52 protein-coding genes and 3 tRNA genes (2 of these 55 cut by a window edge) are annotated in these 57,671 nt (G+C 67.5%); 29 read left to right on the forward strand and 26 right to left on the reverse strand.

The window, feature by feature from the left end; all coding sequences use genetic code 11:
- Positions 1–122, reverse strand: the 5' portion of a protein-coding gene (locus NA3_RS07610; RefSeq protein ID WP_062962784.1) for a ribose-5-phosphate isomerase. It extends 349 nt beyond the left edge of the window; 122 of the gene's 471 nt are visible here — the first part of the coding sequence; the start codon lies at positions 120–122; its stop codon lies beyond the left edge, outside the window.
- A gap of 73 nt (positions 123–195) precedes the next feature.
- On the opposite strand from NA3_RS07610, the gene NA3_RS07615 reads away from it, so the two are divergent.
- Positions 196–1,305 (forward strand): M48 family metallopeptidase, encoded by a 1,110-nt coding sequence (locus tag NA3_RS07615; RefSeq protein ID WP_084491309.1) that lies wholly within the window; start codon positions 196–198, stop codon positions 1,303–1,305.
- 44 nt (positions 1,306–1,349) lie between these two features.
- Here the strand turns inward: NA3_RS07615 and NA3_RS07620 are convergent, their stop codons facing one another.
- Complete coding sequence (locus NA3_RS07620; protein ID WP_062962785.1) at positions 1,350–2,006, reverse strand: mycothiol-dependent nitroreductase Rv2466c family protein; 657 nt, start codon at positions 2,004–2,006, stop codon at positions 1,350–1,352.
- Positions 2,007–2,162: 156 nt separating this feature from the next.
- Here NA3_RS07620 and NA3_RS07625 point away from each other — a divergent pair, with 156 nt between their 5' ends.
- The 3 genes from NA3_RS07625 to NA3_RS07635 all read left to right on the forward strand — a co-directional run bounded on the left by NA3_RS07625 (position 2,163) and on the right by NA3_RS07635 (position 5,177).
- The gene (locus NA3_RS07625) at positions 2,163–3,383 is read left to right on the forward strand and encodes an NAD(P)/FAD-dependent oxidoreductase (RefSeq protein ID WP_062962786.1); all 1,221 of its coding nucleotides are present in this window, start codon (positions 2,163–2,165) and stop codon (positions 3,381–3,383) included.
- Positions 3,384–3,480: 97 nt separating this feature from the next.
- Positions 3,481–3,882 carry a YciI family protein gene (locus NA3_RS07630; RefSeq protein WP_174561055.1) on the forward strand — a complete coding sequence of 134 codons (402 nt, stop codon included), beginning with the start codon at positions 3,481–3,483 and terminating at the stop codon, positions 3,880–3,882.
- Between the two features lie 11 nt (positions 3,883–3,893).
- The gene (locus NA3_RS07635) at positions 3,894–5,177 is read left to right on the forward strand and encodes an RNA polymerase sigma factor (RefSeq protein WP_084491313.1); all 1,284 of its coding nucleotides are present in this window, start codon (positions 3,894–3,896) and stop codon (positions 5,175–5,177) included.
- A 6-nt stretch (positions 5,178–5,183) separates the two neighbouring features.
- Here NA3_RS07635 and NA3_RS07640 read toward each other — a convergent pair whose 3' ends face one another.
- A complete protein-coding gene (locus tag NA3_RS07640; protein WP_062962787.1) occupies positions 5,184–6,008 on the reverse strand; it encodes a phosphoribosylaminoimidazolesuccinocarboxamide synthase in 825 nt (274 codons plus the stop codon).
- 222 nt (positions 6,009–6,230) lie between these two features.
- On the opposite strand from NA3_RS07640, the gene pepN reads away from it, so the two are divergent.
- The 3 genes from pepN (at position 6,231) to NA3_RS07655 (ending at position 10,162) form a co-directional block, all read left to right on the forward strand.
- Positions 6,231–8,825, forward strand: coding sequence for an aminopeptidase N (gene pepN, locus NA3_RS07645; protein WP_062962788.1), 2,595 nt, complete (start codon positions 6,231–6,233; stop codon positions 8,823–8,825).
- 119 nt (positions 8,826–8,944) lie between these two features.
- Positions 8,945–9,562, forward strand: coding sequence for a ClpP family protease (locus NA3_RS07650; RefSeq protein WP_062962789.1), 618 nt, complete (start codon positions 8,945–8,947; stop codon positions 9,560–9,562).
- A gap of 9 nt (positions 9,563–9,571) precedes the next feature.
- A complete protein-coding gene (locus NA3_RS07655; RefSeq protein WP_062962790.1) occupies positions 9,572–10,162 on the forward strand; it encodes a ClpP family protease in 591 nt (196 codons plus the stop codon).
- A 79-nt stretch (positions 10,163–10,241) separates the two neighbouring features.
- Here the strand turns inward: NA3_RS07655 and NA3_RS07660 are convergent, their stop codons facing one another.
- The 5 genes from NA3_RS07660 to NA3_RS07680 all read right to left on the reverse strand — a co-directional run bounded on the left by NA3_RS07660 (position 10,242) and on the right by NA3_RS07680 (position 13,797).
- Entirely contained in the window at positions 10,242–10,733 is a 492-nt protein-coding gene (locus tag NA3_RS07660; RefSeq protein WP_084491315.1) for a helix-turn-helix domain-containing protein, read from the reverse strand.
- Between the two features lie 160 nt (positions 10,734–10,893).
- Positions 10,894–11,364, reverse strand: coding sequence for a DUF5130 family protein (locus NA3_RS07665; RefSeq protein ID WP_062962791.1), 471 nt, complete (start codon positions 11,362–11,364; stop codon positions 10,894–10,896).
- Positions 11,351–11,629: an aa3-type cytochrome oxidase subunit CtaJ gene (ctaJ, locus tag NA3_RS07670; RefSeq protein WP_030512693.1), complete on the reverse strand. Its 279-nt coding sequence runs from the start codon at positions 11,627–11,629 to the stop codon at positions 11,351–11,353. The genes NA3_RS07665 and ctaJ overlap by 14 nt, the downstream gene beginning before the upstream one ends.
- 51 nt (positions 11,630–11,680) lie before the next feature.
- The gene (locus tag NA3_RS07675; RefSeq protein WP_062962965.1) at positions 11,681–13,330 is read right to left on the reverse strand and encodes a glycoside hydrolase family 13 protein; all 1,650 of its coding nucleotides are present in this window, start codon (positions 13,328–13,330) and stop codon (positions 11,681–11,683) included.
- Between the two features lie 62 nt (positions 13,331–13,392).
- Positions 13,393–13,797, reverse strand: coding sequence for a globin (locus NA3_RS07680; protein WP_030512691.1), 405 nt, complete (start codon positions 13,795–13,797; stop codon positions 13,393–13,395).
- Between the two features lie 345 nt (positions 13,798–14,142).
- On the opposite strand from NA3_RS07680, the gene NA3_RS07685 reads away from it, so the two are divergent.
- Both NA3_RS07685 and NA3_RS07690 read left to right on the forward strand, forming a co-directional pair.
- A complete protein-coding gene (locus tag NA3_RS07685) occupies positions 14,143–14,862 on the forward strand; it encodes an HNH endonuclease (protein WP_227994965.1) in 720 nt (239 codons plus the stop codon).
- Between the two features lie 116 nt (positions 14,863–14,978).
- On the forward strand, positions 14,979–15,920 hold the full coding sequence (locus NA3_RS07690; protein ID WP_062962793.1) for an NAD-dependent epimerase/dehydratase family protein: 942 nt from the start codon (positions 14,979–14,981) through the stop codon (positions 15,918–15,920).
- Between the two features lie 16 nt (positions 15,921–15,936).
- Here NA3_RS07690 and NA3_RS07695 read toward each other — a convergent pair whose 3' ends face one another.
- From NA3_RS07695 to NA3_RS07725, 7 genes are all read right to left on the reverse strand, one after another.
- Positions 15,937–16,590, reverse strand: a complete 654-nt coding sequence (locus NA3_RS07695) for a DUF8185 domain-containing protein (protein WP_062962794.1) — start codon at positions 16,588–16,590, stop codon at positions 15,937–15,939.
- Between the two features lie 32 nt (positions 16,591–16,622).
- Entirely contained in the window at positions 16,623–17,045 is a 423-nt protein-coding gene (locus tag NA3_RS07700; RefSeq protein ID WP_439956171.1) for an acyl-CoA thioesterase, read from the reverse strand.
- A 196-nt stretch (positions 17,046–17,241) separates the two neighbouring features.
- The gene (locus NA3_RS07705; protein WP_062962795.1) at positions 17,242–22,143 is read right to left on the reverse strand and encodes an NAD-glutamate dehydrogenase; all 4,902 of its coding nucleotides are present in this window, start codon (positions 22,141–22,143) and stop codon (positions 17,242–17,244) included.
- 246 nt (positions 22,144–22,389) lie between these two features.
- Positions 22,390–24,066 (reverse strand): energy-dependent translational throttle protein EttA, encoded by a 1,677-nt coding sequence (ettA, locus tag NA3_RS07710; RefSeq protein ID WP_062962796.1) that lies wholly within the window; start codon positions 24,064–24,066, stop codon positions 22,390–22,392.
- Positions 24,067–24,141: 75 nt separating this feature from the next.
- The gene (locus tag NA3_RS07715; protein ID WP_084491317.1) at positions 24,142–24,651 is read right to left on the reverse strand and encodes a single-stranded DNA-binding protein; all 510 of its coding nucleotides are present in this window, start codon (positions 24,649–24,651) and stop codon (positions 24,142–24,144) included.
- Positions 24,652–24,813: 162 nt separating this feature from the next.
- A complete protein-coding gene (locus tag NA3_RS07720) occupies positions 24,814–25,764 on the reverse strand; it encodes a threonine/serine dehydratase (RefSeq protein WP_062962797.1) in 951 nt (316 codons plus the stop codon).
- A complete protein-coding gene (locus NA3_RS07725; RefSeq protein WP_062962798.1) occupies positions 25,761–27,797 on the reverse strand; it encodes a bifunctional copper resistance protein CopD/cytochrome c oxidase assembly protein in 2,037 nt (678 codons plus the stop codon). The genes NA3_RS07720 and NA3_RS07725 overlap by 4 nt, the downstream gene beginning before the upstream one ends.
- A gap of 181 nt (positions 27,798–27,978) precedes the next feature.
- Between NA3_RS07725 and NA3_RS07730 the strand changes: the two genes are divergently transcribed.
- Together NA3_RS07730 and NA3_RS07735 are read left to right on the forward strand one after the other, a co-directional pair.
- Positions 27,979–28,052: transfer RNA gene (locus tag NA3_RS07730), tRNA-Arg, on the forward strand.
- 316 nt (positions 28,053–28,368) lie between these two features.
- Positions 28,369–30,195 carry a glycoside hydrolase family 15 protein gene (locus tag NA3_RS07735; protein WP_062962799.1) on the forward strand — a complete coding sequence of 609 codons (1,827 nt, stop codon included), beginning with the start codon at positions 28,369–28,371 and terminating at the stop codon, positions 30,193–30,195.
- A 16-nt stretch (positions 30,196–30,211) separates the two neighbouring features.
- Here NA3_RS07735 and NA3_RS36710 read toward each other — a convergent pair whose 3' ends face one another.
- From NA3_RS36710 to NA3_RS07750, 3 genes are all read right to left on the reverse strand, one after another.
- A complete protein-coding gene (locus tag NA3_RS36710) occupies positions 30,212–30,433 on the reverse strand; it encodes a hypothetical protein (RefSeq protein WP_062962800.1) in 222 nt (73 codons plus the stop codon).
- Positions 30,434–30,753: 320 nt separating this feature from the next.
- Positions 30,754–31,173: a PPOX class F420-dependent oxidoreductase gene (locus NA3_RS07745; protein ID WP_062962801.1), complete on the reverse strand. Its 420-nt coding sequence runs from the start codon at positions 31,171–31,173 to the stop codon at positions 30,754–30,756.
- Between the two features lie 49 nt (positions 31,174–31,222).
- A complete protein-coding gene (locus tag NA3_RS07750; protein ID WP_062962802.1) occupies positions 31,223–31,783 on the reverse strand; it encodes a DUF2165 domain-containing protein in 561 nt (186 codons plus the stop codon).
- A 241-nt stretch (positions 31,784–32,024) separates the two neighbouring features.
- Here NA3_RS07750 and NA3_RS07755 point away from each other — a divergent pair, with 241 nt between their 5' ends.
- The 6 genes from NA3_RS07755 (at position 32,025) to NA3_RS07780 (ending at position 36,970) form a co-directional block, all read left to right on the forward strand.
- The gene (locus NA3_RS07755; protein ID WP_062962803.1) at positions 32,025–33,410 is read left to right on the forward strand and encodes a dihydrolipoyl dehydrogenase family protein; all 1,386 of its coding nucleotides are present in this window, start codon (positions 32,025–32,027) and stop codon (positions 33,408–33,410) included.
- Between the two features lie 57 nt (positions 33,411–33,467).
- A complete protein-coding gene (locus tag NA3_RS07760) occupies positions 33,468–33,809 on the forward strand; it encodes an MmcQ/YjbR family DNA-binding protein (protein ID WP_062962804.1) in 342 nt (113 codons plus the stop codon).
- Between the two features lie 37 nt (positions 33,810–33,846).
- Positions 33,847–34,290: a nuclear transport factor 2 family protein gene (locus NA3_RS07765; RefSeq protein ID WP_062962805.1), complete on the forward strand. Its 444-nt coding sequence runs from the start codon at positions 33,847–33,849 to the stop codon at positions 34,288–34,290.
- 111 nt (positions 34,291–34,401) lie between these two features.
- Positions 34,402–35,616: a DUF445 domain-containing protein gene (locus NA3_RS07770; RefSeq protein ID WP_063917335.1), complete on the forward strand. Its 1,215-nt coding sequence runs from the start codon at positions 34,402–34,404 to the stop codon at positions 35,614–35,616.
- Between the two features lie 90 nt (positions 35,617–35,706).
- Positions 35,707–35,782 (forward strand) — tRNA-Gly (locus NA3_RS07775).
- Between the two features lie 282 nt (positions 35,783–36,064).
- A complete protein-coding gene (locus tag NA3_RS07780; RefSeq protein ID WP_062962806.1) occupies positions 36,065–36,970 on the forward strand; it encodes an aromatic prenyltransferase in 906 nt (301 codons plus the stop codon).
- Between the two features lie 99 nt (positions 36,971–37,069).
- Here NA3_RS07780 and ectB read toward each other — a convergent pair whose 3' ends face one another.
- A complete protein-coding gene (gene ectB, locus NA3_RS07785) occupies positions 37,070–38,323 on the reverse strand; it encodes a diaminobutyrate--2-oxoglutarate transaminase (protein WP_062962807.1) in 1,254 nt (417 codons plus the stop codon).
- 266 nt (positions 38,324–38,589) lie between these two features.
- Between ectB and NA3_RS07790 the strand changes: the two genes are divergently transcribed.
- From NA3_RS07790 to NA3_RS07800, 3 genes are read left to right on the forward strand one after another with little or no spacing between them, the layout of a single operon-like run.
- Positions 38,590–39,396 carry an ABC transporter permease gene (locus NA3_RS07790; RefSeq protein WP_062962808.1) on the forward strand — a complete coding sequence of 269 codons (807 nt, stop codon included), beginning with the start codon at positions 38,590–38,592 and terminating at the stop codon, positions 39,394–39,396.
- A complete protein-coding gene (locus NA3_RS07795; protein WP_062962809.1) occupies positions 39,389–40,210 on the forward strand; it encodes an ABC transporter permease in 822 nt (273 codons plus the stop codon). Before NA3_RS07790 ends, NA3_RS07795 begins: the two co-directional genes overlap by 8 nt.
- The gene (locus tag NA3_RS07800; RefSeq protein ID WP_227994963.1) at positions 40,207–41,376 is read left to right on the forward strand and encodes an ABC transporter ATP-binding protein; all 1,170 of its coding nucleotides are present in this window, start codon (positions 40,207–40,209) and stop codon (positions 41,374–41,376) included. Before NA3_RS07795 ends, NA3_RS07800 begins: the two co-directional genes overlap by 4 nt.
- Before the next feature lie 160 nt (positions 41,377–41,536).
- Here NA3_RS07800 and NA3_RS07805 read toward each other — a convergent pair whose 3' ends face one another.
- The gene (locus NA3_RS07805) at positions 41,537–41,866 is read right to left on the reverse strand and encodes a hypothetical protein (protein ID WP_062962810.1); all 330 of its coding nucleotides are present in this window, start codon (positions 41,864–41,866) and stop codon (positions 41,537–41,539) included.
- Positions 41,867–42,225: 359 nt separating this feature from the next.
- On the opposite strand from NA3_RS07805, the gene NA3_RS07810 reads away from it, so the two are divergent.
- On the forward strand, positions 42,226–42,768 hold the full coding sequence (locus tag NA3_RS07810) for a DUF4254 domain-containing protein (RefSeq protein ID WP_062962811.1): 543 nt from the start codon (positions 42,226–42,228) through the stop codon (positions 42,766–42,768).
- Between the two features lie 6 nt (positions 42,769–42,774).
- On the opposite strand, the gene NA3_RS07815 is transcribed toward NA3_RS07810, so the two are convergent.
- Genes NA3_RS07815 through NA3_RS07825 form a run of 3 tightly spaced genes read right to left on the reverse strand, consistent with a single transcriptional unit; the run spans position 42,775 to position 45,392 of the window.
- Positions 42,775–43,095 (reverse strand): hypothetical protein, encoded by a 321-nt coding sequence (locus tag NA3_RS07815; protein ID WP_062962812.1) that lies wholly within the window; start codon positions 43,093–43,095, stop codon positions 42,775–42,777.
- Positions 43,096–44,250 (reverse strand): fatty acid desaturase family protein, encoded by a 1,155-nt coding sequence (locus NA3_RS07820; RefSeq protein WP_062962813.1) that lies wholly within the window; start codon positions 44,248–44,250, stop codon positions 43,096–43,098. It lies immediately after the preceding gene.
- Positions 44,251–44,282: 32 nt separating this feature from the next.
- Positions 44,283–45,392 (reverse strand): ferredoxin reductase, encoded by a 1,110-nt coding sequence (locus NA3_RS07825; RefSeq protein WP_062962814.1) that lies wholly within the window; start codon positions 45,390–45,392, stop codon positions 44,283–44,285.
- Between the two features lie 168 nt (positions 45,393–45,560).
- Here NA3_RS07825 and NA3_RS07830 point away from each other — a divergent pair, with 168 nt between their 5' ends.
- The 6 genes from NA3_RS07830 (at position 45,561) to lysA (ending at position 52,030) form a co-directional block, all read left to right on the forward strand.
- Positions 45,561–46,178 (forward strand): TetR family transcriptional regulator, encoded by a 618-nt coding sequence (locus tag NA3_RS07830; protein WP_063917365.1) that lies wholly within the window; start codon positions 45,561–45,563, stop codon positions 46,176–46,178.
- 298 nt (positions 46,179–46,476) lie between these two features.
- On the forward strand, positions 46,477–47,079 hold the full coding sequence (locus tag NA3_RS07835) for a PadR family transcriptional regulator (RefSeq protein WP_062962815.1): 603 nt from the start codon (positions 46,477–46,479) through the stop codon (positions 47,077–47,079).
- Between the two features lie 4 nt (positions 47,080–47,083).
- Positions 47,084–49,135 (forward strand): NADPH-dependent 2,4-dienoyl-CoA reductase, encoded by a 2,052-nt coding sequence (locus tag NA3_RS07840; protein ID WP_062962816.1) that lies wholly within the window; start codon positions 47,084–47,086, stop codon positions 49,133–49,135.
- A complete protein-coding gene (locus NA3_RS07845; RefSeq protein ID WP_062962817.1) occupies positions 49,135–49,737 on the forward strand; it encodes a VOC family protein in 603 nt (200 codons plus the stop codon). Before NA3_RS07840 ends, NA3_RS07845 begins: the two co-directional genes overlap by 1 nt.
- An 11-nt stretch (positions 49,738–49,748) precedes the next feature.
- A complete protein-coding gene (cmrA, locus tag NA3_RS07850) occupies positions 49,749–50,540 on the forward strand; it encodes a mycolate reductase (RefSeq protein WP_062962818.1) in 792 nt (263 codons plus the stop codon).
- Positions 50,541–50,686: 146 nt separating this feature from the next.
- Positions 50,687–52,030, forward strand: coding sequence for a diaminopimelate decarboxylase (gene lysA / locus NA3_RS07855; protein WP_062962819.1), 1,344 nt, complete (start codon positions 50,687–50,689; stop codon positions 52,028–52,030).
- A gap of 47 nt (positions 52,031–52,077) precedes the next feature.
- On the opposite strand, the gene NA3_RS07860 is transcribed toward lysA, so the two are convergent.
- Positions 52,078–53,790, reverse strand: coding sequence for a helicase HerA-like domain-containing protein (locus NA3_RS07860; RefSeq protein ID WP_084491321.1), 1,713 nt, complete (start codon positions 53,788–53,790; stop codon positions 52,078–52,080).
- A 169-nt stretch (positions 53,791–53,959) separates the two neighbouring features.
- Here NA3_RS07860 and orn point away from each other — a divergent pair, with 169 nt between their 5' ends.
- The gene (gene orn, locus NA3_RS07865; protein WP_062962821.1) at positions 53,960–54,598 is read left to right on the forward strand and encodes an oligoribonuclease; all 639 of its coding nucleotides are present in this window, start codon (positions 53,960–53,962) and stop codon (positions 54,596–54,598) included.
- A gap of 54 nt (positions 54,599–54,652) precedes the next feature.
- Positions 54,653–54,725, forward strand: a tRNA-His gene (locus tag NA3_RS07870).
- Positions 54,726–54,894: 169 nt separating this feature from the next.
- Here NA3_RS07870 and NA3_RS07875 read toward each other — a convergent pair.
- Positions 54,895–56,505, reverse strand: a complete 1,611-nt coding sequence (locus tag NA3_RS07875; protein WP_218021774.1) for an alpha/beta fold hydrolase — start codon at positions 56,503–56,505, stop codon at positions 54,895–54,897.
- A gap of 212 nt (positions 56,506–56,717) precedes the next feature.
- On the reverse strand, positions 56,718–57,671 hold the 3' portion of the coding sequence (locus NA3_RS07880) for a L,D-transpeptidase (RefSeq protein WP_062962822.1). Its footprint extends 258 nt past the window's final position; the window shows 954 of its 1,212 coding nt (coding positions 259–1,212); its start codon lies off the right edge, out of view; it ends in the stop codon at positions 56,718–56,720.

Genomic DNA, 57,671 nt, shown 5'->3' on the forward strand with positions numbered 1-57,671 from the left:
TCGACGGCGTCGTACTCGTGGGCTCCGCAGTCGACCACGTCGTGACCGGCCTGCGTCAGATGATCCTTCACTTGGTTCTTCAACTCGAAGCCGGCATGGTCGGCACCCAGGTATACGCGCATGGCTGAGATTCTGTCAGGTGGGTGGTTTCGCTCCACATGGGGTCGTTTCCCGATCCTCTATAGAGTTCAGCCCATGCAGTCCGAAGATCAGTGGGCCGATCAGACACCACAGCAAGGGCGCGGACCGGGGTGGAATCCGGTGACCGGTACGGCGGGGTGGGATCCTCGGCTGGGGCCGCCGGGATGGGGTCCGCAGCAACCGTTTACGCCGCCGCACGTCCCGCCGTACCAACCGACGCGCGGACTGTCCCCCTGGGGCATGCCGGCTCGGCACAGCTGGGAGATCCCCCTGCTGATCGTGGTGATCCTGGTCACCGTCACCGGATATCTGATCGCGCTGCTGTCCCTGCTCGTCGGCGCGGTGAACTATTACGTCCTGCTGGTGATCCTCGCGCCGCTGCTGCTGTGGTTCGGCCGCGGCACCAACTATTCGATGCAGCGGCTCAATGCCGTGAAGATGTCGCCCACCCAATTTCCGGAGGGATACCGGATGGTGGTCGAGGCCGCCGCGCGCTTCGGCATGGCGACCGTCCCCGATGCCTACGTGCTACTGGGCAACGGGCAGATCAACGCCTTCGCCTCGGGACACGGATTCCGCCGCTACGTGGTCGTTTACAGCGACCTGTTCGAGATCGGCGGTCAGGCCCGTGACCCCGACGCGCTGGCCTTCATCATCGGCCACGAGGTCGGCCACATCGCCGCCGGCCACGTGTCGTACTGGCGCCAGCTGGGCATGTTCCTCGTGCCGTTCCTGCCGATCATCGGCAACTCGCTGATTCGCGCGCAGGAGTACACCGCCGACAATCACGGCTTCTGCAACCGCCATATCGGCGCACCCGGCGCGATGAAAACCCTTGCGGGCGGCAAATATCTGAATTCGCTGGTCGATTTCGACGAGATGGCCGACCGCGCACCTCAGGACAAGGGCTTCTTCGTCTGGATGGTCAACGCCATGTCCTCGCATCCGGTGCTGACCTGGCGGATGTGGGCGCTGCGCGACCGCAGCCGGCACGGGCGGATGTTCCTGCGGCCGAGCGGTCCGCCGCCGCCGCGAATGACGGCGACGCCTCCGCAGTACCCGTCACCGGCGGCCCCGCCGCAGCCGGTGCCACCGGCCGGGCCACCCGTCCACACGGGCAGCTACCCCGGATACGGCGAGATTCCGGGGCTGCCGCCGCGGTAACCCCACGCCCGGCACGGGGCGCTTCGCCCCGTGCCGGCGATGCACTAGTCGAACTGCGGGTCCTCGGTGCGGGTCCGCTTGAGCTCGAAGAAGTGCGGGTAGGACGCCAGCGCGACCGCCCCGTCCCACACCTTCCCCGCCTCCTCGCCGCGCGGGATCCGCGACAGCACCGGGCCGAAGAAGGCGGTGTCGTTGATGTGGATGGTCGGCGTGCCGACGTCCGGCCCGACCTTGTCCATGCCGGCGTGGTGGCTCCTGCGCAGCGCCTCGTCGTAGTCGGTGCTGGTGGCGGCCTCGGCCAGTTCGGCCGGCAGCCCCACCTCGGCGAGAGCGTCGGCGACGACCGCGGCCAGGGTTTCGGCCTGGTTCTCGCGCTCGTACTCCTCCCGGCGATTGTGGATGCGCGTGCCCATCGCGGTGTACAGCGGCGAGAGCACCTTCTCCCCGTGCTGCTCGGCCGCGGCGATGGCCACCCGGACCGGGCCCCACGCCGATTTCATCATCTCGACGTAGCGCTCGGGGAGGTCCTCACGGCCCTCGTTGAGCACGGCCAGGCTCATCACGTGGAAGTGCGTGTCGATATCGCGGACCTTCTCGACCTCCAGAATCCAGCGCGAGGTGATCCAGCACCACGGGCACAGCGGATCGAACCAGAAATCGACGCGGTCCCTGGAACCGGCGGTGGTCGTCTGATCGCTCACATTTCGTCCCTTCGAAGAAGCAGTGGGGAGGCCGCACGCCACCCGCCCTCAGCATTGGTCAACGCCGCGAAGTTGGCGATATTTCCCGATCGCCGCGGGATCGCACAGTAGGGTCGGATGCGACCCTGGTTGCCCGCTGCCCGGAGGTTTTCCCCCATGCCCACAGATTCCAGGTTCGTCATCGTCGGTGGCGGTCTGGCCGCCGCGAAGCTGGCGGAGTCGTTGCGCGACAACGACTTCGACGGCAACATCACGTTGATCGGCGAGGAGGCGCAGCTACCCTACGAGCGGCCGCCGCTGTCGAAGGAACATCTGCTCGGCAAGAAGTCGCTCGCCGATTTCACGGTGCACACCGAGCAGTGGTATCGCGATCACGATGTCGAACTGCTGCTCGGCACCACCGTCACGGCCATCGACCGCTCGTCGAAAACCGTTGCGCTGCCGGACGGTTCGACCCGGCCCTACGACAAACTCGCCCTGGCGACCGGATCGCGCTCGCGCCGGTTGCCGATTCCCGGCGCCGACGCCGAAGGCGTGCACATGTTGCGCACGATCGGACAGTCCGATGCGCTGATCTCCCTGTTCGGCTCGGCGCGGCGGCTGGTCGTCATCGGCGCGGGCTGGATCGGCCTGGAGGTTACCGCGGCCGCGCGCACCGCCGGTCTCGACGTCACCGTCCTAGAGGTCGGCGCGGTCCCGTTGCAGGCCGCGCTCGGCGAGGAGATGGGCGCGGTCTTCGGTGAACTGCACCGCGCGCACGGCGTCGATCTGCGCTGTGGCGTGAAGGCCGCCGAAATCGTGACCGCCGACGGCAAGGCCACCGGAGTCCGGCTCGCCGACGACACGATCGTGGACGCCGACGCGGTGCTGATCGCGGTCGGCGCCCGGCCGAATGTCGAACTGGCCGCCGACGCCGGCCTCGCGGTCGAGGGCGGCGTGCTCGTGGACGAGAGCCTGGCCAGCAGCGATCCGGATATCGTCGCGGTGGGCGATATCGCCGACCAGCAGCATCCGGTCCTCGGGCAGCGGGTGCGGGTCGAACACTGGGCCACGGCGCTCAACCAACCGGCCGTCGCGGCGCTGACGATGCTCGACCGGCCCGCGACCTACGACCGGCTGCCCTACTTCTTCACCGACCAGTACGACCTCGGCATGGAGTACACCGGCTTCGTCGCACCGGGCGCGACCACGTCCGTGGTGGTGCGCGGCGACACCGGCAGCCGCGAATTCGTCGCGTTCTGGCTGGACCAGGGCAATCGCGTGCTGGCGGGAATGAACGTCAACGTCTGGGACGTCACCGATCGGATCAAGGAACTGATCCTCGGTGGCGAACCGGTGAATCCGGACGCGCTCGCCGATACGAGCACCGATTTGTGACCACAGTCACAGTAGAGGTAGGTCGAGGAGCCGCGGCCGGCTCCGACCCGATCGTGAGCGCGCCGCGGTGGCGCGCCGGCGAGCCGAGGAGATCACCGTGAAGTACATGCTGCTCAAGACCTACCGCCCCGCCGCGCACTGCGATACTCCGATCGGCGAATGGCCGCCGGAGGACATCGCGGCCCATATCGAATTCCAGCGGGCGCTGGGTGCGGCACTGCGGGAATCGGGTGAGCTGGTCGACGCACAGGGACTGGCGTTTCCGGATCAGGCGCGCATCGTCAGCGCCGACGGGCGGTCCGCGCCGGTCATCACCGACGGCCCGTTCCCGGAGACCAAGGAATTTCTGGCGGGCTACTGGATCGTCGATGTGGACAGCGCCGACCGGGCGCTGGAGATTGCAGCGCAGGCCTCGGCCGCACCGGGCCCGGGCGGTGCCCCGATCGGTGAGTACATCGAAGTGCGCGCGGTGATGGACGCTCCGGCGACCGACGCCTGATCCGCCGCGCCATGACCGGATCACAGTTACCGGCCGTCCCGGTCGGGCGGCCTTCGGAGCGCGACGAACGGCGCGACGACTCCGCACGGGAGGTCGCGCTGCTCCTGCGTGAGGTCGCGCCGCTCGTGCTGGGCGTTCTGGTGCGTCGCTACGGCGATTTCGACGCGGCCGAGGACGCGGTGCAGGAGGCGATGCTCGCAGCGGTCACCCAGTGGCCGGACAAGGGCTATCCGGACAATCCGCGGGCATGGCTGCTCCAGGTCGCGCAGCGGCGACTGATCGACTCGGTGCGTTCGGAGATCGCACGCCGCTCTCGCGAGACGACGGCGGCCCTGCAGGACGTGCCGCCTGCCGACACCGATTCGTCCGACGACACGGTGACGTTGTTGTTGCTGTGCTGCCACCCCGCGTTGTCTCCGGCCAGCGCGATCGCGGTGACGCTGCGCGCGGTGGGCGGCCTCACCACCGAGGAGATCGCCCGGGCCTTCCTGCTGCCGGAAACGACCATGGCGCAGCGCATTTCACGGGCGAAGAAACGGCTCGCCGCACTGCCACGCCCGTTCGCCGAGTCCACTGGGGCCCCGCACGATTGGGGTCCGCGGCTCGGGCCGGTCCTGCACGTGCTGTACGTGATGTTCACCGAGGGGCATACCGCGACCGGCGGCTCGCGGTTGTACCGCACCGATCTGGCGGCGGAGGCGATCCGGTTGACCCGCAAGGTCCACCGGCTGCTGCCGGAGGACCCGGAGGTCACGGCGCTGCTCGCGCTGATGCTGCTCACCGACGCGCGCCGCGCGGCACGCCTGGGCCCGAGCGGTGAGTTGATTCCGCTGGCCGAACAGGACCGCACCCGCTGGGATCGGGAACGCGCCCGGGAGGGAATGCGGCTGGCGACGGCGGCGGTCGAGACCGGGCTCGGCGGCCCCTACCGTGTCCAGGCCGCGATCGCCGCACTGCATGCCCGGGCGCCGAGCGTTGAAGAGACCGACTGGGAGCGAATCCTCCTGCTGTACAACGTCTTCGAGCGGCTGTCGGACAATCCGATGGTGAGCCTGAATCGCGCCGTGGCGGTGGCCATGGTGCACGGGCCCGACGCCGGGCTGGAGTCGGCCAACGCGCTGGCGGACCGCCTGCGCGGCAACCAGCGACTCGAGGCGGTGCGGGGACACCTGTACGAGATGGCGGGCAACCGCCCGGCGGCGATCGAGTCCTATACGGCAGCGGCTCACCTGACCACGAGTACGCCCGAGCGCGACTACCTCATGCTGCGCGCGGCGACGCTGCGCGCCTCGTAGCCGATCTCAGGACCAGGTGTTGCCGGTGATGCGCTGATAGGCGTCCATGTACTTCTCGCGGGTGACGGCCACGACCTCGGCGGGAATCTCCGGGCCGGGCGGCTCCTTGTCCCAGCCGGTGGAGGTCGCCCAATCGCGGACGAACTGCTTGTCGAACGAGCGCTGCGCCCGGCCGGGCTCCCATTCGTCGGCCGGCCAGAACCGCGACGAGTCCGAGGTCAGGACCTCGTCACCGAGGGTGAGAACATCACCGTCCCAGCCGAATTCGACCTTGGTGTCGGCGATGATCACCCCGCGCCCCGCGGCGTGCTCGGCGCCGCGGGTGTAGATCCGCAGGGTCAGGTCGCGCAGCTTCTCGGCGACCTCGCGACCCTCCTGATTCACCACATCGTCGAACGTGATCGGCTCGTCGTGTCCGGCGGACGCCTTGGTGGTCGGAGTGAAGATCGGCTCGGGAAGTTTGTCTCCCTCGCGCAGCCCGGCGGGCAGCGCCACCCCGGAGACCGCACCGGTGCGGCGGTACTCCTGCAGGCCGGAGCCGACCAGATAGCCGCGGGCGATGCACTCCACCTGGACCATCTTCAGCGGCCGCACGCGCACCGCGCGCCCGGCGAATTCGTCCGGCACGTCGGTGGTCGAGAGCACATGGTTGGGCACATCGGAGAAGTAGTCGAACCACCAGTTCGACAACTGGGTGAGCAACGCGCCCTTGTCCGGAATCGGCGTCGGCAGCACCACGTCGTAGACCGAGACCCGATCGGAGGCGACCAGAATCAGCGATTCCCCGTCCTCGTAGAGATCGCGCACCTTACCGGCGTGGATGTGCTTCACCGGCCCTCCTCGCTTCGCTGTCCGCCGCACACGAACGCCCAGCCTACCGAGCGCCGCGACGAGCCCCGACGCTCGGTGGCGTGGCGCGCGGCGTTTCCTCCTGCACGGGGTGCGGATGCACGGTCGGCCCAGCCCTACGGGCGCAGACGTGGCATTCTGGGCACCGTCAGCGACTGCATCCGCAGCGTGGTTCACACGACCGGTCCGAGCGAAGGAGTCTCCTTGTCTGCACCGAACCTCACCCGCGACCAAGCCATCGCGCGGGCCGCGACGATCAGTGTGGAGAACTATCGCGTCGAACTCGACCTCACCGGGCAGCCGACCGGTCCCGCGGCCACCGCCGGCGAGACGTTCTTCTCGCGCTCCACCGTCACGTTCACCGCCACCCCGGGCGCGCAGACCTTCATCGATATCGTCGCCGCCGGTGTTCGTTCGGCCGTTCTCAACGGCACCGAACTCGACATCTCCGGCTACGACGAGTCCGAGGGCCTCACCCTCACCGATCTGGCCGAGAACAACGTCCTGGTGGTCGAGGCCGACTGCGTGTACTCGCACACGGGTGAGGGGCTGCACCGCTTCGTCGACCCCACCGACGACAAGGTCTATCTGTACTCGCAGTTCGAAACCGCCGACGCCAAGCGGATGTTCGCCTGCTTCGACCAGCCCGACCTCAAGGCGACCTACGACATGACGGTCACCGCTCCCGCCGACTGGGAGGTGATCTCCAACGGCGCCGCGACCGCCACCCGCACCGTCGGCGAGGTGGTCGAGCACACCTTCGCCACCACGCCGCGGATGAGCACCTATCTGGTCGCGCTGATCGCCGGGCCGTACGCCAAGTGGATCGACGTGTACACCGACGATCAGTCCACGATCCCGCTCGGCATCTACTGCCGCGCCTCGCTCGCCGAATTCATGGACGCGGAAAGGCTTTTCACCGAAACCAAACAGGGCTTCGCGTTCTACCACCGCAATTTCGGTGTCCCCTACGTGTTCGGGAAATACGATCAGCTGTTCGTTCCCGAGTTCAACGCCGGCGCGATGGAGAACGCCGGCGCGGTGACCTTCCTCGAGGACTACGTCTTCCGGTCCAAGGTCACCCGGGCCTCCTACGAGCGTCGCGCCGAGACCGTGCTGCACGAGATGGCGCATATGTGGTTCGGCGATCTCGTCACCATGAAGTGGTGGGACGATCTGTGGCTGAACGAATCGTTCGCCACCTTCGCCTCGGTCCTGTGCCAGGCCGAGGCCACCGAATACACCGGCGCCTGGACGACTTTCGCCAATGTGGAGAAGTCGTGGGCGTACCGGCAGGATCAGCTGCCCTCCACTCATCCCATCGCCGCCGACATCCCGGATCTGGCGGCCGTGGAGGTCAACTTCGACGGCATCACCTACGCCAAGGGCGCCTCGGTGCTCAAGCAGCTGGTGGCCTACGTGGGGCTGGAGCCGTTCCTGGCCGGGCTGCGGGACTACTTCGCCGCGCACGCCTTCGGCAACGCCACCTTCGACGATCTGGTCGGTGCGCTCGAAAAGTCCTCCGGGCGTGACCTTTCCGACTGGGGCGCCCAGTGGCTCAAGACCACCGGCCTCAATACGCTGCGTCCCGACTTCGAGGTCGACGCCGACGGGAAGTTCACCCGATTCGCGGTCGTGCAGGGCGGCGCCGAACCCGGCGCCGGCGAGCATCGCGTCCATCGCCTGGCCATCGGCGTCTACGATGACCGCGACGGAAAACTGGTGCGCACCAAGCGGGTCGAACTCGATCTCGACGCCGCCGAGCGGACCGAGGTCGCCGAGCTGGTGGGCGTCGAGCGCGGCCGGCTGGTGCTGGTGAACGACGACGACCTGACCTACTGCTCGCTGCGGCTGGATCCGCAGTCGCTGGACACCGTGGTCGCCCGCATCGCCGATATCGCCGAATCCCTGCCTCGCACGCTGTGCTGGTCGGCGGCGTGGGAGATGACGCGGCAGGCGGAGATGCGAGCGCGGGATTTCGTGGCGCTGGTCCAGCGCGGGATCGGCGCCGAAACCGAAATCGGTGTGGTGCAACGACTTCTGATGCAGGCGCAGACCGCCTTGGCGAGCTACGCCGATCCCGAATGGGCCGATCAGACCGGATGGCCCGCCTTCGCCGACCGGCTCCTGGAACTGGCCCGCGCGGCCGAACCGGGTTCGGACCATCAGCTGGCCTTCGTCAACGCCCTCACCGCCGCGCGCCTGTCGCCGTGGCACAGCGAGGTGCTGGGCACGCTGCTGCTGGATTCCGATCCGGCCGCGGTCGAACTGCCCGGGCTCGCGGTGGACACCGATCTGCGCTGGCGGATCGTGCAGGCGCTGGCCGCCGCCGGACAGCTCGATGCCGAGAGCACCGACACCCCGGTCATCGACGCCGAGCTCGAGCGTGACCCCACCGCCGCCGGACGGCGCCAGGCGGCCGCGGCCGCCACCGCCCGGCCTCAGGCCGAGGTCAAGGAGAAGGCGTGGCGCACAGTAATGGACGACGACACCGTCCCGAACATCACCGCCCGCGCGATCGTCGGCGGCTTCGCGCCGATCGGACAGGGCGAGTTGCTCGCATCGTACGTGCAGCGCTACTTCGACGAGATCGCCTCGGTGTGGGAGCGCCGCTCCAGCGAGGTCGCGCAGACCGTCGTGGTCGGCCTCTACCCACACTGGGCCATCAGCGAGGAAGCCGTGGCCGTGGCCGACAAGTTCCTGGCCGATGAACACCCGCCGGCCCTGCGCCGCTTGGTGATCGAGGGTAAAGCGGGAATCGAACGCTCACTGCGCGCCCGCGCCGCCGACATCGCCTGAGCCGGGTCGGCCGTGGTGGCGCTAGTGGCCACCACGGCCCGCGCCCGCGCTGCTGTGGGCAGATCTGCTGACAGCAGCATGACGGGCTCGAGTCGTGTCCGCTGGGGCACGGTGGGCGTATGGCTCACGACGACAACAAGGTTCCGTTGTTCAGTTGGCGGTCCCGGGAGCAACTGCTCAGCCGCCGCATCCTCGTCCTCGACGGCGGGCTCGACGACGACAACGGCACCCTGCTCACGACCCAGTTGCTCACCCTCGCGGCCGAAGACCCCGACGCCGACATCTCACTGTGGATTCACTCCCCCGGCGGATCGGTGCCGTCGATGCTCGCGATTCGCGACGTGATGCGGCTGGTGCCGTGCCGGGTATCCACGCTGGCACTCGGATTGGCTTGCAGCGCAGGGCAATTCCTGCTCTCGGCCGGAACTCGTGGCCGGCGATACGCGCTGCCGCACGCCCGCATCCTCATGCATCAGGGGTCGGCGGGCATCGGCGGTAGCGCGGGCGAGGTCGAGGTACAGGCCGACGATCTGCGCCACACGGTGAACACCGTGCTCGGACTCATCGCCGAGGACACCGGGCAGCCGTTCGACCGCATCTACGAGGACTCACTGCACGACCGCTGGTTCACCGCGACCGAGGCACAGGAGTACGGCTTCATCGACCACATCGTCGACTCCTTCGACCAGGTCATCCCGCAACGCCAGCGCATCGGCATGTCGGCCGGAAAAGCATAGGGGCACATCGTGACCAGCTACACCATTCCCAATGTCATTGCGCAGCACCCTCGCGGCGAGCGGATCATGGACGTCTACTCGCACCTGCTCACCGAGCGGATCGTCTACCTCGGCACGCCGATCGATTCCGGGGTGGCGAATGCGCTGATCGCGCAGCTGCTGCATCTGGATGCCGAAAGCGCGGGCCACGAGATCAACCTCTACATCAACTGCGAGGGCGGCGATCTGTCGGCGATGCTGGCGATCTACGACACCATGCAGCACATATCGTCGCCGGTGGCGACCACCTGCGTCGGCCAGGCCATCGCGGTCGGCGCGGTGCTGCTGGCCGGCGGCGCGGCGGGCCGGCGGGCGATGCTGCCCCATGCGCGCGCCGTCCTGCATCAGCCGGCGACCCGCGGACAGGGCGCGATCCCCGATCTCATCATCCAGGCCGACGAACTCGTCCGGATGCGCGCCGAAATCGAGACCATCCTGTCCCGCCACACCGGTCAGGACGTCGCGACGCTACGCCACGACACCGATCGCGACCGGGTGTTCACCGCGCAGGCAGCGGTGGAATACGGATTGGCCGACACCATCCTCGGCACCCGGACCTGATCGGATCACGGTGAGCGCTCGCCGATCGCGACGAGCGCTCGCCCTGCGCGGCAGGTCCTCGCCCGTCGCGACGGGCACCTCAGGCGGCGCGGGCGAGCATGGTGCGGCCGGCCGGCGGACGGGCGGCCAGCGGCCGGACCGGTGCGAGGCGCGTGGCGCGCAGCAGGTCGGCGGCGATCTCGGCGGTCAGTTCGCCCAATGTGGTGCCGAGCGCGCCGGCCAGGGCGGCGATCATCTCGCTCGAAGGCTCTTTGCGTCCGCGTTCGATCTCGGACAGATACTGCGGTGAAATCCCGGCCCGGCCCGCTGTTTCGGTCAGCGTCTCGCCGTGGTCGCGGCGCAGTTCGCGCAGCCGTTCACCGAGCACCTCACGCCACAGCGGTTCCCGGGCGGCGGGCGATTCCCGAGGCCGGTCGGGGCGCGACGGCACCGAACGCAGCCCGTCTCGCGGCGGTCGAGGAGCGGATCCGGCCGGCGTCGCGGACTCTGCCGCGCTGTCCGCACCGGTCGAGGACACGGACTCGAGGTCACGTCCGCCGGGGATCGAATGCAATTGCGGATACTCGGCCATGTGGTGAGCCTACGGCCGCCGCTGGGCCGGACGAGCTCGCTTACGCTCACAGCGTATTTCGGGTCGTCCGCAGACAGCCGCACCCCTCCCCGGCTGTTCCGGGAAGGGGTGCGTGGCCCTGATGCGAACCGGCGCGAGCGTGCCGATCAGTGCGGACGAATCAGCTCGGGCGGCCGATCGCGGACGCCATCACGCGGACGGCGGAGACGAGACCGTCGATGAGCTGTCCCTGCCGCAGCGACGCGAGCGCCGCGGTGACGCCGAGCTGGCAGATCCGGTCGTTCACGCGGTCGGCGACATCGCGACCGGAACGAACCTCGACCGCCTTCTCGTTGGGCGAGACGGCGATGAGCACCGACCGTGCCGCCTCGGGGGTCGACGGGAACACCGCGTCGGCGCCGGCGGCGGCATCCGCGCCCAGATCGCCGATGTAGATGTTGAACCGGACCTTGGTGCTGCGGGTCGCCTCGGTGAGGGTGTTGTCCATCAGCAGCCGTTCACGGTCGTTGAACGGCGCTTCCTTGAACACGTCACCGGCTTCGTGCACGCCGGATACCCGGCCGCTGGGAGTGATGGCGTACCCGTGCGGCAGGGTGGACGGGTCCACCGCGGGCCAATTAGAAGTTGCCACTTGCCCGGCCTCCGATCAGATCTGCCCCGGTGGATTCGATGGCCGCATGATGCCCATGCGACGACTCGGCGACACCGTGACCGAACGCGGTCACCTCGTCGGTCGCGCTCCACAGCACCGGCTCCGCGGTCCACTTCTTCCCGAGGTCGTAGTGGACCGGCTTCTCGCCGGGCAGCGGTTTGCCGAGGAACGACAGTCCGGCGATCACCGCGTAGATCACCAGCGGGATGCCGAGAAAGATCAGCACTGTTTCGAGAATGCTCACAGATCAACGGTAGACGATCGTGGTTTGCCGGTCCGCGCCGAGCCGCCCGTGTCACACCAACCAGGCCGCCGACTCCGACGCGAGCAGGTCACCGTGCAGCGGCGCGCTCGCCAGCAACACCCTGCCCGCAGGCAGTGCGATCGGGTCCGCGGAGGCGTTGAGCACACAGATCAGCCCGCCGGGCCGGCGGAAGGCGAGACGGTCGTGCGGCCCGCCGAGCCAGTCGACGGTGTCGCCGTCGAATTCGTCCCGGGTACTGCGCAGTTCGAGGGCGGTCCGGTACAGCGACAGCGTCGAGCCGGGCGATCCGAGTTGCGCCGCCACGGTCCGATCGGCCCACTCCGCCGGAATGGGCAGCCAGGAGCCGGGCCCCTCGGTGAAGCCGAAGGGCGGCGTCGCCCCCTCCCACGGAATCGGCACCCGGCAACCGTCACGCCCGCGTTCGGTATGGCCGGAGCGTTCCCAGACCGGGTCCTGGAGCACGTCCTCGGGCAGGTCGTCGACATTCGGCAACCCCAATTCGGCGCCGTTGTAGACGAAGACCGCGCCCGGAAGGGCGAGTTCGACCATGATCATCGCCCGGGCGCGAGCGATGCCGGACGCGCCACCGCCGTAGCGGGTCACCTCCCGCTCGATGTCGTGATTGGACAGCGTCCAGGTCGGGACGGCGCCGACCCGCGCCACCGAGTCCAGCGAATTATCTACTGCCGCATGGATTTTCATCGCGTCGAACGGCGTCTCGGCGAGCCGGAAATTGAAGGCGAGGTGCAGTTCGTCCGGGCGCACGTACTCGCCGAAGCGCACGTTGTCCTCGACCCACACCTCGCCGATGGACACCGCGTCCGGGTACTCGTCGATCACCTTGCGCAGCCGGCGATGGATGTCGTGGACCCCCGGATTGTTGAAGCGCGGATCGCTGTCGTCGTGCACCAGCAGTTTCGCGTCGGCGTCCGGCGTACGGGTCGCCGACGGGTCGGCGGAGAGCCCGACCGCCGCCACCACGGCCGGATCCATATCGGGCAGTCCGGGTGGTTTGGCCATGCCGTGCGCCACATCGATGCGGAAGCCGTCGACGCCGCGCTCGAGCCAGAACCGCATGGTCTGCTCGAAGTCGGCGACGACCTCCGGATTGTCCCAGTTCAGATCCGGTTGTTCCGATGCGAACAGATGTAGATACCACTGCCCCGGCGTCCCGTCGGACTCGGTGACGCGCGTCCACGCCGGCCCGCCGAAGATACTCGGCCAGTTGTTGGGCGGTAGCGAACCACCGGGCCCGCGACCGTCGCGGAAGATGTAGCGGGCTCGCTCGGCGCTGCCGGGCGCGGCCGCCACCGCGGCGGCGAACCACGGGTGACGGTCGCTGGTGTGGTTGGGCACCAGATCCATCGTCACCCGGATACCGCGTTCGTGCGCCTCGGCGATCAGCTGGTCCATCGTCGCGAGGTCGCCGAACAGCGGGTCGATATCGCGGGGATCGCTCACGTCGTACCCGCCGTCGGCCATCGGCGACCGCATCACCGGACAGATCCACAACGCGTCGACGCCGAGTGATTCCAGGTAGCCGAGCCGGTCGCGGATGCCGGCGAGATCGCCGATCCCGTCGCCGGAGGAATCGGCGAACGAGCGCGGATAGATCTGGTAGAAAACCGCCGAACGCCACCACGGCGGCGGCGATTCCTCCGCGTGCCCGGCGGCCCCCACCGCGTCGAGCTCAGCCTGTCCCCCGGCCGATGACGCCGTCACAGTCGAATCCCCGGCTCGGCTCACATCGGGGAATTCATCAGCGAATTCGCGGCCATCTCCAGATAGTCGAGCAGCGCACGCCGGTGTTCGTCGTCGAGTACGTCCGGCTCGATTTCGGCAATCGCGATGTGCATGCAGCGCAACCAGGCGTCACGCTGCAGCGGTCCGATACTGAACGGCATATGCCGCATGCGCAGCCGCGGATGTCCACGTTCGTCGGAATAGGTGCGCGGACCGCCCCAGTACTGTTCGAGGAACATGCGCAACCGGCGCTCGGCGGGGCCGAGGTCCTGCTCCGGATACATCGGCCGCAGGATCTCGTCGGCGGCCACCTCCCGATAGAACGCCGCGACGATCCGCCGGAACGTTTCCGCCCCGCCGACCGCCTCGTAGAACGATGTCGCCGTCTGTTCGCCGGAAGTCATCGACCCTCTCGATCTGCTCGCCTGCCGCGTATCCGACAACCATTGTGCCCGCACCGCCCGCGCACGGCCCACCCACGCGGCAGCCGCCCGACTGTCATCGGCGGATCACACGGCGTTCAGACGACGGTCGCTCCGGGGACGGCAACACGGCAGATAATCGCCTCCGACACCGGTATCCGGGCACCGGATACCGAGCCACACCGCGTCGACCACCGGCGATCCGCGCACCCGGCCCGAATTTCGGCACCGAAATCACTGTGCACACGGGCACGTTCCGTGGTCAACTTGGTGACAGTGTCTGCCGATCAGCACACGAACCGACCTAGCAGAATTCGGGGTCCATCAATGAAGCAGCGGCACGGCGCCCGGTCACACGAGGCGAGAACGCACCGACAACTCCAGCCCGCCGATGTCCACAATCGTGGGTCGGGGGCTACTCCGCTGCATATCCTCTCCGCATATTCCTCTCCGGGACATCCGTCCTCGTCGCCGGGACGTTCGTCCCCGGGTGCGATCACGCACCGAAACACCGAATCCGCAGCTACCGCCTGGGTGAAGAACCGGGTACTGCTTCTGAATGCCACCTACGAGCCATTGACCGCACTGCCCGCCCGGCGGGCCATCGTGCTGCTGGTCTGCGACAAGGCCGATACCGTTCATCACAATCCCGAGGGCCCGGTCGTTCACTCCGCCGGCGCCTCGGTCGCGCTGCCGTCGGTGATCCGGTTGCGCAACTACGTGCGCGTGCCCTACCGCGCCCGGGTCCCGATGACCCGCGCGGCACTCATGCATCGGGATCGTTATCGCTGCGCCTACTGCGGCGGTAAGGCCGAAACCATAGACCATGTCATTCCACGCAGTCGTGGGGGCGCGCATTCCTGGGAGAACTGCGTGGCCTCCTGCGCTCCCTGCAATCACCGCAAGGCCGACAAACTCCTGAGCGAGCTGGGCTGGACGCTCATGCATCCCCTGGTCTCGCCGACCGGGCCGCATTGGCGGTTGCTGTCGACCACGTCGGATCTGGATCCGGTGTGGTTGCAGTACTTGGGCGAAGGCGCTGCCTGACCCTTTACAGCGCACCAATCACAATAGTGAGCGCTGCTCTTGAAATTTTCACGGACGTGGGGCAGACTCGTCCGCGAACACAAGAGCATCGCTCTCCGAAGTGATAGGAGCCCACCATGTCGGATCTGCATGTGGTGACCGGAGCCGGACCCGTCGGCACCACGATCGCCGAACAACTCGCCGCCACCGGGGTGACGGTCCGCATTCTGACCCGGTCGGGCAGCGGTCCGGACCATCCGCTCATCGAGCGGCGCGCGGTGGATGTCAACGATCGGCACCAGCTCGCCGCTGCGGTCGACGGTGCCGCTGCGGTCTACCACTGCATCCACGCGTCGCGCTACTCCGCACGGACCTGGCGGGCAGAGCTGCCCGGCGCCGAACAGACGATCCTGGACGTCGCCGGGCGCACGGGGGCGGTCGTGGTGTTTCCGGAGAGCCTGTACTCCTACGGCCCGGTCGACCGGCCGATGACCGAAGATATGCCGCGCACTGCCGATTTCGGCAAACCGGCGATCCGGGCGCAACTCCTGCGCGCCCGCGACGCATCGCCGACGCCGACGGTCAGTGTGGCCGCCTCCGATTTCATCGGACCGCATGTGCGCACCTCGCACGCCGGTGACCGCATGGTGCCGAATATCTTGGCGGGCAAGACCGTTCAGATCTTCGGCAAGGCCGATCTGCCGCATTCGTTCACCTATATGCCCGACCTCGCCGCCGCCATGATCCGGGCGGCCGCGGACAGCTCGCTGTGGAACACCGTCCTGCACGCGCCGACCGCCCCGGCCGTCACGATGCGCGAACTGGTCGCCGCGCTGGCCGAGGCCGCGCGGATGCCCATGCCGAAAGTCGTTGCGCTGCCCGGCTGGACGCTGCGCACGGCCGGTGTCGTGAGTTCGATGATGCGGGAGCTGGCAGAGATGAACTACCAGTTCGAACGACCCTTCCGGCTCGATTCCACCCACAGTGAGAGACTGCTCGGCCTGGCGCCGACACCCCTGCCGGAGGTCGCGGCCGGAACCGTCGCGTGGTGGAAAACCGCGGTGGTGGAAGGGAAGTGAACGATTCGTGCACCGGTCACCCGGCCAGCAGCGGCCCACTGCGACGACGAGCGACCGAGCCGTACCGGGCGTCCAGCCGCAGCCAGGTGCGGGTGGCGCGCACCCGCACGGTCTCGCTGGGCGCGATGCGCCGAGAGTCTGCCTCGCCCCCGGCATGCGGGATGAAATCCATTGCGGTGAGCGCGAAAACGACGCGCATCGGCACCTCGACCCGCTCGTCGCCGCCGGTGACGGTCAGTACCGTCTGCTCCAGCAGTGAGGCCGGCGGGCCGTGCCCGCCACTGTGTTCGGCGGCCACCTGCGCACCGCGTTCGGCGAGCTCGACCAGGCTCCGGGCCGGAACGTCATCGATATGGGCGAAGCCCGCAGCGGGCGGCAGAGCCGTGCGCCAGGCCGAATCCATCGAATATCCCACCTCGATACGCCCGTCGGCGCCGGGCCGCTCGAGTCCCGACAACGCGGCGTCGCCGGCGACGGTGACGTCCACGACATCGAGCTCACCGACCACCGTGCGCGCGGCCAGCACCTCGAATCCGGTGGCCGTCCACGCGGTGACGTAGCGGTCGCCGCGGCGATGCAAGCGAACGACGGCTGCCGGATCCAGCCGGATCGCGTGGGTGAGGAAGGTCGCGAGGTTCTCCCGCTCGGCGGGATCGGATATGCGCAGCATCGAAGCGATGTCGTCCGTAGGTGTCGTCGCCGCTATTCGGCCCGCCACAGGCTCAGATATTCGCGCTCCTCGTCGGTGAGCCGGCGCAGCCGCTGGGTGTCGATATCGAAGGCCGCGATCTGGGTGCTGGCGACCACGGCCGGCGGGGAATCCAGTGCCACGCCGTTCGCGCGGACCTCGTAGCCGATGGTGAAATCCACCGCACGCAGCTGTTCGATCCACATCGCCACATCCAGCGGCGTGTCCTCGTGCCGGAGCTGGCCGCGGTAGCGGACGTGCAGATCTGCCAGCACACAGCCGGTACGCAGCCCGGCGGTGGGCCGCTCCCCCTCGAACAGCCACGGAATCCGCGCCTCCTCGAGCAACGTCACCATGCGGGCATGGTTGATGTGCTGGAAGACGTCCATATCCGACCATCGGACATCGACCTTCGCGTGAAAACGTTTGGGCAGCACGAGGGTGCCTCCCGCTTTCGGGGTCCCGTTCACCGAGCCGGCACTGATCACGCTGTTCACCTCCGATCAGAATTCCGCCCGCGCGCATCGTGTGGCGGTGCCGGCGCGGGCGGACGAGCAAACCGAAGCGGCGTCTCGACTCCGGTGTCGGTCCGCTTCGGCTACCCAGTATGCAGGTTCTGGGCGCGACCGCCGATCAGCGAGGCACCTCCGACTGCGCCCCCACACCGCTGACCATGCTGCGGACCTGCCGTGCCGCGACCGAGAGGGTCGCCAGATCGTGTGCTCCGGAGGCGAACAGTTCCGACAGCGCCGCCCGCGCGCGGCCGAGCCGGGACTGGTTCTTCGACTCCCAGTACGCGATTTTCTCTTCCGCGGTCTCCTCCGGATCGCCGGCGGACAGCACGTCCAGGGTGAGTGACCGCAACGACCCGTACATATCGTCGCGCAGAGCGAGCCGGGCCAGCGCGTGCCAGCGATCGCCCCGCTCGAGGTGGCTCACGGCCTGCAGCAGCCAGTCGATCTTGAGATGCTCGTTGAGCGCGTAGTACAGAGCGCCGACCTCCTCGCCACTGCGGTCGGTGATGTCGGCGATATCGACGACATCGAGCAGCGGGAACAGGTTGAGCAGACCGAAGACCTCGGTGGCGAGGTCCTCCGGTACACCACGCGAGACGATCTCGGCCGACGCTTCGGTCAGCGTGTCGAGGTGGTGGCCGCGCAACCATCCCGGAACCTTCGGCGCGAGTTCGCGCACCGGACCGCTGTAGCGGTGGATTTCCGCACCGACCGCGACCGGCTGCGGTCGGTTGCTCAGCAGCCAGCGCGAGGCACGGTCCAGGGTCCGCTTGGTCTCCAGCTCCAATTCGTCCTTGACCGCTGTGGGCACGTCGGCGGCGCGAATGCGCTCCCACAGCGAATGCAGATCGAAGATCTGGCTGGTCGCCGCGAAGGCGCGCACCACATCGGTGGCGCTGGCGCCGATTTCCTCGTTGAGCCGGTGCGCGTAGGTGATACCGCCGAGATCGACCATCTCGTTCACCACCATCGTGGTGACGATCTCGCGCCGCAGCCGGTGACGTTTGATGGCACCGCCGAATCGCTGCCGCAGCGCCGCCGGGAAGTACTTCGGCAGCCGGGCGGCGAAGTACGCGCTGTCGGGCAGATCGCTGTCGAGCAGATCGGCCTTGAGCGACAACTTCACATGTGCCAGGAGATTCGCCAGTTCCGGCGAGGTGAGACCGGTCCCCGCCTCGGCACGGCGAGCGAGTTCCTTCGTAGCGGGCAGCGCCTCCAGTTCCCGGTCCAGACCTCGCCGCTGTTCCAGGTCCTCGATCACCCGCATGTGCACGTTGAGCATGCGCGGCGCCTCGGTGCGTGACATCCCCATCAGGAAGTTCTGGGAGACGTTGTCCCGCAACACCATCTCCGAGACGTCATCGGTCATCGAGGCCAGCAGCGGGTTGCGATCGCCGACCGGCAGTTCGCCGGCGGAGACGACCCCGTCCAGCAGCACCTTGATATTGACCTCGTGGTCCGAGCAATCGACTCCGGCGGAATTGTCGAGGGCGTCGGTATTGCATTTCCCACCGAGTTTGCAGAATTCGATGCGCCCCAAGGCGGTGACACCGAGGTTGCCGCCCTCCCCGATCACGCGCACGCGCAAATCGCTCGCATTCACACGCACCGTGTCGTTGGACTTGTCGCCGACATCGCCGTTCGATTCCGTACTGGCCTTGATGTAGGTCCCGATTCCGCCGTTCCACAGCAATTGCACCGGCGCGAGCAGAATGGCCCGGATCATCTCCGGTGGGGACAGGGATACGACCTCCTCGTCGAGACCGAGGGCGCGCCGGATCTGCGGGCTCACCGGCACGGCCTTCACGGTGCGATCCCAGACGCCGCCGCCCTCGCTGATCAGCGAGGTGTCGTAATCCGCCCACGACGACCGCGCCAACCCGAACAACCGCTTCCGCTCCACGAACGACGACCCCGCCACCGGATCCGGATCGATGAAAATATGCCGATGATCGAACGCCGCCACCAACCGAATATGCTCCGACAACAACATCCCGTTACCGAACACATCACCCGACATATCACCGACACCCACCACCGTGAACTCCTCACGCTGGGTATCGACATTCATCTCCGCGAAATGCCGCTTGACACTCTCCCACGCACCCTTCGCCGTAATCCCCATCGCCTTGTGGTCATACCCCGCCGAACCACCCGACGCGAACGCATCACCCAACCAGAAACCATATTTCTTCGCGACATCGTTCGCGATATCGGAGAACGTGGCCGTCCCCTTGTCGGCTGCCACCACCAGATAGGTGTCATCACCGTCGCGGCGCACCACCCGCGCCGGCGGGATCACCTCACCGCTGGCGTGATCGACATTGTCGGTCACATCCAGCAGGCCGCTGATGAAGGTGCGATAGCACTCCACTCCTTCGCCATGCAGGGCCTGGCGGTCGGTCGCCGGATCGCCACTGGGCGCCGGCGGGCGCTTCACCACGAATCCGCCCTTGGCGCCGACCGGCACGATCACCGCGTTCTTCACCGCCTGCGCCTTCACCAGACCCAGAATCTCGGTCCGGAAATCCTCCAGGCGATCCGACCACCGCAGACCGCCCCGGGCCACCGGGCCGAAGCGCAGATGGACGCCCTCGACCCGCGGCGAGTAGACGAAGATCTCGAACTGCGGCCGCGGTCGCGGGAGTTCCGAAATCGCATGCGGCTCAACCTTCATCGACAGGTATTCCCGCGGCAGTCCGTCGGCGTCGACGACGTAGTAGTTGGTGCGCAGCGTGGCGGTGACGACACCGAGGATGGCGCGCAGAATGCGGTCGGCATCCAGGCTCACGACCTCGTTGATCCGTTCCCGCACCGCCGCACGCAGCTCGTCCGCGCGTTCCGCGGAGGCCGAGTCGGGATCGAACATGGCCTCGAACAGTCCGACGAACAGTCGCGCGATATCCGGCGAGGCGAGCAGAACGCGAGCGATATTGGCCTGACTGTACGGAAAATCCGCCTGCTGCAAGTACTTCGAATAGGCGCGCAGAATCGACACCGACCGCCACGGCAGGCCGGCCCGCAACACCAGCTCGTTGAGCGGATCGCTTTCCGCCCGGCCGTGCCAGAGGGCGTCGAACGCCTCGGTGAAGCGCTCGCGTAAGCCGCGTTCTTGCGCGTGGAGGACATCGAGCCGGTCGGCGGTTTCCACCAGTTCGGCATCCATGTTGCGATCCAACGACATTCGCAGCAGGTCGGGTCGCGCCTGCAGGCCGAAGTCGTAGATCCAGGCCATCCGGCCGTCACCGAATTCGACCTCGTAGGGCCGTTCGTCGACCACCTCGACACCCAGGCTCTGCAGCAGCGGCAGCACCTGGCTCAGCGAAATACCGCGGCCGACATACAGGGTGAATCGCCAGGACCCGGGCGCGGCGTCCGGCCTGCGATACAGATGCTGATCGATGGTCTCGCCGGCCAGGCGCTCCAGCCGCACGATGTCGGCCAGCGCCCGGGAGGGCTCGAAATCTTCCTTGTACCCATCGGGGAGGGCGGCCGCATAGCGTTGCACGACAGCGGGATCCAGCACAGTGGACCGGGCCACCTCGTCGCGCAGGTGGTCGTCCCAGGTGCGACTGGCCTCCGCGAGCAGATTCTGAATCCGCACCCGGTTGGCCTCGGAGGTATCCACCCGAGTGCCGGGTTCGGGCAGATGCACGGTGAAATACACACTGGCGAGCTCGTTTTCGGATACTCGCGCCGAATAGTCGATCGACTCACCGCCCAACTCGCGAACCAGGATGTCCTGGATCTCGAGGCGAACCCGGGTGGTGTAGCGGTCGCGCGGCAGGTACACCATGGCGGCCACGAAACGACCGTAGGAATCCTGGCGGAGGAACAGCCGCACCTGCCGACGAATGCCCACGCTGAGTACGGCGCTGGCGGTCCGCCGCATCGTGTCGATATCCGAGGAGAACAGTTCGGTGCGTGGGAACGACTGGATCACCTCGAGCATCGCCTGGCCCGAGAAGGATTCCAGATCGAATCCGCTCTGTTCGATCACGGTGCGCACCCGGCGCGCGATCACCGGAATATCGAGCACGTTCTCATGCAGGGCGGCGACGGTGAACACACCGATGAACAGATGTTCGCCGACGACCGTGCCCGAGGCGTCCGCCTCCGCGACGCCGACGAAATACGGATAGACCGAGCGGTGCACGGTCGCCGGCACGAGCCCCTGGGTGAGCATCAGCAGCGGGCGCCTGCCGCCGTTGGCCGGAACCTGGAAATCGGTCCCGACATTGGGTCGCAGCACACCGAGGCAACTGTCCGGCACCACAACGGATTTCGTCTCCCCTCCGGCCGTGGGGCGACGCTGGAAGCGGGCGTAGCCGAGGAGGGTGAAATGCCCGTCGGCCAGCCACTCCAGCAGATGCGCGCAGTCCACCAGGTCGGTGACCGGATAGGGCGAGGACCCCGCGTCCGCCGTCCGGATCAGCTCGCGGGCGAGGCGATCCTGCACCGCCCGCATCGCCTCGGTATCGCCGATGACCTGGCGCACGTCCTCGAGCACATCGGGCACCTCGGCCTCGATGCGCTCGAGGACGTCCCGGCTCGTGGACGGATGCAGCTGCACGTGAATCCAGGATTCCCGCAAGCCGGTCACACCGTTGCCGTCGACCTCGTGCGGTGCCGCGGAATGCAGCCGCCCCTCGTCGTCGCGCGTCACCTCGAAGATCGGATGGATCACTTCGCTGACGGTGACCCCGATCCGGGTCAGGGCGGAAGCCACCGATTCGACGAGCAGACGCATATCGTCGGTGACCAGTTGCACGGCCGCGCCGATGCCGCTGCCGTCGTCGGGGTGGTACACCCGCACTCGCGCCGTGCCCGATGGACGTTGCAGGCCCAGTTCGAGATGCCTTCGGAAGACCAGCGCCGAACTTCCGGTGATCGCACAGTCCACATCGCCGGCATCCACGTGACGGAAGTACGCCGACTCGAGCGTTGCGAGTTCCCCCCGCAGCGGCTCCGGCAGACTCTCCGCCCACGCGTTACTGGACAATTCGGACGAGACCGTCATTTTTTCGCCCACTCCCTCGGATTAGGTTCCGCAACAAAGTGACGCCGGGGTCGAGAGTAGCTGGGCAGCCGAGGCGCCGGGGTGGATTCCTTCTAAACCCTCGGCAACGCTCAGCTACCTCGAACGGGCCGGTTGGTACGCCCGTGTTCGCAGCCTACGCCGAGCCCCGGGTAGGCCGCGATGACGTTGCGCCCCTGTACGTTTGGCGCACGTCCGGGTGGTCGGCCGACTGCGCGAACCGGAAGATCAGTCGCGAGTCAGCTTACGGTGAGTAACGCGATGCGGACGGGCCGCCTCCGGGCCCAGGCGCTCGACCTTGTTGGCCTCGTAGGCCTCGAAGTTGCCCTCGAACCAGAACCACTTGGCCGGATTCGAGTCGTCGCCTTCCCACGCCAGGATGTGGGTACAGGTGCGGTCGAGGAACCACCGGTCGTGGGAGATGACCACGGCGCAGCCGGGGAAGTTCTCCAGCGCGTTCTCCAACGAGCCGAGAGTCTCCACATCGAGGTCGTTGGTGGGCTCGTCGAGCAGGATCAGGTTGCCGCCCTGCTTGAGGGTCAGTGCCAGGTTCAGGCGGTTGCGCTCACCGCCGGACAGCACACCGGCCGGCTTCTGCTGATCCGGGCCCTTGAACCCGAAGGCGGAAACGTATGCGCGCGAAGGCATTTCCTGATTGCCGACCTCGATGTAGTCGAGCCCGTCGGAGACCACCTGCCACACCGTCTTCTTCGGGTCGATGCCAGCGCGGTTCTGGTCGACATAGCTCAGCTTCACCGTGTCGCCGACCTTGACCTCGCCGCTGTCGGGCTGCTCGAGTCCGACGATCGTCTTGAACAGCGTCGACTTACCGACACCGTTCGGGCCGATCACGCCGACGATGCCGTTGCGCGGCAAACTGAACGACAGATCCTTGATCAGCTGCCGGTCGCCGAAACCCTTGTCCAGGTGCTCGACCTCGACCACGACATTGCCCAGGCGCGGACCGTGCGGAATCTGGATCTCCTCGAAGTCCAGCTTGCGCATCTTCTCCGCTTCGGCGGCCATCTCCTCGTAGCGGCCGAGGCGGGCCTTGTTCTTGGCCTGGCGGGCCTTGGCGCCCGAACGCACCCAGGCCAGCTCCTCCTTGAGCCGCTTCTGCAGCTTCTGGTCCTTCTTGCCCTGAACCTCGAGGCGTTCGGCCTTCTTCTCCAGGTAGGTGGAGTAGTTGCCCTCGTAGGGGTAGGCCCGGCCGCGGTCGAGCTCGAGGATCCAGCCGGCGACGTTGTCCAGGAAGTACCGGTCGTGCGTGACGGCCAGGACCGCGCCCTGGTACTGGGCCAGATGCTGTTCGAGCCAGTTGACGCTCTCGGCATCGAGGTGGTTGGTGGGCTCGTCGAGCAGCAGCAGATCCGGCTTGCTCAGCAACAGTTTGCACAGCGCCACCCGGCGGCGCTCACCGCCGGAGAGGTTGCCGACGGGCTCGTCCGGCGGCGGGCAGCGCAGCGCGTCCATGGCCTGCTCGAGCTGGGAGTCGATATCCCACGCGTCGGCGTGGTCCAGGTCCTCCTGGAGCTTGCCCATCTCTTCCATGAGCTCGTCGGAGTAGTCGGTGGCCATGAGTTCGGCGATCTCGTTGAAGCGGTCCAGCTTCACCTTGATCTCGCCGAGGCCTTCCTCCACGTTGCCGCGGACGGTCTTCTCCTCGTTCAGCGGCGGCTCCTGCTGCAGGATGCCGACCGTCGCTCCGGGCGCCAGGAACGCGTCACCGTTGTTGGGCTGGTCCAGTCCGGCCATGATCTTCAGCACGCTCGATTTACCGGCGCCGTTCGGACCGACGACGCCGATTTTGGCGCCCGGAAGGAAGTTCAAGGTCACATCGTCGAGGACGACCTTGTCGCCATGCGCCTTGCGAACTTTCTTCATCTGGTAAATGAACTCAGCCATGTAGGAAAGCCTATCGGTGTCGGAACCAGTGGGTCGAAACGGAGGACCGCGCGAGCGGAGCAGAGGTAACCGTAGTCATCCGGCGTCGGCGGCCGCCGCGGAGACCGGCTCGACGGTAGTCGATGCCGCGCCCGTGGCGGGGCCGGACTCGCCCGGCGGCACCGGTGGCACCGCGTCGTCCCCTTCGGGGACAACGTGTAGGTCCGGCCCCGAGTTCCGCGCGCCGCCCCGCCGCATCACCGGAGCCGCACAGCGGCCCAGGTCGGGCCCCAGCGCGGCGGCGCGCATCTCGAGGTCGTGGCGCTGCACACCTTCCCTGGTCCGGTACTCGTTGGTGCGCAGCTGACCGTAGGCGATGATCGGATCGCCGCGACGGATGGATGCGTCGACCCCTTCCACCAGCCGGCGCCAGCACGTCACCGTCAGGAACAGGGTGCCGCTGTCCACCCAGCCGCCGGTGTCACGATCGAAGCGGCGGGCATTGCTGGCCATCCGGAAGCTGATCACCTGTTCCCCACCCGGCAGGCTCCGCCGTACCGGATGTGTGACGACGGTGCCGATGACAGCGGTATTCGCCTCGTACATGGTTGTCCCCCTTCGCGATTCGACTGTGCCCCCGTCCGCGGCGCCCTCGGCCGACGTGACCTGTTCAGCGTCGCCGATACCGCGTCACCCCACCAGCCCCGGATGCGAATATGTGGACAACTCGCGCGGGTGTGAACAGCCTCCGTTCCGGAGTTCGCGAGGCTAGAGGTTGCTCACGTCCGTATTGGCGCCGCACAGCACGATCACCGGCCGCTCGCCAGGTTCCGGGACATAGGCCCCACTCTGTACCGCGGCCAGCGCGACCGCGCCCGCCGGCTCCACGACCAGCCGGAATTCCCGCCACAGATATTCGCGTGCCATCGCGATCGCATCGTCGCCCACCAGGACCGAACCGACGCCGTAGCGAATCGCGGTATCGAGCGCGATATCACCGATCCTGGTGGCGCCCAGCGCATCCGACGCGATGCTGTCGACCGGCACATCGACCGGACGCCCCGCCGACAGCGCCGCGTACAGCGTCGGCGCGCCCTTGGGTTCGACGCCGATCACTCGTGAGCGCGGGCCGAGCGCGATCGCGATACCGGCCATCAAACCCCCGCCGCCGACGGCCATCAGCACCGGCGGCCGCCCGCGCACCTGGCGCTCGATCTCGAGTCCCACCACACCGGCCCCGGCGACCACCGCCGGCAGATCGTAGGCGTGCAGTTGCAGCGCGTTCCGCTCCGCGGTCACCGCGTCGGCGTGGCGTTTGCATTCGGCATAGGTGGTTCCGTGCCACAGCACTTCCGCGCCGTACCCCCACATCGCCGCGACCTTGGTGTGCGGTGCGGTTTCCGGGACGACGACGGTGCAGGGGCGCCCGCGCAGCGCACAGGCCAGCGCCGCGGCGATACCGGCATTGCCACCCGAGGCGATCACCACCGGCCGGCCGTCGTCGGCCGACTGCAGCAGCGCGTTCAGGCTGCCCCGCACTTTGAACGTGCCGCCGTACTGCAGATGTTCGAGCTTCAGAGTGACCTTGACCGGCCCCTCGGGACCGGCCACCTCGGTATGGAACACGGGCGTGACCCGCACGTCGTTACCCAACCGCTCGCGGGCGGCCCGGATATCGGCTCGGAACAGGCGCGGAACCCGCGCGGGCGCCTCGGTCACGGTTTCACCTCGCGGTCGCGTTTGGCCAGTTCGGCGAACATGGCGTTGTGCGCGGCAAGGGCGGCGTCGTGGTCGCGCTCGGCGGCCCGGTCGAAGCGCTTGGCCGTGCGGTTGTCGCTGCGCGACCACTGCACCAGCAGGGCCAGCATCACCAGGACCAGCGGAATCTCGCCGCTGGCCCAGGCCAGGCCGCCACCGGTGCGCTGATCGCCGAGCAGATCGGTATTCCAGCTCAGTCCGAGGCCGCGATAGAACCACTCACCCATCACCGTGGTCATGCTCATCAGGGCGACGCCGAAGAAGGCGTGGAACGGAAGCGATCCGAACACCATGCCGACCTTCGTGAGCGGCTGCACCTGGCGCGGTTTGGGGTCGATGCCGAGAACGACCCAGTAGAACAGGTAGCCCGACACCAGGAAGTGCAGATTCATCGCCAGGTGGGCACCGTGTTCGCCGACCACCGCATCGAAGATGCCGCCCAGATACAGCGCGTAGAAGCCGAGGATGAACAATGCCGCCGCGACAGCCGGCTGAGTCAGGAAGCGGGAGACCGGGTTGTGCACCGCGGCCAGCACCCATTCCCGCGGTCCGGGCGGTGCGTCGCGACCGGCGGCGGGCAGGGCGCGCAGGGCCAGCAGCACCGGGCCGCCCAGTGCGAACAGCACCGGCGCGAGCATCGACAGCAGCATGTGCTGCGCCATGTGCACGCTGAACATGGCCGGGGCGTAGCGGCCCACCCCGGAACTCGTCGCGATCAGCAGCACCGCACAGCCACACAGCCACGCCAGGGTGCGGCCGACCGGCCACGCGTCGCCGCGTGCGCGCAGCCGCCGCACACCCACCAGATACAGCACCGCCAGCACGATGGCGAGCGTGCCGAACATGATGTCGAAGCGCCAGTCGAACAGGATGCGGGCGACGGTCGGCGGCCCGGCGAGGTTGTATCCGAGTTCGACCTCCGCGGGCGAGGGCACCCGCTTCAGGTCCGGCGGCGGGGTGCGGCCCAGGCCGACGGCCAAGCCGATCGTGGCCGCGAAGATCAACACCTCGACTCCGGCATAACTGATCAGCGCCGAACGGTCGCGGGGATTGTCGGCCAGCGCCGGAAGGGCGCGGCGGCGCTGCAGGAATCCGGCGACACCGAGCAGGCAGAGTGCGACCGTCTTCGCGATCACCAGCCGGCCGTAGGTGGTGGTGAACAGTTCGTCCCACGGCACCCGCACCCAGGCATTGAGCACTCCCGAGACCGCGACGACCGCGAACGCACACGTCGCCACCAGGGAGAATCGACGTGCGGCGAGACCGCTGTACTTTCCGCCGCGCATGGCGTAGGCGAGAACCGCGAACAGGCCGCCGACCCACACGGCCATGCCGACCAGATGCAGGATCAGGCTGTTCGTCGCGACATCGTGGGCGCCACCCGACGACGAATGTCCGGTCAGCGCAACCGGAATCAGGCACAGCAGCGACCAGGCGAACAACACGGGCGTCCAGCCCCAGCGCAAGGCCAGCCGGCAGCCGATGGCGAGCAGAATCGCCATGATCGCGGTGGCGCGCCAGGATCCCGCGACGTCGACCTTGCCGATGGCATGCCAGATCTGATCGGGCCGCAATACCGAGCGCACGGGTTGGCCGGTGGTGTCCGACAGAGTCAACGGCACCAGCAGAGCCGAGGTCACCGCCCAGGCCAGCGCCGCGACACCTGCACGCCGGAGGGCTCGATAACCGCCGACATCCAGCAGGCCGTCGCGCTGCGGTGGGCACAGGAACGCCGCGAACAGCAGCGACCCGACCGCGATCGCCGCCGAGAAGTCGGCCACCGCCCGCATGGCGGGCAGGCCGTAGGTGGTCAGGGGACCGGGATCGGGAATGCCGAGCAGCGTCAGCGCCTGCGCCGCGGACAGACTCACCACGATGGGCGCGACCAGCGCGGTCAGACCTACCGCCACTACCGCCAGCACCGGGAACGCCGTCGCCTCCGGCCGCACGACCTGGGGGTCGGTTTCGACGGGCGAGTCCTGCGGTGACGACATACTATTCAGCGTAGTTGGCGGCCCACCTCACAGCCTTTCGGGCCCGAATCCACGCGCTCGCTGTGACGAGGGCGACAGTCGCACACGGCGTTGTCGATGACCAGCACCGATCTGGACGCTCGCTATAATCAACTCGCTGGACACGCTGCCCCAAACCGGGCATGGTGTTTGGTACTGCCATGCCTCCGTAGCTCAGTTGGATAGAGCAAGGGCCTTCTAATCCCTAGGTCGCAGGTTCGATTCCTGCCGGGGGCGCTTTGCCGGTCCGACCTGCGTACATTCCGGGTTGGGCTGTGGTTACCCACTCGCTCCAACGGCTAAACACACAGAAATTCCGCAGAAAATCGGGCGCAGGGCGGGCCTCGAACCGCATCGAGGAGCTCGCCCCCGATCCTGAGCCCCAGGCTGCCCGTGTACACCTTCGGCCCGGCTGGAAATTGCGTTAGCCAGCTGATTGATCATGCGATGTTTCTGTCAGATTTCGGCCGTTCAGTTCCGGTTTCCAGCCGGATGCCAGTTGATAGCCTTCCTCTTGTTGTCGCCGGGCGTTCCACTCGTGGAAGGGGATGGCGTGCACGATCCGGATCCACCGTTCCGGCCGATCCGCCGGAGCGACGGGTATCTCCCGCTGGAGGATTACGGTCTGATCGGAGACGGTACGACGGCCGCGCTGGTCGGGATGGACGGTTCGATCCCGTGGCTGTGCCTGCCGCGCTTCGACGCGCAACCGCTGTTCTGCGGGCTGCTCGACCATGCCCGCGGCGGCCACTTCACCGTCGCGCCGGCCGAACCGTTGGAAGGCCGTCAGCGCTATCAGCCGGACACCGGCGTGCTGGAGACCGAATTACGCAGCGCCACAGGCGTTCTGCGAGTGACCGATGCCATGGTGGTACGCCCCGGCTCGGATCTCGGGGACGACGCGCCCGCCGATCGCTCGGAACTCGTTCGCTCCGCGATCGTCGTCAGCGGCCACGTCCGGGTGACGGTGGAGATCGCTCCGCAGGGTGGTGCGCAGTTGCGGCCGGTGCTCTCCGGACTGGAGATCCGGGTCGCGTCGCAACCGAATCTGCGGCTGCATCTGCGCGCCGACCGACCGCTGGACGGCGTGCACACCACCATCGACCTGGTCCAGGGCGAGCGGCTGGAGCTCGTGCTGTCCTGGGGACGGTTCCACCGCCACCATCGCTTCGACGCCGCGGCGATGCTGCGCCACACCGCCGACGCGTGGCGATCGTGGATGCGGACGTGCACCTACGACGGTCCCGAGCAGGCACTCGTCCGGCGTTCCGCGATCACGCTCAAACTCTGCGATCACTGGGTGAGCGGATCCGTCGTCGCGGCACCCACCTCGTCGCTGCCGGCGCCCATCGGCGGCGTGCGCAACTGGGATTACCGCTACGTCTGGATCCGCGACGCGTCGTATGCCGTCTATGCCTTGCGCCGCATCGGTTTCCGCAACGAGGCCGACGCCTTCCTGGGCTGGGTGCTCGACGCGTTCGAGCGCAGTGGTGAGCCACGCATCATGTACGACATCGACGGCGATCCGGTTCCGGACGAGTTGGTGGACACCGGCCTGGAGGGGTATCGCGGAAGCGGTCCGGTGCGCTGGGGCAACGGCGCGACCGACCAGCGCCAGCACGACGTCTACGGCGAGATCCTCGACTGCGCCGATCAATGGCTGCGCACCGGCGGTGAGCTGCAGCCGGTGCTGTGGTCGAATCTGTCCGACCTGGCGGAGGCCGCGGGTCGATCGTGGCAGGAGCCGGATCAGGGCATCTGGGAAGTGCGCAGCGCGGGCCGGGTTTTCACCTACTCCGCGGCGCTGTGCCAGGTGGCACTGCACCGCGCCGCCTCGATCGGGGAGCGATTCGACCTGCCCGGTCCCGTCGCGATGTGGCGCAGCACCGCGAACGAGATCCGCGAGGCGATCCTGAAGAACTCGTGGGACGAGCGGGCCCGCACCCTCAGCGCCCATCTGGACGGCGGCGGCGAGTTGGATGCGAGCCTGCTGGCGCTGCCGCTGCGCCGCGTCGTCCCCGCCGATCATCCACGCATGACGGCGACGACCGCGGCGGTGGCCGATCGGCTGGGCGCCGGGGATGGCCTGCTGTATCGCTACCTGCACGACGAATCACCGGACGGCCTGCCCGGCAGCGAGGGCGCCTTCGTCCTGTGCAGTTTCTGGCTGGTCGACAACCTGACTGCCCAGGGACGACTCGAGGACGCCGAGCGGCTCTATTCCTCCCTGTGCGCCCGCGCGAGCACCGTGGGCCTGCTCGCCGAGCAGATCGACCCCTCGACCGGCACGTTCATGGGTAATTTCCCGCAGGCGTTCAGTCATATCGGCATCATCTCCAGCGGTGTGAAGCTCGCGCGAGCGAAGGCGGCTGCGACATGACAACCGTCGGCGCCGATCACAGCGGATGATCACCCGTGCCCGCGCACACGCCCAGCCGCATGGTCCCGCCCTGCGTCGTCGTCACCGGAGTGTCGGGAACCCGCAAAACCACGACGGCCCGATTGCTCGCCGCACGGCTCCGCGTCCCGTTCGCCGACGCGGACGACTTCCACTCGCCGGGCAATATCGCCGAGATGGCCGCCGGCGTCGCGCTGAGCGAACTGCTCAGTGAGCGCATCTCCCACCCTCGCCGACCAGGCCGTCGCCTTCCTGACCGGATGATCTCTCAACGACAGCGGCCCACCACATCCGTGATGTGGTGGGCCGGTTGTGTCGTGATGGATGGTCAGGCAGCGCTACCGCTGGCCCCCAGCGCAGCCAACATGTCCACGAGCACAGTCAGAAAGTCCATTCGGGTCTTACCTTTCGATTCAGCGGAGGGGGCCAGCATGCATGCCCAACGTTGCCGCGAGGTTATGCGCCGGTGAAGTCGAGTCGCCCCGAGGGAAATGCCAGATCCGGCCGGCGTGGTCTTCCCACGTCCAAGGAGCGCCGGCCTCAGGGCAACATGCCATAGGCGCGGATGGGACGCAGACGCGCGACCACCCGGCGGTCGGCGACCATCGCGCGGCGATAGTCCGCCCAGTCCGGATGCTCACCGCTGAGCGCCCGGTAGTAGGCGATCAGCTCCTCGACGGTGGCGTCGTCGGTCGCCGCGGCCACCGGGGTCAATTCGACGTCGGCCTCCAGGACGGCGTAGGCCCAGAAATCCTCCCGTGTGACGTGCAGGGCCGCCCACGGCTCCCGGCGCAGATTGGCGTACTTGGCCCGGTCCGCCGTGATGGAGATCCGGATGATGCCGTCGGGGGCGACCCAGTGCGTGACGTTCGACAGCTGTGGGCGGCCGTTGCGACGCACGGTGGTCAGGACGGACCGCGAGGTCGTGCGAGCGAAGTCGAGCCCGGTGTCGAGTTCCATACGGGCTGCAACCCGGGGTGAGCAGACACTGTTCCCGAACGGCCGCAACTCATTCCGACGGCGCGGTGGCCCGCGGCGCCGAGTCGGGCAGATGGACCAGCACCAGGCCGACGCCGGCGATCAGGAAGTTCTGCAACGCCGCCGACGATGCGTTGACCTCCTTGTTCGCCCACATCCGGAACCACTCCCCGCCGACGGTCAGGAACGCCCCCGCGAACAGCAGCACCGCCATCGTCCAGCCGATACTGGACAATGTCGCCGCGGTGCCGGCCCGCACCGGCACCCGGCGCGGCCGCCCGCTCAGCTCTCGCAGCCAGCACGCGGCGGCGACCAGCAGCACGAGCGCGATCGAGAATTCCCAGATCACCACGAGGATGTAGACGACGAGTGCGACGTCGCCGTTGGTGACAGCACGCCAGTCGGTGCCCGGATTGTGGATCGTGGCCCGCATCGACAGCACGGCGGCCACCCCTCGGCGATTGGTGACGGTATCGGTGCAATTGGTGATCGCCACGAACAGGTAGTAGAAGCCGGTGATCGTCGCCAGAACCGCCACCGCCGTCCGTCGGCTACCGAGCACGTCGAGAATTCCCGCACCGCCGATTCGCATGGTGCTTACCTAAACGGTTCGGTGAAACCGCGTCAACCGCAGCGACTTCCCACCAACGACCATGCGCGAAGGGACTTTTCGACGAAACGTGGAGACCCGCACGATCTCCTCCGACGCCACCCGCGGCAACGGAATCCCGCGATGGGTACTTGTCGATCCCCCACCGGCAGCGCACCAGCTGTCACCATGGTCTGCGGGACCCCGCCGTCCCCACCGAGCCGAATCAGAGGAGCGTGATCGCATGCCCGCCGAAACCCCGGCGACCGAATCCGTGGATGCCGTCGTCATCGGCATGGGGCCCGGTGGGGAGGCCGTCGCGACCGAATTGGCGCGCGCCGGACTCGCGGTCGTCGGCGTCGAAGGCCGGTTGCTGGGCGGCGAATGCCCTTATTACGCCTGCGTGCCGACCAAGATGATGGTGCGCGCCGCCGAGACCCTGGCCGAGGCGCGCCGGGTGAGCAAACTCGCGGGAAGTGCCCAGGTACATGGGGATTGGGCGCCGGTGGCGAAGCGGATCCGCGACGAGGCGACCGATAACTGGGACGACAAGGTGGCGGTCGAACGGTTCGAATCCGCCGGCGGCACCTTCGTACGGGGCTGGGGGCGCATCACCGCTCCGGGCCAGGTCCGCGTCGATACCGCCGACGGACCGCGCGACTTCCGCGCCCTGCGAGCGATCGTGCTCAATCCCGGCACCGTCCCGTCCGTGCCGCCGATCGAGGGTCTGGCCGACACCCCGTACTGGACCAATCGCGACGCGGTGACCACCACCGAGGCACCCGAATCGCTGATCGTCCTCGGCGGCGGACCGGTCGGCGCGGAATTCGCCCAGATCTTCTCCCGGTTCGGCTCCGAGGTGACGATGGTCGTGCGCAGCCGGCTGGTCCCGCGCGCCGAGCCCGAGGCCGCCGACTTGCTGGCGAAAATCTTTGCCGAAGAGGGTATTTCGGTCCGCACCGGCGTCGAGGCCACCCGCATCGACCACGACGGCAACTATTTCACCGTGCGGCTGAGCAACGGCGATCCGATCCGCGCCCAGCGCCTGCTGGTCGCCGCCGGCCGCCACACCGACCTGTCCGCATTGGGCGTCGGCGCGATCGGCCTGGACGAGCAGGCGCACGGCATCAGGGTCGACGACCGGCTGCGCGCGGCCGAGGGGGTCTGGGCGATCGGGGATGTCACCGGACACGGCGCCTTCACCCACATGTCCATGTACCAGGCGCGCATCGCCGCCGCGGATATCCTCGGCTCCCCTACCGAACCCGCGCAGTATCACGCGGTTCCCAATGTCACCTTCACCGAACCGGAGGTGGGTGCGGTCGGGATGACGGAGTCGCAGGCACGCGAGGCCGGACTGAGCGTCTGGACCGGACGAGCCGAGGTTCCGGATTCGACCCGAGGCTGGATTCACGGGCCCGGCAACGCCGGGTTCGTCAAGCTGGTCGCCGACGCCGATCGCGGCATTCTGGTCGGCGCCACCTCGGTCGGCCCGGTCGGCGGCGAGGTGCTCAGCGCCTTGGCCGTCGCGGTACACGCCCGGGTTCCGGTCACCACTCTGCGGGAGATGATCTACGCCTACCCCACGTTCCACCGCGCGATCGAGGCCGCCCTCGCCGATCTCGGCTAGTGGGCCCATCTCGCCGAACCGGCCGCGAGGGCGCGAATTCGGCCGCATAATCGGCCCATGGCCGATGCCGACGACGTCCGGCGGATTGCGCTGGGACTGCCCGAGTCCATCGAGGCGCCGCATTTCGACATGCCGTCGTTCCGGGTCCGCAAAGCGATCTTCGCGACGCTGCCCGACCCCGCGCACGCCCACGTGATGGCGAGTGAAGCCGATATCCGGGAGGCGGTCGCGGAATACCCGGACTGCTGCGCGGAGAAGTGGTGGGGCCGGCGGCTGTCGGCGGTCCGCGTCGAGCTCGGCGCCGCCGACACCGGCCTACTGAGCGAGTTGCTCACCGACGCCTGGCGACACAAGGCGCCGCGCACTCTCGTGCGCGCCTTCGACGCGGCTTCCGAATAGCCCGCATCGTCGCCGAGCCGCTACCACTGGAGGAAATATGCTGTCGCTGCAAGAGATTTCGGATCGGATCGAGATCGAGGATCTGATGGTCCGATACTCCCATGCCGTGGACACCCAGCAGTGGGATCTGCTCGACGACGTCTTCACCGCGGACGCGCACATCGACTACTCGGCCATGGGCGGCGCCAGCGGTGGACTGCCCGAGATCAAGAAGTTCCTCGCCACGGTGATGCCGAACTTCCCCGCCTTCCAGCATCTGATCAGCAACTCCTCGATCACCGTCGACGGCGACACCGCCACCGGCCGCACCATGTGCCACAACCCGATGCTCCTCGGCGGCGCGGAGGGTCAGCAGAACCTGATGCTGTGCGGCCTGTGGTACCTGGACACCTTCAGCCGCGTGGACGGCGCCTGGCGGATCGCGCGGCGGGTCGAGGAGAAGAGCTACATGTTCCTGGCCGCCACTCCCGGCTCCCAGTAAGCACATGTCTAGAACCTGTTACAGTTCGCGCGTGCGGCTCGACACTTCTCCATCGTTCCGGCGCTGTTCGCCGAAGCACCGCTGTGCACCGTTTTCCCGCCGGGCGGACGCGTGATCGCCGATTTCACCGAGCACTGGCTGCTCTACTGCTCGATTCCGGTGATCGCCGCGTTCATCGGCTGGACCACCAAACTCGTCGCCGTCGAAATGCTGTGCCGCCCGCTGGAATTCCGCGGCATCCCGCCCTGGCTCGGGTGGCAGGGCGTGATTCCGAAGGCAGCGCCGCGGATGGCGACGATCGCGGTGGACCTGATGTTCTCCCGGCTGATCGATCCGCAGGAGATCCTCGGTCGCATCGATGTCGCCGAGCTCACGACCACCCTGCGTGAACCGCTCGACGACGCCGTCGCACACACCGTCGACGAATTGATGATGCGCTACGAACCGCGGCTGTGGGTGACCATGCCGCAGTTCGCCCGCGAGGCGATGATCCGCCGCGTCCAGCGCGACGTCCCCGACCTCATCGACGAAATCGTCACCGACCTGCGGACCAACCTCGACCAGATCATGGATCTGCGGTCCATCGCCATCGACACCCTGGTCAACGACAAGGCACTGCTGGTGGAGATGGTGCGCCGGGTGGGCCATCACGAACTGCGCTTCATCGTGCGCTCCGGCCTGCTGTTCGGCACCCTGCTGGGCTTCGTGCAAATGATCACCTGGGCCTTCACCCACTCCTCGTGGCTGATGCCGCTGTTCGGCGGATTCACCGGCCTGGTCACCGACTGGCTGGCGCTGCAGATGATCTTCCGGCCGGTGCGGCCGTGGCGGATCTTCGGCCGTATCGGCTGGCAGGGCCTGTTCCACAAGCGCCGCGAACAGGTCTGCATCGACTACGGCGATCTGATCGCCACGGAAATCCTCACCCCGGCCAAGATGCTCGAGGCGGTCCTCAACGGGGAGCGCTCGGATCGGCTGGCATCGATTCTGGCGCGACGGATGGACGAATTCATCGATACGCAGTCCGCACCCGCGCGACCGCTGGTGATGCTGGTAGCCGGCGATTCCATCACCCGCGTCAAACGCGAGATCGTCCCCGAGATGCTGTCCTACATCCGCAGTGCCGCAGCCGGATTCGAGGATCACGCGATGCGCACGCTGGATCTGCGCAATCTGGTGATCGAGAAGACCCGCCAGCTCACCGACGACGAATACGAAGGGTTGCTGCGCCCGGCGTTCAAACAGGACGAGTGGAAACTGGTCGCCATCGGCGGTGTGCTCGGCTTCCTGGTGGGTGAATTGCAGGTGCACCTCCTGCTCAGCTGAGGTTGCGCGCTCGCAGCGCGCTGACCTGCGGATTCGCGGTTGCGCGCCGCAATCGGCTATTGTTTTTCTCGCACCGCCGCGAGGCGGGATGCGGATGTAGCGCAGTTGGTAGCGCATCACCTTGCCAAGGTGAGGGTCGCGGGTTCGAATCCCGTCATCCGCTCCACGACAGTACCGGACCGCCCCGAAAGTACCGGATCGATAGCACCGATCCTTCTTCGACCGAGCGCATCCGAGGTCCACTTCCCTTCCTCGCTCGGCACGGGCGATCGCGCTGTCCCGTCCGCAGGCTCCCAGCAGCGGGCAGTCGCCCGCGGCCCGTCGGCGCCGTCTCTTTCGTAAAATCCTGTGCGCGTTCCGCATTCGACTCCGCCGGGGCACGACTCTGCCCGGCCGTCGTCTCGTCGAGACCGCGATGTTGCTCGTAGCACCCGCTCAGGAAGGACGCATGTCCACCACTACCGAATCCGCGCTGGACGATCTGTATGTGGCCATCGAGAAGACCGCGCGGCTGGCGAACGTCGCCTGCGCTCCGGACGCGGTGTGGCCGGTGCTGACCGCCTACGGCACGATGCTCACGCACTCGGTGATCTCTTTCCGGGTGGTCACCCAAGCCGGTCGTTCGGGAGACCTCGACTATCGCTTCCTCACGCTGCCGAAAGACATCGACCCGTACGACATCGCGCGTTCGAACGGGCTGATTCCGGCGACCGAACATCCGATCGGGTCACTGCTGGACCAGGTCCGCGAGCACTTCCCCGTGGACAGCTACGGCATCGATGTCGGCGTCGCCGGCGGCTTCAAGAAGATCTGGCCGTTCTTTCCCGCGGACGGCGTGCAGAACGTGTCGGACCTCGCCGCCCTCCCCTCCGTGCCTGCCGCTCTCGCCGGCCACGCCGAAATGTTCGCCCGGCACGGCCTGGCGGACAAGGTCGGCCTGCTCGGTATCGACTACCACGACAAGACGATGAACCTGTACTTCCCCGGGCTTCCCGCCGATCACTTCGCGCCCGACGCCATCGCGTCGCTGCATCGGGATGCCGGATTTGCCGAACCCAGCGAGGATTTCCTCTCGCTCACCGCGAAGGCATTCGACATCTACGCCACGTTCGGCTGGGAATCGTCGCGGATCGAGCGCCTGTGCTTCCCGGTGATCACACCGGATCCGGCCGCCCTCCCCGTCCCGATCGACCCGCACTTCCTCGAACTCGCCGACACGGTCCCGTTCGCCACGTACGAGCGCCGATTCACCTACGCCGCCACCTCGTCGCCCGACGGCGAATCCTACAAGTTCAGCTGGTTCTATCAGTGGCAGCCCAGGATCCTGGACAAGATGAAGACGTCCGACTCGTAGCCGTTCTTCGGCTCGAATGTGCGGGACCGGGACCCGCAGCGGAACCCGGCCCCGCGGCCGGCCACCGGGTGTGGGTCGGCAGCCGACGGTCCTATCCCCCTAGGTGCGTCCGCCGCAGACGATATCGACAGCGCGCGTGAGGATGTCGAGTCCGTGATCCAACTCGAAATCCGTAATGGTCAGCGGTGGCAGGAGTTTCACGACCTCGTCGTTGGCGCCCGAGGTTTCCACGAGCAGGCCCTCCTCGAAGGCGACCCGGCTCACCTTGCCCGCCTCGGACGCGTCGTCGAAGACCAGGCCGTGCACCAAACCGCGTCCCCGCGTGGACAATCCGCCCACCGCATCCGCCACGCGCGCCAGCCCGGCACGCACCCGCTCGCCGCGGGCCAGCGTGGCGAGCTCGAGCCGGTCGTCGCGCCAGTACTCCTCCAGCGCCACCCGCGCGGTGACGAACGCGGGATTATTACCGCGGAAGGTGCCGTTGTGCTCACCCGGCGCCCACTGGTCCAGTTCGCGTTTCATCAGCACCAGCGCCATCGGCAGGCCGTAGCCGCCGATGGACTTCGAGAGCGTGACGATATCGGGGGTGATGCCCGCGGTCTCGAAGGAGAAGAACGGCCCGGTCCGTCCGCAGCCCATCTGCACGTCGTCGACGATCAGCAGAATTCCGCGCGCGGCGACCAGTTCCGCGAGCCGGCGCAACCATGCGGCGCCGGCGATGTTCACCCCACCCTCGCCCTGCACCGTCTCCACGATCACGGCCGCCGGTTTGTCCACCCCCGAGGACGTGTCGTCGAGCATCCGCTCGATCCACGCCAATTCGTCCACACCGCCCAGGTAGCCGTCGTAGGGCATCGGATGCACATGCGGCAGCGGCACACCCGCCCCCGCCCGCTTGGCGGCGTTGCCGGTGACGGCCAGCGCACCCAGCGTCATGCCGTGAAAGGCGTTGGTGAAGTTCACCACCGTGGCGCGCCCGGTGATCTTGCGGGCCAGCTTCAGTGCCGCCTCGACCGCGTTCGCCCCGGTCGGGCCGGGAAATTGAATCTTGTAGTCGAGTCCGCGCGGAACGAGGATCAGATCGCGCATCGCCTCGAGCAGGTCACGCTTGGCGACCGTCGACATGTCCAGGCCGTGGATGAGCCCGTCGCGAGACAGATAGTCCAGCAGGGCCGCCTTCAGAATCGGATTGTTGTGCCCGTAGTTGAGCGCGCCGGCTCCGGCGAAGAAGTCGAGGTATTCACGGCCCTGCTCGTCGCGCAGCCAGGCGCCGCGGGCGGTGTCGAAGACCGTCGGCCAGACCCGGCAGTATCCGCGCACATCCGATTCCAGCGTTTCGAAAACGGTGGTCATAGGTGGTCCTCAGGGGCGGGAGCCACCGCGGCGACCCCAGTGTGAAACATGACTGTTTCTAACACTGCGATGGAGGTCGCGGCAAGGTTTTACGCAAATCCATATCGACCCCGGCGTGCCGCGACGGGCGGGCGCGGCAACCGGCGAGCATCCGCGCGAGCCCGGCCGACGGGTGCGCCGACCATACCGACCGCCTGGACTCCCCCGCTCCGGTTCTCCGAAATTCGCTCGCCGACCGGGCGGCGACGTCGTATTCTGGACAACTTGTGCGCGCACTCTCGGGGGTTTATTCACGTCTGTTCGGAGCCGGCTTCCGGCGGCAATGGAACTACCGGTCGGCCGTCTTCGCGGGCTTGGCCGCCAATATCGTGTTCGGCCTGATCCGCGCCGCGGTGATGGTCGCGGCCGCACGCTCCACGCCGGGCTTCGGCGGCTACACCGGTGCGTCGATCGGCGCCTACGTGTGGCTGTCCCAGGGCATGCTGGGCGCCCTGCGCGTGATGGGACCGCCGCACGACATCGCCGAACGCGTTCGCACCGGCGATGTGGCGGTCGATCTGCAGCGCCCCATCGACATTCAATTCTTCTACCTGGCAACCGATCTCGGCGGCTCGGCGTGCACGCTGGCGCTGCGCGGGCTGCCTTCGGTCGCCACCGGTTTGATCACGGCACAGCTGGTGCTGCCCGGCACGGTCGCACCGTATCTGCTCGGCGCCGTCAGTGTCGTTGCGGCCGTGACACTTTCACTGCTGCTGTTGTTCTCGGTGAGCCTGCTGGGATTCTGGCTGATCGAGACGCGCGGAATCCGGATGCTCTACCAGATCCTGTCCACGTTCCTCGCCGGTCTCTACGTCCCCGTCCACCTGTTTCCGGCACCGCTGGCCGCCGCCGCGCGGCTGACCCCGTTTCCCTGGCTGCTGCAGGGCCCGGTCGATGTGATGTCCGGCCGCGCAACGGGTTCGGCGGCGTGGTCGGTGATCGGCATGCAGGTGCTGTGGATCGTGATCGCGATCGGCATCGGCCGGGCCCTGGTCGCCGCGGGCCGGCGCAAACTGGAGGTGCAGGGTGGCTGAGCTCGCACCCTACGGCAGCAGGCTCACACCCTATGTGGCCGTGCTGCGTTCGCGGATGCGCGCACAGCGCGCCTATCCGCTCTCCTTCGCCACCGACCTGTTCTCCTCCCTGCTGATCGGTCTGGTGGAATTCGCCGAGATGTGGTTGATCTACCACAACGTCACCGCCCTGGGCGGTCTGAATTCGACGCAGATGCTGCTGCTGTTCGGCCTGTCCAACCTGAGTTTCGCGCTGGCACAGATCGCCGTCGGCCACACCGACACCCTGGCGACCTACATTCGGCTGGGCACCCTCGACGCCTTCCATCTGCGCCCCCAGCCCCTGCTGCTCCAACTGATCACCAGCGATGTGTCACTGCGGCGTCTGTCGCGGGCCACCGTCGCGGCGGTGGTCCTGACCGTCGGCCTGATCGGTAACGATATCGATTGGAGCGCTGCGCATATCGTGCTCGCGGTGAGCAGTGCACTGAGCGGGATCGCCATCTTCGCCGGGCTGTTCGTCTGCGCCGCGGGCCTGCAATTCCACCTGGTGGACGGTTCGGAACTCACCAACAGCTTCACCTACGGCGGATCCTTCGCCGCCCAGCAACCCGGTTCGGTGTTCTCCGGACCGCTGCGCGCGCTGTTCGGATTCGCGATCCCGGTGTCGTTCGTCGCCTATCTGCCCACGATCGCCCTGCTCGGCCTGCCCGGCCCGCGGTGGCTGCCCGCCGAGCTGGCCTGGTTCGGACCGCTTGCGGCGCTGTGGGTTTGGATAATGGCCTCGACGCTGTGGCGCATCGGGGTGCGGCACTATCAGGGAGGGGGCGGATGAACACCGTCGACGTATCGGATCTGACCCGGCAATTCGTGCTCCGGCGCCGCTCGCGGGGCCGCCGCAGACGCGTACGCGAGGTGCTGACCGCGGTGGATTCGATGAGCTTTCGCATCGAATCCGGTTCGGCGGTCGGCTATATCGGCGCCAACGGAGCCGGCAAATCCACCACGATCAAGATGCTCACCGGCATCCTCGTGCCGACCTCGGGCACGGTGCGCACCTGCGGGCTGGATCCGGTGCGCCGGCGGCGCGAACTGGCCGGCCGGATCGGCGTGGTGTTCGGTCAGCGGTCACAGCTGTGGTGGGATCTGCCGCTGCGCGAATCGTTCACGATCCTTGCCGCGATCCATCGCCTGGAACCGGTCGCGGCGCGCCGCCGCACGGACGAACTCGTCGAACAGCTCGAGATGGCGCATACCCTCGACACCCCGGTCCGTCAGCTCTCCCTCGGCCAGCGCATGCGCGCCGAAATCGCCGCGGCGCTGCTGCATCGCCCGGAGCTGCTGATTCTCGACGAGCCGACCATCGGCCTCGATGTGCTGTCCAAACAGCGGCTGCGGGAGTTCCTGCGCCGGGAGCGGGCGGACAGCGGCACCACCCTGCTGCTGACCACCCACGATATGGGCGATATCGAACGCCTCTGTGAACGAGTGCTGGTGGTCGACCACGGCCGTCTCGCCTACGACGGCACGCTGCCGGGACTGGCGCGAACCGTCGGCGCGCGGCGGGTCCTGGTCGTCGATCTGGCCCGTCCCAGCGGCGATCTCACCGGCCTCGCGGGGGCGACACTGCTGGCGGCCGAGGCCGACGGCATGCGGCAGCGGCTGGCGTTCGATCCCGAAATCACCACCGCCGCCCAGCTTCTCGCCGCCATCTCGAACCGGGTCGAGGTGCGCGACCTGTCCATCGAGGAACCCGATATCGAGGATGTGGTGCGCCGCATCTACTCCGCCGGAGACGGCACTGCCCCGGCGCCGTCGGACGCCGGGGCAGTGGCCCGGGGCGCGACCCCCGGGGACGAGGCGGAATCAGCCGCCGAACGACCCGGTGAACAGGGTGTGCACAACGCCGCTGAGGGCGGCACTGCCGGTGTCGAGAAGGCCGTTCAGCGCGGCGCTACCGGTGTCGATGATGACCGGAATCATGCTTCTACCTCTCTCTAGGGGGCATAGGCCGTCGATCCCCGTGCCGGGCGATCGACCAGAACCCACCCTGCTGGCCGGAACTTAATCGCCGCTGGCCGATAGCTGAGAGAGATGTAAGAGCCACTGTGTGGAGTGTCTCCGTAACGAAAACGAGTGCGGTGCCGATGGGAAATCGACTCTAGCGCTTGTCGTCTGGGCGATTGCTGTCCGCCGAGTACAAGCTGACCTCACCGCCCTCGCCGAGAAACGCGTTGACCAGCATGATCCGCTCGGCCTGCATGGCGTCGGCGTCCGGTGCGGCGGTGGTGATCGAAATCTGCGGGATGGCAGCCCAATTCACGACATAGCGCTCCGGCGGACCCGCCGCGCCGGAGACGTGCGCCAAACGGAAGACCGAGACCGTGCGACGCTCCATCAGATCTCGCACCACCTCGGCGATCCGCTCGGGATCTTCCAGAGCGAACAGGAAGCCGAAGGTCAGCTCCGGCGAAGAGACATAGGCGGGCACAAATCTTCAGGCTAGCCACCCGTGACCGGTCGCGCAGGCGCCGCGCCGCCGATGGTGGATCTTCGCGATCATGTGATCCCCGCGTGATGCGTATAACGATTGTCCGGCACCTTGGGTGTTCGGCGCGTCAACCGTTGCATGCCAAGTCGGGACACGCTTTCCTGAATATGTCCCCGCATTCGGACACGTCTTTCGCATCGTCGCGGATATCCCGGTTCGTACCACCCGTGAGCAGTGCGACCGCACGGCCGGCGTCCGATTCCGCGGGACTACGCCGGAGCCGAGGGGAGCCCCTCCCCGAAAACCTCCTCGGCCCTGGCGTAACCAGATTCCGACCGCTGAGACGAGGGTGGGAGACGATGGCGACCGCATACGCCGGTGACAACGACGCGACCGGCGCACTTCCGTCGGTATCCGCACTGCTGCGCGCATTCCGGTCCACGACGCCACCGCCCGGCGACCATCCCGTACTCGAGGTGGCCCGGCAGCTGGTCCACTGCCACGAACTACGCCGGCACGCCTACCGGGAGGCGCAGGCGCCGAAGGCGTCGAGCGCGCGCGTGGCCGGCGCCAGCCGCCTGGTCGACCAGATCGACCGCGAACGCACCCGGCTGGTCGAATGCATCGATGTCTGGGTGGCCGACAACATCGCCCATCGTGAGGGCGCCTCGCTGCACACCGAAACCCTCGGTGCGGTCATCGACCGGATGGCCGGAAAATGGGTCGCCGCCCACCATGCGCTCGGACTGCCCGCCTCGAACTATCCGGCGGACGAGCTCCCCACCGCCACACCGGACGGCGAGGCACACCTGCACTGGGTGCGCCTCGCCGAACTGGCCGACGGCTACAAGGATCTGATCACCGATATCGCCGAACACCGGCGCCGGCTGCCGGTGTTCTGACTCCGCTCAGTGCTTCGGATCGACGATCTCCACATCGGCGTCGATGATGGGCTGGGCCGCATGCACATTCGCCGCCGGCTCGGGCTCGTCGAGCAACACATCCGGTTCGTCGCGACCGGCATTCACCCCGGCCGCCGCCTCCCGATCACGGTGCGCCGCGGCCGCGGCCTCCCGCATCTCGATGGCGTCGGTGATCCAGTCACCGATTTCGCGCGTCACTTCCGAGACGGTGCCGGTAATGATCGTTGCGATATTGCCGACGTGTCGTGCCCCGGAGGATGTCAGCTCCTGGATCAGATCCTTGTTGCTCTCGAATTTTCCGATCATCTACCCGCCCACCTCGCTCGGCTCGACCTGCCGCTCTCGCATCACGATAACACCAGGCTGCGAGCCTTTCCCGACGATGGCCGGGGGAAGGGCGAGCTTGCAGATCTTGAGCCAGACCGAGCCGACCTGTTTGCTGAGCCGGCCGGTGTTGTAGGGCAGGCCGTACTTCTCGCACAGGGCGCGCACCTCGGGTGCGATCTCCGGATAGCGGTTGGCCGGCAGATCCGGGAACAGGTGGTGTTCGATCTGATGGGACAGGTTGCCCGACAGGATGTGGAACAGTTTGCTGCCGGTGATGTTGGCCGAGCCGAGCATCTGCCGCACGTACCACTCGCCGCGCGTCTCGTTCTCGGTCTCCTCTTCGGTGAACGTCTGTACGCCCGACGGGAAGTGTCCGCAGAAGATGATCGAGTACGCCCACACGTTGCGCACCAGGTTGGCGGTCGCGTTGCCGGCCAGGGTGGAGACGAACAGCGGCCCGCTCAGCAACGGGAAGACGATGTAGTCCTTGAGCACCTGCCGGCCCGCCTTACGGATCTGCCCCTTGGCCAGGCGCTTGATATCCGCCCACTTCCGCTTGCCCTTGATGATGTTGTCGGCCTCGAGGTCGTGCAGCATCACGCCCCATTCGAACAACAGCATCAGCGCCAGCGCGTACACCGGGTTGCCCAGGTAGTACGGATTCCACTGCTGGCCCTCGTCGATGCGCAGCACGCCGTAACCGATGTCGCGGTCACGACCGTGGATGTTGGTGTAGGTGTGATGCATGTAGTTGTGCGAGTGCTTCCACTGATCGGCCGGGCAGACCGTATCCCACTCGAACACACGGGAATTCAGGCCGGGTTCGCGCATCCAGTCCCACTGGCCGTGCATGACGTTGTGGCCGATCTCCATGTTGTCCAGGATTTTGGACAGGCTCAGCGCCGCGACCCCGGCCAGCCAGAACGGCGGCAGGAAGCCCAGGTACATCAGGCCGCGTCCGGCGATCTCGAAACCGCGCTGCGCCTTGATGATCGAGTAGATGTATTCGCGGTCGCGCTCCCCCAGATCGGCGGTGATGCGGTCGCGCAGCGCGTCCAGTTCCCGGCCGATCTCGGCGACCTGTTCCGGCGACAGGACCAGCGGTCCGTTCTCGGTTTCGGTGAGTATGGTCATGGCTTTTCTCCCCTTTCGTATTTCGGTGCGGCTCAGATCTCGATGTCGACGTCGCCGACCGCGGCGCTGACGCACAGCTGGATCGGCTGGTCGGGATCGCTGTCCAGTTCGCCGCTGCGCAGATTGCGGGTACAGCCGGACCGCTTGACCGCCGTGCAGGAGAAGCAGATCCCCATCCGGCATCCGAACTCCGGCGTCAATCCCGCCGACTCGGCCTGTTCGAGCAGGCTCGTACCGGTGTTCTCCGACTGCTTGCCGCTCACCGAGAAGGTGGTGACGCCCTCGACGTCGGTGGTGTCGGCCGGTGCGGCGGTGAGGACGAATTCCTCGCTGTGCAGGCGGTCGTCGAGTCCCTCGGCCTGGTAGATGCGACGCACGGACTCCATCAGCGGCGGCGGGCCACAGACGTAGGTCTGCGCGGTCGCGAAGAACGGCGCGATGCGCGAAAGCTCGTCGTAGTCGAGGAACTTCGCGCCGGGCACGGTCGCGCAGCTCCACGGTGCGCCGTCCAGCCGCTCGGACCGGGCCAATTCCGGATAACCCAGCACGATGTCGACGTTGTCGTGGCGGCGGGCGATATCGACGAGCAGGTCCCGGTGCGGCACCTCCCGGGGTGAGCGGGCGTAGTGCAGGAACACCACGTCACCGCGATACCCCTCGGCCACCAGCGTGGACAGCATCGACAGCACCGGTGTGATACCGCTGCCACCGCTGATCAGCACCACCTTGTCCGGGCGCTGCTCCGGCAGCCGGAACACCCCGGACGCGGGTGCCAGGTCCACGACCATCCCACGCTTCGCGTGCCGGTGTAGATATTGCGACACCAGACCGTCCGGATGTGCCTTGACGGTCAGCGTGAGGGTGCGGCCCGGGCCGGCCTCGGCATCGATCGGCGAATAGCAGCGGGTGTGCTTCACTCCGTTGATCAGCACGCCGACCTGCACGAACTGACCGGCTTCGTGCCCGGCCCACTGCCTGGTCGGACGCAGTGTGAGGGTCACCGAGCCGGGCACCGACCGATCCACGCCGATGATCTCGGCCCGCATATCGCGCAGCGTCAGTGTCGGTCGCACCAACTCCAGATACCGGTCGAGCGGGTGCGGCGAGGTCAGTGTCTGGACCAGATCGAGCAGTCCCACCATGCGGTTCTCCCCAGCCTTCGTCTGTTGCTCATGCACACCGTTTCGGTGCACATCTGTACACTGAACTAGTGTGCCTGGCGGTACCGCAATAGTTCAACCTGCATCTGCTGTGACCGATGCAACATCTCCATGAATGGACGGATCGTGAACGGATGTATGCTCAGCGAGATGAGCGAGCAGGCCGAAACCCGAGTCGAGCGCAAGGAGCGCACGCGGCGAGCGCTGCTGGACGGCACGCTGACCCTGGCCGCCGAGCGCGGATTCGCGGCGCTGAGCCTGCGTGAGATCGCCCGCTCGGCCGGGATCGTGCCCACCGCCTTCTATCGCCACTTCGACTCCCTCGACGAATTGGGCACCGCCTTGGTCGACGAGGGAGTGCGCCAGTTGCGCCTGGCGCTGCGGCAATTGCGCCGCACCCCCGACGCACGCCTGGCCGAAACGGTGCGCTTCGTCTTCGCACAGATCGCGGGCCGCGAGGACCTCTACGGCTTCCTCATCCGCGAGCGCCACGGCGGCGCACCGGCGCTACGCACCGCGATAGCCACCGAAATGCAGTTGATCACCAGGGAATTGGTGGTCGACATATCGCGGATTCCGACACTGGACGCGTGGCCGACCGATGATCTGGAGCTGGCCGCCGACCTGATCGTCTCCACCGTCGCCGATCACATCGCCGACTTCGTCGCCGCCCCGTTGCGCGACCGCCCGCAACTCGTCGACCGCACCGTCGGCCAGGTGCGAATGATCGCCCTGGGCATGGCCGCCTGGAAACCGCACACCGTCTGATCAGTCCACGCTCGCCCTCCGCGGCGGCTGTTCGCCCTGCGCGGTGGAAGCCATCTGCGCCGTGGTGATCGCGGGGCCGGCACTTCTCGTCCGATGACACCGCTCGCGAGACAGAAGGACGCCCCGCGGGCCTCGCGGCCATGCGAGGCGCCCTTCCCGTATCCGAGATAGTGCAGAGCACCGCGGGTGATGATACAGAAAACGGCACGTCCTCACAGTGTTCTCGCAGTTCCGGCTCCCCCAGCCGGGAATATGCACCACGTTGCATAGTACAGCGGGTATCGGTTAACCTCACCGCATGGCCCTCGAACACGCACTGCTGGTATCGCTGAGCGAGCGAGCCGGTTCGGGGTACGAACTGGCGCGCCGATTCGACAAATCGATCGGATTCTTCTGGAGCGCAACGCATCAGCAGATCTACCGGGTACTCAAGCGCATGGAGGAACGCGGCTGGGTCACCGGCGAGGCGATCGCTCAGGACGGCCGCCCCGACAAGAAGGTCTACACCGTCAGCGATGCCGGACATGCCGAACTGGCGCGCTGGATTTCGGAGCCGACCGACGATATCGGTCCGCTGCGCAGCGAATTGGGCGTCAAGATCCGCGCCGCCGCACACGGCGATCCCGCCGCGCTGCGCGCCGAGGTCGAACGCCACCGCGATCACCACGCCCAGCGGCTGGAGCTGTACCGCCTCATCGAGAAGAAGGACTTTCCCGCCCCGGACCGGCTCACCGGCACCGCCCTCTACCAGTACTTGGTACTGCGGGGCGGCATCCGCGTCGAGGCCGGCTTCGTCGAATGGTGCGACGAGGTTCTGGCCGGTCTGCAGGGTGCGTTGCGATCGTCCTCGTCCGATCCGGAAGACCCAGCCCCGCAACCGGATTCCGTTTCCGAAAGGTGATCCCATGACCGCGAATTCCGATTCGCCGCATTCGTATCCGCACCTGTTCGAGCCGCTCGATCTGGGCCACACCACCCTGCGCAACCGGGTGGTCATGGGTTCGATGCACACCGGCCTGGAAGACCGCGCCTGGGATACCAACCGGCTGGCCGCCTATTTCGCCGAGCGCGCCCGCGGCGGCGTGGGCCTGATCATCACCGGCGGCTACGCCCCCAACCGCGAGGGCTGGCTGCTGCCGCTGGGCGCCAAACTCACCAAAAAGACCGAGGCCTACCGGCACCGCGCGATCACCCGGGCCGTGCACGCCGAGGGCGGCAAGATCGCCCTGCAGATTCTGCACGCCGGGCGCTATGCCTATGTGCCGTTCAGTGTTTCGGCCTCCTCGATCAAGGCGCCGATCAACCCCTTCCGCCCCCGCAAACTCTCCGACAAGGGTGTCGAGCGCACCATCGAGGACTACGTGCGGTGCGCGCGGCTGGCGAAGTTCGCCGGATACGACGGTGTCGAGATCATGGGTGGCGAGGGCTATCTGATCAACCAGTTCCTCGCACCGCGCACCAACAAACGCGCCGACCGCTGGGGCGGATCGGCGGAGAACCGGCGGCGCTTCCCGCTGGAGATCGTGCGCCGGATCCGGGCCGCGGTCGGCGCCGACTTCGTCATCATCTTCCGGCTGTCGATGGCCGAATTCGTCGAACACGGCCAGACCGAGACCGAAATCCTGGCGCTGGCAACCGAATTGGAGACCGCGGGCGTCAGCATCATCAACACCGACATCGGCTGGCACGAGGCGCGAGTGCCGACGATCGTCACCTCGGTGCCGCGCGCCGCCTTCGCCGAATTCACCGCGAAAATCACCGCGCGCGTGAACATTCCGGTGTGCGCCTCGAACCGGATCAACATGCCCGAGACCGCCGAGGAGATCCTCACCCGTGGCGACGCCGATCTGGTGTCGCTGGCCCGGCCGCTGCTGGCCGACCCGGAGTGGGCCGCCAAGGCCCGTGCCGCCCGCGACGACGAGATCAACACCTGCATCGCCTGCAACCAGGCCTGCCTGGACCACGCCTTCGTTCACAAAACCGTGTCGTGCCTGCTGAATCCGCGGGCCGGCCACGAAACCGAACTGCGTCTGCTGCCCACCCGCCGGATGCAGCGCATCGCGGTCGTGGGCGCGGGGCCGGCGGGATTGTCGGCGGCGGTGAACCTGGCCGAGCGCGGCCACAAGGTGGATCTGTTCGAGGCCGACGACAAGATCGGCGGACAGTTCGATATCGCGCGGCGAATTCCGGGCAAGGAGGAATTCAACGAGACGATCCGGTATTTCACCCGCAAACTGGAACTCGCGGGGGTGCGGGTGTTCCTGAACCGCCGGGTGAGCGCCGGCGAACTGATCGAAGGCCGCTACGACCACGTGGTGGTCGCCACCGGCGTGCGCCCGCGTATTCCGAATATTCCGGGTATCGATCATCCGAAGGTGCTCACCTACGCCGAACTCGTGCGCGAGGAGAAGCCGGTCGGCAAGAAGGTGGCGGTGATCGGCGCGGGCGGAATCGGTTACGACGTCAGCGAATTCCTCACCGTCGAGGGACATCCGGCGTTGAAGCTCGACGAATGGAAGCAGGAGTGGGGCGTCACCGCCGACGATCCGGAGGCGCCGGGTCAGCTGACCGCGGCGCGGCCCTCGCCCGCCCCTCGCGATGTCGTTCTGCTGCAACGAAAGTCGACGCCGTTCGGGAAGAACCTGGGCAAGACCACCGGGTGGGTGCATCGCGCGGCGGTGAAGGCGAAGGGCGTCGAGCAGATCGGCGGCGTCAACTACGAGCGCATCGACGACCGCGGGTTGCACATCAGTTTCGGTGACAAACGCGCTCGGCCCACCGTCATCGAATGCGACAACGTGATCCTGTGTGCCGGACAGGAATCGGTGCGCGACCTGGTCGAGCCGCTGCAACAGGCGGGGGTGCGCATCCATCTGATCGGCGGCGCCGACGTCGCAGCCGAACTCGATGCCAAACGGGCCATCGATCAGGGCACCCGCCTGGCGGCGGCGCTGTAATGGCGCTCCTCACCCGCCTCGGGCTGCCGGGCGACGAGAAGTCCTGGTCCGCATTGGGTTTCGCCGTCGAGGACGCGATGATGCGGATCGGGCGGATCTCCTGCACGCTCGGCGTCGGCACCGGCTGGGGATTCGAGGGCATCGAGGCCGACGCCGCGACACTGGGTGTGCCGGAACTGCTGCACGACGTCGAGACCGAGACGGCGCATCCGAACGGTGTGACGTTCGTCGACCACGTCGTCTACTGGGTGCCGGATCTCGACGAATCCGTCACCGCGCTGAATGCCGTACTGGGCAGCGGCCCGCGACGGCGCTTCCACCCGCGCGGCCCGGACGGCCCGGAAATGGCGTTCTATCGGGTCGGCGAGGCGTTCCTGGAGGTCGTCGCCGCCCCGACGAAACGGCCCGCGCTGGTCGGCGTCGCCTTCGGCACTCCGGATCTCGATGCCACGGTGGCGGCGGTGCGCGCGGCCGGTGGCCCCGTCGGGGATCCCAAGCCGGCGGTGCAGGGCGGGCGGATCGCCGGGGTGTGGCACGGGCATATCGACTGGGGTGTCGCCTTCCTCGAGCCCAAGCCCCGCGGCGAGGGCAAGTCCGGCTAGGCTCGGCGACCGTGAGCTTGCCTGCACCCACCGCCGACAATCGTGCCGTCGTCACCGGAGCGTCCTCCGGGATCGGAACCGCTCTGGCCGAGGAGCTGGCCAAACGCGGCTATTCGGTCATTCTGGTCGCCCGTCGCGGCGAGCTGCTCGCCGAGCTGGCACAGCGGCTGACCGACACATACGGAGTCACCGCCGAGGTTCGCGCGGTCGACCTGTCCGATCGCGACCAACGCGCACCGCTGGTGGCCGAACTGGCGGGTCGCGAGATCGCCATCCTGTGCAACAACGCCGGCGTCGCCACCTTCGGCGCCGTCGCCGACCTGGATGCCGACGTCGAGCGCTCGGTGATGGAACTCAACGCGGTCGCGGTCCACGATCTGACCCTGGCGGTGCTGCCCGGCATGCTCGCGCGCGGCGGCGGCATCCTGATCACCGGTTCGGCGGCCGGGAACATGGCCATCCCCAACAACGCCACCTACGCCGCGACCAAGGCCTTCACCAACACCTTCTCCGAATCGCTGCGCGGCGAACTGACCGGCAGCGGCGTGCACGTCACGCTGCTGGCGCCGGGCCCGGTCCGCACCGACAATCCCGACCAGGAAGAGGTCGGCAGCAAGATCCCGGACTTCATCTGGGTGTCGGCCGCCTACACCGCCAAGATCTCCATCGACGCGTTGGCGCGCAACAAGATGCGCGTGGTTCCCGGCCTGATCAGCAAGGGTATGAGCGTCGCGGGCCAGTACGCGCCGCGGGCGCTCACCGCGCCCATCGTCGGTTCGTTCTACAAGAGGCTCGCCGGCTGATCCGCAGGGTGTCAGGGCGGCGTCAAGATCGCGGCGCCGCCGGTCAAGACGGCGTATCGAGACGGTTCCGGCGCCGGTCACCGGCGTAGTCCTGAGAGTGACCCCCGCAGTCGAGGAGGAAAGCGGGGAACCACAGGAGACACGCCGTGACGTTGCTCGAGATGTTCCCGTCCCTACGTTCGGGGATGGCGTCCCCGCGACTGGACACCACCGTGTGGCCGCGCCGGACGCACTACGACGAATTGGGCCGCATCACCGTCGACGGGGTCGCCCTCGACGATGTCGCCGACCGCTACGGCACACCGACCTATGTGATCGGTGAGACCGAGATCCGCACCCGCTGCCGGTCGTATCGCAAGCACTTCCCGGATGCCGAAATCGTCTACGCCGCAAAGGCTCTGCTGACTCGTACGATCGCGGGGCTGGTGGCCGAGGAGGGACTCGGCATCGATGTGTGCTCGGCCGGCGAACTGGCGATCGTCCTGTCGGCCGGGGTGGATCCGCGGCGGATCATCCTGCACGGTAGCGGGAAACCGTTCGCCGAACTGGAATACGCGGTCGGCGTCGGTGTCGGGCGGATCGTGATCGACTCGCTCACCGAGGTGAGTTTGCTGGGCACGGTCGTCACGCGGCCCCAGCAAGTTCTGCTGCGCCTGACACCCGATATCGACGTGCACGGACATCCGGCCGTCCGCACGGGGGTCAGCGATCAGAAATTCGGCTTCGCCCTGCACGACGAGACCACGGAGGAGGCGATCCGGACGATCATCGACCATCCCCTGCTCGATCTGCGCGGTTTCCACTGCCACCTCGGCTCTCAGATCCACGACCCCGACCACTACGGGGAAGCTGTGCGACGGCTCGTCGCGCGGATGGCCGAGGTCCGTCACGACTACGGCGTCGTGCTGACCCAGCTCGATCTGGGCGGCGGGCATGCGGTGGCCTACCGCGCCGGCGACGCGGAGCTGAATCTCTCCGAACTGGCCGACATCATCGACGACGCCCTGGACGCGGCGTGCGCGCGAAACCGCTTCCCGCGCCCCGTGATCGCGATGGAACCGGGCCGCGGCATCGTCGCCCGGGCCGGGGTGACGATCTATCGCGTGACCGCGATCAAACACGTCCCGGGTGGACGGACGTTCGTGATCGTGGACGGCGGAATGAACGACAATCCGCGGGTCGCCCTCTACGGGGCCCGCTACGACGCGGTGGTGGCGGGCCGGCATCCCACCGGACCGACCGTCACCGCCACCGTGGCCGGACGCTACTGCGAGGCCGGTGACGTCCTCGCCGCCGATATCCGGCTACCCGCGGATCTGCATGTCGGTGAGCTACTGGCGATTCCGTGCACCGGCGCCTACCACCACAGCCTGGCCTCGGCCTACAACGGCGTCGGACGGCCGCCGATCGTCGCGCTGCACGGGGGCCGGATGCGTGAACTGGTGCGCCGCGAAACCGTGGAGGATCTGCTGCTCCGCGATCTCGGTTGAGCGTTTCTCGCGCGGCCGAGTGACGCCTGCCCGGTGGCCGGGGACGCTCAGCGTTTGCGGGTTCCGAAGAGGCTGCGGCTGATCTCGCGGCCCGCGGCCGAGGCCGCCGAACGCAGAAAACTCTTCACCGCCGGATTGCTCATGATCCGTTCCGCCGCCGAGACGTCCGGCTCCTGCGCACGCCCGCCGGAGTCCTGCGGCACCGGCCGCGGTTCCGGCTCGGCCGCAACGACTTTCGCGGCCAGCAGCTCGTAGGCCGACTCCCGGTCCACGGTCCGGCCGTACTTCTCGAACAGCGGACTCGACTGTGCGCGCGAGCGGATACCGTCCTCGCCGATCGTGTTCATCAGCGAGTGCGGCGGGCGCAGCCGGGTCCAGGCGACCGGTGTCGGCGCCCCCTGTTCGGACAGCACCGTGACGATCGCCTCGCCGATTCCCAGCGCGGTGAGGGCGTTCTCGAGGTCGTAGGCCGCGGTCTTCGGGTAGGTGCGCACCGTTTTCGTCAGCGCCTTCTGGTCGTCCGGGGTGAACGCGCGCAGCGCGTGCTGGATCCGCGCACCCAGTTGCGACAGCACCGCATTCGGCACATCGGTGGGCAACTGCGTGCAGAAGAACACCCCGACTCCCTTGGAGCGAATCAGTTTCACCGTCTGCTCGACCTGCTCCAGGAAGGCCTTGGACGCGTCGGCGAACAGCAGATGCGCTTCGTCGAAGATGAAGACCAGCTTGGGTTTGTCGACGTCGCCGACTTCGGGCAGGGTCTGGAACAGATCGGCCAGCACCCACATCAGGAAAGTGGAGAACAGCACCGGCCGCGCCGCCTGCGATCCGAGTTCGAACAGCGTGATCACGCCCTGACCGCCGGCGGTCCGCAACAGATCGGCGGGGTCGAGTTCCGGCTCACCGAAGAAGGTGTCGCCGCCGTCGGCCTCCAGATTCACCAGCGCACGCAGGATCACCCCGGCCGTCGCGGCCGACACGCCGCCGATCCCCTTCAGATCCTCCTTTCCCTCCGGACTGGTCAGGTGCTGGATCACCGAACGCAGATCCTTCAGGTCCAGCAGCGCCAGCCCCCGGGTGTCGGCCCAATGGAAGATCAGGCCGAGAGTGGACTCCTGAGTGTCGTTGAGCCCCAGCACCTTACTGAGCAGAACCGGACCGAACGAGGTGATGGTCGCGCGAATCGGGACGCCGATTCCCTCGGTGCCGAGGGAGACGAATTCGGTCGGAAATCCGTGCGGCGCCCAGTCGGTATCGCCGGTCCGCGCGGCACGGGCGGCGAGCTTGTCGCTCGATTCGCCCTGCTGCGCCAGACCCGACAGATCGCCCTTCACATCGGCGAGCACCACCGGAACGCCCGCCGCGGACAGTTGCTCGGCGATGCCCTGCAGGGTCTTGGTCTTACCGGTTCCGGTGGCGCCGGCGACGAGACCGTGGCGGTTCAGCGTTCGCATCGGAATCCGCACCCGTGCGGCCGGATCGACCTCCCCGCCGACGACCACCGCACCCAGTTCCAGCGCGGCGCCCTCGAAGGCGTAACCCGCCGCGATCTGCTGCGCGACCGAATTCGCCTCGGCGACAGCCGGTTTCGCGTTCACATCCGTCGGTTCGGCCGATTTCGACTCGCCTGCCTGTTCGGCGGCGGCTTCGGCCTCGGCCGCCTCCGCCGCGGCCGCCGCTTCCGCCGCGACCCGCGCTGCCTCCTCGGCCGCCTTGCGCGCCGCCGCCGCCTTCGCCGCCTTGTCCTCGGAACTGGTCATCGCCGATCCTCCGTCGCCCTGCCCACCGCTGCCGACACCACTGGAATCACGCATATACCTGGGCAAACTGTAGCGGGATGTTTGCCAGAAAGCGTCCGCAACCGGCCGGACGGCACACATCCGGTGCGGTCGGTCCGATTCGCGCCGTCCGCGCACTAAGGTTGCCGGGGTGTCCGACAAACTGATGGTGTGGATGGATTGCGAGATGACCGGCCTGCGCTTGGACAGCGACAAGCTGATCGAGGTGGCCGCGCTCGTAACCGATAGCGATCTCAATATCCTCGGCGACGGCGTCGATATCGTCATCCACGCCGACGACGACGCGTTGGCGGCGATGCCGCCGGTGGTGCAGGACATGCACGCCAAGTCCGGCCTGACCGACGAGGTGCGACGGTCCACGGTCACCATCGAGCAGGCGCAACAGCAGGTTCTCGACTACGTGCGCGAGTGGGTTCCCACCCCCGGCACCGTGCCGCTCGCCGGCAATTCCATCGCCACCGACCGCGGCTTCATTGCCCGGGACATGCCCGAACTCGACGCCCACCTGCACTACCGGATGATCGATGTGAGCTCGATCAAGGAGCTGTGCCGGCGCTGGTATCCGCGCATCTACTTCGGCCAGCCGGAGAAGGGCCTGTCCCACCGCGCCCTCGCCGATATCGAGGAATCCATCCGGGAACTCCGGTACTACCGCCGCACCGCGTTCGTACCCGCCCCCGGCCCCTCGAGCGCCGAGATCGCCGAGATCGCCGCGCAGGTCAGCGCCGGTTCCACCGGCACCCAGCCCCCCGCGGCATCCGCCGATTAGGTTTCCCGGCGGTCTTCGCGCTACCATCTACCGCGCCGGTTGTTACCGGCAATGGTGACCGTAGTTCAGTTGGTAGAGCACCAGGTTGTGATCCTGGCTGTCGCGGGTTCGAGTCCCGTCGGTCACCCTGTCAAGGGGCAGGTCTGGAAGAGATTCCGGACCTGCCCCTTCGTCATGAGTCGAGTAGGCCTTCCGTCCGGCCCGATCGCGATGCGCGGACGTGGTGCGCGTCACGGCTGCCCTTCGGTCCACCCGGTGGCCGGCCGACCTGATCGAGCGCACACCGGTCGGACGGCTCATTCGATCAGTGTGGTGGGTTGGCAGGTGCGGTCGTCTGCCGGAAAGTCCCCGTCCCGGAAGTAGCTGTTGGTCGTGTCGAGAATGCAGGTGCTCAAGCCCGGACGCAGCACCATGTGGATCCTGGTGTCGGCCAAGGTGATCAAGCGCGACCCCGACATCTGTCGATGCAGTGCCACAGAGTGCTCGTGAGGCGTCCGGTTGTCGCCGGTGGCGGACAGGATCAGTGCGGGCACATCGTTGTCGACCACGGTGGGCGGCTCCAGCGGCGGTGGCCAGAAGGCACAGGGCTGGATGTTGTCGGCTAGTGCCGCGAAGATCGGCTGGGCCGGGCGAGCCGCCTCGATCGCATTCCAGTACCAGGCGGGATCGGCGGGCATCGGTGCGTCCGCACACCAGATCTGCACCATGACCGAATCTTCGTCGTGCTCGTAGTACGAGATCTGCTGGTGCAGCTGCGGGGGCACCTCGGGCGCGCGCCCCTCCGCCGCATCGGTGACAGCCCGTACCGAGGCCGCCAGCGCCTCGTTCAATCGCGCGTCGCGCAGCATCGTCCACAGCAGATTCGGCAGGACGTGATCATCGAAACCGAAGCCCTCGACCACGATCGGCGACCGCGCCGCCCGGTCGATGAGGGCCTCGACTCGGCGGCGGACCTCGGGCGCGGAGTCGCCGAGGTGATACTGCCGGTCACGAGCCGCCACCCAGCCGGCCCAGTCGTCGAAGGCCGCTTCCACCGCCGGACCCCAGTCCTGTTGTAAGCCGAGCCAGTAGCGCTGCGGATCGATGGCACTGTCGAGCACCATGCGGTCGGATCGGCCGGGGAACAGCTGCGAGTAGACCGCGCCCAGATAGGTTCCGTAGGACACGCCGTAATAGCTGATGCGTTCCTCGCCCAGTGCCGCCCGTATCACGTCCATGTCGCGGGCCGTGTTGCGCGTGCTGAGCTGGCGCATCCAGTTCACATCACCCCCCACCAGACAATCGGCGGCCAGCCGCGCCTGCAGGGCCGTTTCGGTGACGAATCCCGGTAACCCGACACCGGCGGAGCGGATCGGGGTGGCGACCGGCCACCCGCACCGCTGGTGCCGCCCGGAGCGGGCGACACCACGCGGGTCGAATCCGATCAGGTCGTAGCGGCTCAGCACATCCGGCCGGAGGACATCACCGACAAGGTCGAACGCGTCGAGCCCCGGTGTCCCGGGTCCGCCCGAGTTGGTCAGCAGCACACCGCGACGGTGTGCCGTATCGCTCGCCGGGATCCGCGAGACCGCGATCGTGATGATCGGCCCGTCCGGATTGCCGTAATCGAGTGGCACCGCGACATCCGTGCAGACCGCACCCTCCGCCACCAGGGCCGCGTCCTCACACGGACGCCAGTCGAGAAGCTGCCGATGAAAGCGCGCCGGCGGGTCTGGCGGTTCAGCGCCCGCCATACCGGAAGCAGAGGCCACCGTCACCGCGAGAGCGGTAACGATCACCGATGCGACGACCCCGCCGACATCACGCAGCAGGCCACGCGAACGACGGCACTCGGGGAACGTGACCGCGCACCGCTGCCCACCACCCATGAGGACCTGACCCTTCAGCACGTCGAGACCGAATCGCACGGGAGCCACCGCCAACCACGCAGCGGAGCAGCGATCACTCCGGAAGAGCCACGAACACAGGCGAATTCGGGGAGCCACAACGTTGCGCGCCTGGGCCCCGGATTTCGCGGGAGTGGATTGGCGCACGCAAGTGTAGCGTCCGATCACCGCCCGGGACCCGAACGACGAGCGGGCCTTCCGGATATCCGGAAGGCCCGCTCTGCCGGCTGTCGTCAGCGGTTGGTGTCAGCGTTGCCGGCCTTCCATTCCGCCCACGGGATATTCCAGTCGCCGAGGCCGTCGACGCCGGACAGGGTGTCACCGACGGTGTTCTTGACGATCGCGATATCGCCGCGCTTGGCGTTCTCGTACACCCAGCGGGCATCCTCCGGGCTCAGGTTCAGGCAGCCGTGACTGGTGTTGGAATAGCCCTGCTGGCCCACCGACCACGGCGCCGAATGCATGAAGATGCCGCTGTAGGACATGCGCGTCGCCCAGTCGACGGGGGTCCGATATCCGTTGGGACCGGTCGCGGCGACGCCGTAGGTGGACGAATCCATGATCATGTGGTCGAACTGGTCGCCGATGATGTAGATGCCGTTCTGGGTGGGCGTGGAATCCTTGCCCATCGAGGTCGGCATGGTCCGTATCACCTGGCCGTTGCGTTCGACGGTGACCATCTTGGTGTTGTCGTCGGCGGTGAAGACCATCGGATCGCCGATGGTGAAGCTGGAATGGATATCGGAGTCACCGATCAGCCCGCCCCCCAGATCGCGGCCGAAGGTGTTCACATCCACGGTGACCCTGGTTCCCGGAGCCCAGAAATGCTCGGGTCGCCAACGCACTTCGCGTTTGTTCACCCAGTAGAACGCGCCTTCCACCGCGGGCGTCGTGGTGATCTTGATCGCATCCTGCACGACGCGGCGATCCGGAATGTTCTCGTCGAACTGGATCGCGACCGGCTGGCCGATTCCCACCACCGCGTTCTCACCCGGCAGCAACCACGGATGCGTCTTGATGCGCGGCGCGAGGGTGGTGAAACTGATTGTCGTCGAGGTGGTGCCGCCGATTCCGACCGCGTCGGCCTGCAGGCGATACGTGCGGTCGAAGCCGAGTTGTTCGGTCAGCTGCCACGAGGTCCCGTCGGGCGCGATCTGCCCCGCCACCGGATTGCCATCCGGTGTGAG

Origin of the sequence: Nocardia africana NBRC 100379 (assembly GCF_001612635.1) — a bacterium.
Lineage (GTDB): Bacteria > Actinomycetota > Actinomycetes > Mycobacteriales > Mycobacteriaceae > Nocardia > Nocardia africana.

Coding starts and splice junctions, on each gene's coding strand:
- ettA (WP_062962796.1), bottom strand. CDS start 24,066: ATGGCTGAGTTCATTTACCAGATGAAGAAAGTTCGCAAGGCGCATGGC.
- NA3_RS07840 (WP_062962816.1), top strand. CDS start 47,084: ATGACCGCGAATTCCGATTCGCCGCATTCGTATCCGCACCTGTTCGAG.
- NA3_RS36710 (WP_062962800.1), bottom strand. CDS start 30,433: ATGCGCTCACTGAGCAGTTCGCTCAGCGCGACGCCGGCGGCCATCTCG.
- NA3_RS07820 (WP_062962813.1), bottom strand. CDS start 44,250: ATGACCATACTCACCGAAACCGAGAACGGACCGCTGGTCCTGTCGCCG.
- NA3_RS07780 (WP_062962806.1), top strand. CDS start 36,065: ATGTCCACCACTACCGAATCCGCGCTGGACGATCTGTATGTGGCCATC.
- ectB (WP_062962807.1), bottom strand. CDS start 38,323: ATGACCACCGTTTTCGAAACGCTGGAATCGGATGTGCGCGGATACTGC.
- NA3_RS07745 (WP_062962801.1), bottom strand. CDS start 31,173: ATGGAACTCGACACCGGGCTCGACTTCGCTCGCACGACCTCGCGGTCC.
- NA3_RS07845 (WP_062962817.1), top strand. CDS start 49,135: ATGGCGCTCCTCACCCGCCTCGGGCTGCCGGGCGACGAGAAGTCCTGG.
- NA3_RS07650 (WP_062962789.1), top strand. CDS start 8,945: ATGGCTCACGACGACAACAAGGTTCCGTTGTTCAGTTGGCGGTCCCGG.
- NA3_RS07725 (WP_062962798.1), bottom strand. CDS start 27,797: ATGTCGTCACCGCAGGACTCGCCCGTCGAAACCGACCCCCAGGTCGTG.
- NA3_RS07765 (WP_062962805.1), top strand. CDS start 33,847: ATGCTGTCGCTGCAAGAGATTTCGGATCGGATCGAGATCGAGGATCTG.
- NA3_RS07680 (WP_030512691.1), bottom strand. CDS start 13,797: ATGACTTCCGGCGAACAGACGGCGACATCGTTCTACGAGGCGGTCGGC.
- NA3_RS07635 (WP_084491313.1), top strand. CDS start 3,894: ATGACCGGATCACAGTTACCGGCCGTCCCGGTCGGGCGGCCTTCGGAG.
- NA3_RS07860 (WP_084491321.1), bottom strand. CDS start 53,790: ATGACCAGTTCCGAGGACAAGGCGGCGAAGGCGGCGGCGGCGCGCAAG.
- NA3_RS07690 (WP_062962793.1), top strand. CDS start 14,979: ATGTCGGATCTGCATGTGGTGACCGGAGCCGGACCCGTCGGCACCACG.
- NA3_RS07835 (WP_062962815.1), top strand. CDS start 46,477: ATGGCCCTCGAACACGCACTGCTGGTATCGCTGAGCGAGCGAGCCGGT.
- NA3_RS07825 (WP_062962814.1), bottom strand. CDS start 45,392: ATGGTGGGACTGCTCGATCTGGTCCAGACACTGACCTCGCCGCACCCG.
- NA3_RS07755 (WP_062962803.1), top strand. CDS start 32,025: ATGCCCGCCGAAACCCCGGCGACCGAATCCGTGGATGCCGTCGTCATC.
- NA3_RS07695 (WP_062962794.1), bottom strand. CDS start 16,590: ATGCTGCGCATATCCGATCCCGCCGAGCGGGAGAACCTCGCGACCTTC.
- NA3_RS07615 (WP_084491309.1), top strand. CDS start 196: ATGCAGTCCGAAGATCAGTGGGCCGATCAGACACCACAGCAAGGGCGC.
- NA3_RS07760 (WP_062962804.1), top strand. CDS start 33,468: ATGGCCGATGCCGACGACGTCCGGCGGATTGCGCTGGGACTGCCCGAG.
- NA3_RS07750 (WP_062962802.1), bottom strand. CDS start 31,783: ATGCGAATCGGCGGTGCGGGAATTCTCGACGTGCTCGGTAGCCGACGG.
- NA3_RS07660 (WP_084491315.1), bottom strand. CDS start 10,733: ATGGCCGAGTATCCGCAATTGCATTCGATCCCCGGCGGACGTGACCTC.
- NA3_RS07800 (WP_227994963.1), top strand. CDS start 40,207: ATGAACACCGTCGACGTATCGGATCTGACCCGGCAATTCGTGCTCCGG.
- NA3_RS07685 (WP_227994965.1), top strand. CDS start 14,143: ATGAAGCAGCGGCACGGCGCCCGGTCACACGAGGCGAGAACGCACCGA.
- NA3_RS07715 (WP_084491317.1), bottom strand. CDS start 24,651: ATGTACGAGGCGAATACCGCTGTCATCGGCACCGTCGTCACACATCCG.
- NA3_RS07815 (WP_062962812.1), bottom strand. CDS start 43,095: ATGATCGGAAAATTCGAGAGCAACAAGGATCTGATCCAGGAGCTGACA.
- NA3_RS07830 (WP_063917365.1), top strand. CDS start 45,561: ATGAGCGAGCAGGCCGAAACCCGAGTCGAGCGCAAGGAGCGCACGCGG.
- NA3_RS07810 (WP_062962811.1), top strand. CDS start 42,226: ATGGCGACCGCATACGCCGGTGACAACGACGCGACCGGCGCACTTCCG.
- NA3_RS07625 (WP_062962786.1), top strand. CDS start 2,163: ATGCCCACAGATTCCAGGTTCGTCATCGTCGGTGGCGGTCTGGCCGCC.
- NA3_RS07705 (WP_062962795.1), bottom strand. CDS start 22,143: ATGACGGTCTCGTCCGAATTGTCCAGTAACGCGTGGGCGGAGAGTCTG.